The organism is Brumimicrobium sp., assembly GCA_023957385.1.
Taxonomy (GTDB): Bacteria; Bacteroidota; Bacteroidia; order Flavobacteriales_D; family Crocinitomicaceae; genus Brumimicrobium.
In genome coordinates, this window is sequence record JAMLGZ010000001.1 from 576,715 (window position 1) to 634,385 (window position 57,671).

General features: G+C 34.0%; 49 protein-coding genes and 3 tRNA genes (2 of these 52 only partly in view). 35 read left to right on the top strand and 17 right to left on the bottom strand.

What is annotated here, in order from left to right; all coding sequences use genetic code 11:
• The 3 genes from M9897_02490 to secA form a co-directional block, all read left to right on the top strand.
• Positions 1-528: the 3' portion of a cob(I)yrinic acid a,c-diamide adenosyltransferase gene (locus M9897_02490; GenBank protein ID MCO5267747.1), read on the top strand. Its footprint begins 24 nt before the window's first position; only the last 528 of its 552 coding nucleotides appear in the window; the start codon falls outside the window, past its left edge; its stop codon occupies positions 526-528.
• 108 nt (positions 529-636) lie between these two features.
• Positions 637-858 (top strand): DUF2795 domain-containing protein, encoded by a 222-nt coding sequence (locus M9897_02495; GenBank protein MCO5267748.1) that lies wholly within the window; start codon positions 637-639, stop codon positions 856-858.
• Positions 859-1,029: 171 nt separating this feature from the next.
• Positions 1,030-4,404, top strand: a complete 3,375-nt coding sequence (secA, locus tag M9897_02500; protein MCO5267749.1) for a preprotein translocase subunit SecA — start codon at positions 1,030-1,032, stop codon at positions 4,402-4,404.
• Here the strand turns inward: secA and M9897_02505 are convergent.
• Positions 4,401-5,612: a sensor histidine kinase gene (locus M9897_02505; protein MCO5267750.1), complete on the bottom strand. Its 1,212-nt coding sequence runs from the start codon at positions 5,610-5,612 to the stop codon at positions 4,401-4,403. The genes secA and M9897_02505 overlap by 4 nt on opposite strands.
• Before the next feature lie 176 nt (positions 5,613-5,788).
• Between M9897_02505 and M9897_02510 the strand changes: the two genes are divergently transcribed.
• Complete coding sequence (locus M9897_02510) at positions 5,789-8,080, top strand: AAA family ATPase (GenBank protein MCO5267751.1); 2,292 nt, start codon at positions 5,789-5,791, stop codon at positions 8,078-8,080.
• A 6-nt stretch (positions 8,081-8,086) separates the two neighbouring features.
• On the opposite strand, the gene M9897_02515 is transcribed toward M9897_02510, so the two are convergent.
• Positions 8,087-9,562, bottom strand: coding sequence for a THUMP domain-containing protein (locus tag M9897_02515; protein ID MCO5267752.1), 1,476 nt, complete (start codon positions 9,560-9,562; stop codon positions 8,087-8,089).
• 110 nt (positions 9,563-9,672) lie between these two features.
• Between M9897_02515 and M9897_02520 the strand changes: the two genes are divergently transcribed.
• From M9897_02520 to M9897_02560, 9 genes are all read left to right on the top strand, one after another.
• Positions 9,673-11,961, top strand: a complete 2,289-nt coding sequence (locus M9897_02520; protein ID MCO5267753.1) for a patatin-like phospholipase family protein — start codon at positions 9,673-9,675, stop codon at positions 11,959-11,961.
• A gap of 53 nt (positions 11,962-12,014) precedes the next feature.
• Positions 12,015-12,611: a peptide deformylase gene (def, locus tag M9897_02525; protein ID MCO5267754.1), complete on the top strand. Its 597-nt coding sequence runs from the start codon at positions 12,015-12,017 to the stop codon at positions 12,609-12,611.
• Positions 12,608-13,165, top strand: coding sequence for a hypothetical protein (locus M9897_02530; protein ID MCO5267755.1), 558 nt, complete (start codon positions 12,608-12,610; stop codon positions 13,163-13,165). The genes def and M9897_02530 overlap by 4 nt, the downstream gene beginning before the upstream one ends.
• A gap of 88 nt (positions 13,166-13,253) precedes the next feature.
• Entirely contained in the window at positions 13,254-13,721 is a 468-nt protein-coding gene (locus M9897_02535) for a DUF1573 domain-containing protein (GenBank protein ID MCO5267756.1), read from the top strand.
• Positions 13,722-13,725: 4 nt separating this feature from the next.
• Complete coding sequence (locus tag M9897_02540; GenBank protein ID MCO5267757.1) at positions 13,726-14,103, top strand: DUF1573 domain-containing protein; 378 nt, start codon at positions 13,726-13,728, stop codon at positions 14,101-14,103.
• Positions 14,104-14,209: 106 nt separating this feature from the next.
• Entirely contained in the window at positions 14,210-15,148 is a 939-nt protein-coding gene (locus M9897_02545) for a ribose-phosphate pyrophosphokinase (protein ID MCO5267758.1), read from the top strand.
• An 11-nt stretch (positions 15,149-15,159) separates the two neighbouring features.
• Positions 15,160-15,789 (top strand): 50S ribosomal protein L25, encoded by a 630-nt coding sequence (locus M9897_02550; GenBank protein MCO5267759.1) that lies wholly within the window; start codon positions 15,160-15,162, stop codon positions 15,787-15,789.
• Between the two features lie 184 nt (positions 15,790-15,973).
• The gene (gene gap / locus M9897_02555; protein ID MCO5267760.1) at positions 15,974-16,966 is read left to right on the top strand and encodes a type I glyceraldehyde-3-phosphate dehydrogenase; all 993 of its coding nucleotides are present in this window, start codon (positions 15,974-15,976) and stop codon (positions 16,964-16,966) included.
• Position 16,967: 1 nt separating this feature from the next.
• The gene (locus tag M9897_02560) at positions 16,968-17,417 is read left to right on the top strand and encodes a CYTH domain-containing protein (protein ID MCO5267761.1); all 450 of its coding nucleotides are present in this window, start codon (positions 16,968-16,970) and stop codon (positions 17,415-17,417) included.
• A gap of 276 nt (positions 17,418-17,693) precedes the next feature.
• Here M9897_02560 and M9897_02565 read toward each other — a convergent pair whose 3' ends face one another.
• The 11 genes from M9897_02565 to asnB all read right to left on the bottom strand — a co-directional run bounded on the left by M9897_02565 (position 17,694) and on the right by asnB (position 31,515).
• Positions 17,694-18,053: a DUF4296 domain-containing protein gene (locus tag M9897_02565; protein ID MCO5267762.1), complete on the bottom strand. Its 360-nt coding sequence runs from the start codon at positions 18,051-18,053 to the stop codon at positions 17,694-17,696.
• A complete protein-coding gene (locus tag M9897_02570) occupies positions 18,053-19,390 on the bottom strand; it encodes a dihydroorotase (GenBank protein MCO5267763.1) in 1,338 nt (445 codons plus the stop codon). Before M9897_02570 ends, M9897_02565 begins: the two co-directional genes overlap by 1 nt.
• Complete coding sequence (locus tag M9897_02575) at positions 19,387-20,103, bottom strand: polyprenol monophosphomannose synthase (GenBank protein ID MCO5267764.1); 717 nt, start codon at positions 20,101-20,103, stop codon at positions 19,387-19,389. The genes M9897_02570 and M9897_02575 overlap by 4 nt, the downstream gene beginning before the upstream one ends.
• Before the next feature lie 82 nt (positions 20,104-20,185).
• Positions 20,186-20,869 (bottom strand): TIGR00730 family Rossman fold protein, encoded by a 684-nt coding sequence (locus tag M9897_02580; GenBank protein MCO5267765.1) that lies wholly within the window; start codon positions 20,867-20,869, stop codon positions 20,186-20,188.
• A gap of 1 nt (position 20,870) precedes the next feature.
• Complete coding sequence (gene uvrA, locus M9897_02585; protein MCO5267766.1) at positions 20,871-23,669, bottom strand: excinuclease ABC subunit UvrA; 2,799 nt, start codon at positions 23,667-23,669, stop codon at positions 20,871-20,873.
• Positions 23,670-23,801: 132 nt separating this feature from the next.
• Positions 23,802-24,875: an undecaprenyl/decaprenyl-phosphate alpha-N-acetylglucosaminyl 1-phosphate transferase gene (locus M9897_02590; GenBank protein MCO5267767.1), complete on the bottom strand. Its 1,074-nt coding sequence runs from the start codon at positions 24,873-24,875 to the stop codon at positions 23,802-23,804.
• Between the two features lie 30 nt (positions 24,876-24,905).
• Entirely contained in the window at positions 24,906-25,451 is a 546-nt protein-coding gene (gene rfbC, locus M9897_02595) for a dTDP-4-dehydrorhamnose 3,5-epimerase (protein ID MCO5267768.1), read from the bottom strand.
• A 6-nt stretch (positions 25,452-25,457) separates the two neighbouring features.
• The gene (locus M9897_02600) at positions 25,458-27,764 is read right to left on the bottom strand and encodes a polysaccharide biosynthesis tyrosine autokinase (protein ID MCO5267769.1); all 2,307 of its coding nucleotides are present in this window, start codon (positions 27,762-27,764) and stop codon (positions 25,458-25,460) included.
• A gap of 3 nt (positions 27,765-27,767) precedes the next feature.
• A complete protein-coding gene (locus M9897_02605) occupies positions 27,768-28,451 on the bottom strand; it encodes a polysaccharide biosynthesis/export family protein (protein ID MCO5267770.1) in 684 nt (227 codons plus the stop codon).
• 77 nt (positions 28,452-28,528) lie between these two features.
• On the bottom strand, positions 28,529-29,701 hold the full coding sequence (locus M9897_02610) for a glycosyltransferase (GenBank protein MCO5267771.1): 1,173 nt from the start codon (positions 29,699-29,701) through the stop codon (positions 28,529-28,531).
• Positions 29,686-31,515, bottom strand: coding sequence for an asparagine synthase (glutamine-hydrolyzing) (gene asnB / locus M9897_02615; protein MCO5267772.1), 1,830 nt, complete (start codon positions 31,513-31,515; stop codon positions 29,686-29,688). Before asnB ends, M9897_02610 begins: the two co-directional genes overlap by 16 nt.
• A 40-nt stretch (positions 31,516-31,555) precedes the next feature.
• Between asnB and dacB the strand changes: the two genes are divergently transcribed.
• The 11 genes from dacB (at position 31,556) to M9897_02670 (ending at position 43,364) form a co-directional block, all read left to right on the top strand.
• Complete coding sequence (gene dacB / locus M9897_02620) at positions 31,556-33,043, top strand: D-alanyl-D-alanine carboxypeptidase/D-alanyl-D-alanine-endopeptidase (GenBank protein MCO5267773.1); 1,488 nt, start codon at positions 31,556-31,558, stop codon at positions 33,041-33,043.
• Positions 33,044-33,170: 127 nt separating this feature from the next.
• Positions 33,171-35,186 carry a gliding motility-associated C-terminal domain-containing protein gene (locus M9897_02625; protein MCO5267774.1) on the top strand — a complete coding sequence of 672 codons (2,016 nt, stop codon included), beginning with the start codon at positions 33,171-33,173 and terminating at the stop codon, positions 35,184-35,186.
• 17 nt (positions 35,187-35,203) lie between these two features.
• Complete coding sequence (locus M9897_02630) at positions 35,204-36,235, top strand: PorP/SprF family type IX secretion system membrane protein (protein MCO5267775.1); 1,032 nt, start codon at positions 35,204-35,206, stop codon at positions 36,233-36,235.
• 14 nt (positions 36,236-36,249) lie between these two features.
• Complete coding sequence (locus M9897_02635) at positions 36,250-36,612, top strand: hypothetical protein (protein ID MCO5267776.1); 363 nt, start codon at positions 36,250-36,252, stop codon at positions 36,610-36,612.
• A gap of 103 nt (positions 36,613-36,715) precedes the next feature.
• Complete coding sequence (aspS, locus tag M9897_02640) at positions 36,716-38,470, top strand: aspartate--tRNA ligase (GenBank protein MCO5267777.1); 1,755 nt, start codon at positions 36,716-36,718, stop codon at positions 38,468-38,470.
• 71 nt (positions 38,471-38,541) lie between these two features.
• Positions 38,542-39,417, top strand: a complete 876-nt coding sequence (gene cyoE / locus M9897_02645) for a heme o synthase (GenBank protein MCO5267778.1) — start codon at positions 38,542-38,544, stop codon at positions 39,415-39,417.
• Between the two features lie 23 nt (positions 39,418-39,440).
• The gene (locus M9897_02650; GenBank protein MCO5267779.1) at positions 39,441-40,499 is read left to right on the top strand and encodes a hypothetical protein; all 1,059 of its coding nucleotides are present in this window, start codon (positions 39,441-39,443) and stop codon (positions 40,497-40,499) included.
• 26 nt (positions 40,500-40,525) lie between these two features.
• A complete protein-coding gene (locus M9897_02655; GenBank protein MCO5267780.1) occupies positions 40,526-41,596 on the top strand; it encodes a cytochrome c oxidase subunit 3 in 1,071 nt (356 codons plus the stop codon).
• 31 nt (positions 41,597-41,627) lie between these two features.
• Positions 41,628-42,002, top strand: a complete 375-nt coding sequence (locus tag M9897_02660; protein MCO5267781.1) for a cytochrome C oxidase subunit IV family protein — start codon at positions 41,628-41,630, stop codon at positions 42,000-42,002.
• Between the two features lie 14 nt (positions 42,003-42,016).
• Positions 42,017-42,697, top strand: coding sequence for an SCO family protein (locus M9897_02665; GenBank protein MCO5267782.1), 681 nt, complete (start codon positions 42,017-42,019; stop codon positions 42,695-42,697).
• Positions 42,684-43,364 carry an SCO family protein gene (locus M9897_02670; protein ID MCO5267783.1) on the top strand — a complete coding sequence of 227 codons (681 nt, stop codon included), beginning with the start codon at positions 42,684-42,686 and terminating at the stop codon, positions 43,362-43,364. The genes M9897_02665 and M9897_02670 overlap by 14 nt, the downstream gene beginning before the upstream one ends.
• Positions 43,365-43,542: 178 nt before the next feature.
• Here the strand turns inward: M9897_02670 and M9897_02675 are convergent, their stop codons facing one another.
• Complete coding sequence (locus tag M9897_02675) at positions 43,543-44,091, bottom strand: YceI family protein (GenBank protein ID MCO5267784.1); 549 nt, start codon at positions 44,089-44,091, stop codon at positions 43,543-43,545.
• A 145-nt stretch (positions 44,092-44,236) separates the two neighbouring features.
• A complete protein-coding gene (gene metG / locus M9897_02680; protein ID MCO5267785.1) occupies positions 44,237-46,309 on the bottom strand; it encodes a methionine--tRNA ligase in 2,073 nt (690 codons plus the stop codon).
• Between the two features lie 127 nt (positions 46,310-46,436).
• Here metG and M9897_02685 point away from each other — a divergent pair, with 127 nt between their 5' ends.
• Genes M9897_02685 through arsC form a run of 3 tightly spaced genes read left to right on the top strand, consistent with a single transcriptional unit; the run spans position 46,437 to position 48,273 of the window.
• On the top strand, positions 46,437-47,177 hold the full coding sequence (locus M9897_02685; GenBank protein MCO5267786.1) for an ABC transporter permease: 741 nt from the start codon (positions 46,437-46,439) through the stop codon (positions 47,175-47,177).
• Complete coding sequence (locus M9897_02690; GenBank protein ID MCO5267787.1) at positions 47,178-47,933, top strand: ABC transporter ATP-binding protein; 756 nt, start codon at positions 47,178-47,180, stop codon at positions 47,931-47,933.
• Between the two features lies 1 nt (position 47,934).
• Entirely contained in the window at positions 47,935-48,273 is a 339-nt protein-coding gene (arsC, locus tag M9897_02695; GenBank protein ID MCO5267788.1) for an arsenate reductase (glutaredoxin), read from the top strand.
• 208 nt (positions 48,274-48,481) lie between these two features.
• On the opposite strand, the gene M9897_02700 is transcribed toward arsC, so the two are convergent.
• A complete protein-coding gene (locus M9897_02700) occupies positions 48,482-49,189 on the bottom strand; it encodes an ATP-binding cassette domain-containing protein (GenBank protein ID MCO5267789.1) in 708 nt (235 codons plus the stop codon).
• Between the two features lie 193 nt (positions 49,190-49,382).
• On the opposite strand from M9897_02700, the gene M9897_02705 reads away from it, so the two are divergent.
• From M9897_02705 to M9897_02715, 3 genes are all read left to right on the top strand, one after another.
• Positions 49,383-52,442 carry a tetratricopeptide repeat protein gene (locus tag M9897_02705; protein MCO5267790.1) on the top strand — a complete coding sequence of 1,020 codons (3,060 nt, stop codon included), beginning with the start codon at positions 49,383-49,385 and terminating at the stop codon, positions 52,440-52,442.
• Positions 52,435-54,195 (top strand): hypothetical protein, encoded by a 1,761-nt coding sequence (locus tag M9897_02710; GenBank protein MCO5267791.1) that lies wholly within the window; start codon positions 52,435-52,437, stop codon positions 54,193-54,195. The genes M9897_02705 and M9897_02710 overlap by 8 nt, the downstream gene beginning before the upstream one ends.
• A gap of 112 nt (positions 54,196-54,307) precedes the next feature.
• Positions 54,308-54,380, top strand: a tRNA-Met gene (locus M9897_02715).
• A gap of 374 nt (positions 54,381-54,754) precedes the next feature.
• Here the strand turns inward: M9897_02715 and M9897_02720 are convergent.
• Positions 54,755-54,828, bottom strand: a tRNA-Ile gene (locus tag M9897_02720).
• Between the two features lie 174 nt (positions 54,829-55,002).
• On the opposite strand from M9897_02720, the gene M9897_02725 reads away from it, so the two are divergent.
• The 5 genes from M9897_02725 to M9897_02745 form a co-directional block, all read left to right on the top strand.
• Positions 55,003-55,662: a CoA transferase subunit B gene (locus M9897_02725; protein MCO5267792.1), complete on the top strand. Its 660-nt coding sequence runs from the start codon at positions 55,003-55,005 to the stop codon at positions 55,660-55,662.
• 3 nt (positions 55,663-55,665) lie between these two features.
• Positions 55,666-55,738 (top strand) — tRNA-Thr (locus M9897_02730).
• Positions 55,739-55,830: 92 nt separating this feature from the next.
• The gene (locus M9897_02735) at positions 55,831-56,775 is read left to right on the top strand and encodes a bifunctional riboflavin kinase/FAD synthetase (protein ID MCO5267793.1); all 945 of its coding nucleotides are present in this window, start codon (positions 55,831-55,833) and stop codon (positions 56,773-56,775) included.
• The gene (locus M9897_02740; GenBank protein ID MCO5267794.1) at positions 56,732-57,316 is read left to right on the top strand and encodes a leucine-rich repeat domain-containing protein; all 585 of its coding nucleotides are present in this window, start codon (positions 56,732-56,734) and stop codon (positions 57,314-57,316) included. The genes M9897_02735 and M9897_02740 overlap by 44 nt, the downstream gene beginning before the upstream one ends.
• Before the next feature lie 4 nt (positions 57,317-57,320).
• On the top strand, positions 57,321-57,671 hold the beginning of the coding sequence (locus tag M9897_02745; protein MCO5267795.1) for a PrsW family intramembrane metalloprotease. Its footprint extends 1,620 nt past the window's final position; the window shows 351 of its 1,971 coding nt (coding positions 1-351); the start codon lies at positions 57,321-57,323; its stop codon lies beyond the right edge, outside the window.

Consider the following 57,671-nt stretch of genomic DNA (forward strand, 5'->3'; position numbering starts at 1 on the left):
GATAAGGGAACAACGGCATTAATCGGAGGAAAAAGAGTAGCTAAAAATGATATTCGTGTAGAAACTTATGGCACCGTTGATGAATTGAATTCATGGGTGGGTTTACTAAGAGATCATCGTGAAATACTACCTGAGCAATACAATCAATTAATAGAAATTCAAGACAGATTATTTACCATTGAAACAATTTTTGCATCTCAGCCAGAAGGAGTGAAAATGAGTCTACCACCTGTTTTTGAAAATGATATTATTTTTCTCGAAAATGCAATTGATGAAATGAATGATACGTTGCCTCCTCTTACAAAATTTGTATTACCCGGGGGTTCAAAATTACTTTCATTCTGTCATATTGCCAGATGTGTATGTAGAAGAGCTGAAAGATTGGCTGTAGGTATAGAAGATGAGAGTGAACAATATAGAATCAGCCTCAAATATCTTAATAGATTAAGTGATTATCTCTTTGTATTGACTCGAAAAATCGCCTTTGATAATAATATAAAAGAGGTAGAATGGCAAGCAAGAAAATAATTGTGTAACTATAATTTGTATTTAATAAAAATAATTATATTTTTGCGCTCCTGATAAAAAAGGAAACAACAAATTATAAGATAATAACCTATTAAAAATTAAGATAATATGTACTGGACACTAGAATTAGCTTCTTATTTAGAAGATGCTCCATGGCCGGCAGCAAAAGATGAGTTAATTGATTATGCAATTAGAACAGGAGCTCCTCTTGAAGTAGTTGAAAGTTTGCAGAGCCTTGAGGATGAAGGAGAAATTTATGAAAGTATGGAAGATATCTGGCCTGATTATCCATCTAAAGAAGATTTTTTCTTTAATGAAGATGAATATTAAAATCCCATAAAAAAAGCCTTGCACAAGGCTTTTTTTGTTTATATACGACAGTTTGACAGTTAGGATGTTATTGGAATAATTTGTGCTACTAAAAAACTGTTAATTTTATTATCTTATGCTTCAAAGACAGTATTATTATTTTAATTTTGAAGCCTTAAACAAAAATACAAAATGGTAGTAGGACTATTAAAGAAATTATTAGGAGATAAGTCAGCAAAAGATAGAAAGACTTTCCAACCCATCATAGATGCAGTAAACCAGATTCATTCATCTATTATGCATATTAGCGATGATGATCTTAGGAAAAGAACTACTACTTTTAAAGAGAAAATTCAATCTGAAACAAAAGGTATCGGGGATCAAATTGCAGAACTTGAAGCGAAAGGAAATCATCCAGATACGAATGTAACAGACAAAGAAGAGATATTTGCCGAAGTAGATAAATTGAAAGAGGAGTTAGATAGTAAAATAGAAGAGGTTCTTAAAGATATTTTGCCTGATGCTTTTGCTACTGTTAGAGAAACTGCTAGAAGATGGACGGAAAATAAGCAACTGGTTGTTACTGCTACTGATTATGATAGAGATATGGCAAAACACTTCGATGGCTTAACGATTGAAGGTGATAAGGCTATTTGGAAAAATTCATGGACAGCAGCTGGGAATAAGGTAGAATGGAACATGGTGCATTACGATGTTCAGATTATGGGAGGTGCTGTTTTGCATGAAGGAAGTATTGCAGAAATGCAGACAGGAGAAGGAAAAACGTTGGTAGCTACTCTTCCCGTATATTTGAATGCACTTGCAGAGAAAGGAGTACATCTGGTAACTGTAAATGATTACCTAGCACGACGTGATAGTGAATGGATGGGCCCTCTTTACCAATTTCATGGTTTAACCGTTGATTGTATAGATAAACATAAGCCTAATTCTGAATCAAGGAGACAGGCATATTTGGCTAATATTACTTTTGGAACAAATAATGAATTTGGTTTTGACTATTTGCGCGATAATATGTCAGGAGATGTGGAAAGTTTGGTTCAAAAGAAACACCACTATGCTATTGTCGATGAGGTTGACTCTGTATTGATTGACGATGCACGAACTCCTTTGATTATATCAGGACCTACTCCTAGAGGTGATGAACAAGAATATGTAGCATTAAAACCTGTTGTGGAAAGAGTTGTCAATGCACAACGACAGTTAATCAATAAGATTTTGGCCGAAGCTAAAAAAGATTTAGCAGTAATAAATGAACCTATCGAAGATAAGAAGGAGATGAAAAGACTCCTAGATGAGGGTGGTCAGAAATTATTACGTGCTCACAGAGGTCTTCCAAAAAATAAAGCACTTATTAAATTCCTTTCTGAGCCTGGAATCAAAGCCCATTTACAAAAAACAGAGAATTTCTATATGGCTGAGCAGAATAAACACATGCCTATTATTGATAATGAACTTTATTTTGTAATTGACGAAAAAAACAATACAATTGATCTGACAGATAGAGGAATTGATTTAATGTCAGGAACTGACGATCCTACATTTTATATCATGCCTGATTTTGGAGCAGAAATGGCGAAAATTGAAAATGCTGATATAAACATAGAAGAAAAGGCTAATAAGAAAGAAGAATTGATTCGTGAATATGGTATTAAGTCTGAAAGAATTCATAGTGTGAATCAATTACTAAAGGCTTATACACTGTTTGAAATTGAAGTTGAATACGTCATTGCCGATGGGAAAGTAAAAATTGTGGATGAATCTACCGGTCGTATTATGGAAGGTCGTAGATATTCAGATGGATTACATCAAGCAATCGAGGCTAAAGAGAATGTAAAGGTAGAAGACGCCACTCAAACCTATGCAACGATTTCTCTTCAAAACTATTTTAGAATGTACCACAAACTTGCAGGTATGACTGGTACAGCTGAAACAGAGGCAAAAGAGTTTTGGGATATCTATAAATTAGATGTCGTAGTTATTCCTACGAATAAACCAATAGCAAGAGCAGATGAAGAAGATTTAGTATTTAAAACTGCAAGAGAAAAATATAATGCTGTTATTGATGAGATTGAACGTTTGGTGGGAATTGGCAGACCAGTTCTCGTAGGAACAACAACAGTTGAGATTTCTGAATTATTGAGCAGAATGTTGAAAATGAAAGGAATCCCTCACAACGTATTAAATGCGAAACATCACCAACAAGAATCTGAAATTGTTGCAGAAGCAGGTAAAGCTGGCAAAGTTACCATTGCAACAAACATGGCTGGTCGAGGTACCGACATTAAGTTAGGAGAAGGCGTAAGAGAAGCAGGAGGATTAGCTATTATTGGTACAGAACGACACGATTCTAGAAGGGTAGATAGACAGTTACGCGGACGTTCTGGTCGTCAGGGAGATCCAGGTTCTTCTCAATTCTTTGTGTCTCTGGAAGATGATTTAATGCGTAAATTCGGTTCTGAGCGAATTGCTAAAGTAATGGATAGTAGAATGGTAAGGTTAAAAGATGGGGAAGTTATTCAACATAGTTTAATTACTAAATCTATTGAAAGAGCACAGAAAAAGGTTGAAGAGAATAACTTTGGTATGCGTAAGCATTTATTGGAATATGACGATGTAATGAATGCTCAACGTAAGGCTATATATAGAAAACGTAAGAATGCTTTGTTTGGAGAGCGTTTGGATTTAGATATCGCTAATATGTTCTATGACTCCGTAGAGGAAATTGTTAATAGTTACAGTGGAAAAGAAGGGTTTAAAGACTTTGAAATTGAATTAATTCGCATTTTAGGATTACAGTCTCCAATAACAGTTGATGAATTCTCAGGTAAGAACAAAGAAGAGGTTGTTAATAAAGTCTATAACGCTGCTTTGGATAAATACGATGCTAAGAATAAGAGAATTGCGGATTTAGTATATCAGAATGTAGAGGTTCATTATGGACAGCCAGAAAATAGAACCCGACATATTCGTGTGCCATTTACTGATGGACAAAAAGGCATTGAAGTATCTACAACCATCCAAGAAGGGCATGATACACATGGACATTCTATTATCAAACAATTTGAGAAAGCTGTTACATTAGGCTTAATTGACAATGAGTGGAAAGAGCATCTTAGAGAGATGGATGATTTGAAACAATCTGTTCAGCAAGCGCGTCACGAACAAAAAGATCCTCTTCTAGTATATAAATTGGAATCTTATAATCTATTCAGAGATATGATGAATAGATTAAATAAAGATACGGCAGAGTTTCTGATTAAAGGAATTATTCCTGTTCAAGATAGTACTCCTTCTGTTCAAAGTAATGCAACTAAACAGAGCAATAGTTATGCGCAGGCTAGAGTGAATCAGCAAGCGCAAGCTGGAGGAGGAACTCCGCAACGCTTTCAAGGAAGTCAGGGATATGAAGAAGCAATTGCTCAATCTCAGCAACAGAGTATGCCAAAGCAACAACCTATTGTTGCAGAGAAGAAGATAAATCGTAATGACGAATGCCCTTGTGGAAGTGGTAAAAAATATAAGAATTGCCACGGAAAGAACGCTTAATCCATTATATTTTCTAAAGGAAAACGTATAAGATAGGAAACTCCGTTTTGGGAAACAACATCCATAGACCCTTCTAGTTGTTCTACAAGAGATTCTATTAGTTGTAATCCTACAGTTTCTGAATTGTTAAAGTTAGGAGTAAAGCCTATCCCGTTATCTTTAATGGTTAGATGAACTAGCTTGTCTTTTTCTTCAACTCGTACACAAATCTTACCCTCGGTTCTATTTTTAAATGCATATTTAACTGCATTAGTAAAAATTTCATTAACGAGTAATCCACACGGTATGGCTTGATTAATATTGAGGCAGAAGGAATCGATTTCTGTGTTTATCTCTATATGAAGGTTGGGGTCACTTTTATAAGTTTGTATAATGTTTGAAATTAATTCGGAGAGATAACTTTTAAAATCAATAGATGCAAAGTTTTTTGAAGTATATAATTTCTCGTGTATGGCAGACATACTATTGATTCTAGAAACACTGTCACTTAGAGCTCCTTTAATGGTTTCATCCTTAATGTATGAATTTTGAATTCTAAGAATACTTGAAATAATTTGCATATTATTTTTCACGCGGTGATGTATTTCTTTTAATAAGGTTTCTTTTTCTTTAAGAGATTCTTCTAATTGTAAATTTACCTGCATTACTTGTTCTGCTTTTTGTATATCAAGTACCATAGTAGCGCTATACATAGCTCTTTTCATACGTAAGATACCTAAGATAATCATAACAATAACTAAAGCTATATAAAGAATCCCGCCATTTGCTAAGATAAAGGAGACGCCTGCAATTCCAAAGAGGAGAATGAGCGGAAAACAAATTAAATTAATAATACTGAAAATAATAATTTCTTGCACTCTATAGTTTAGGATGTAGCTTATTCCTAGCATCATTATAATCATATTATTGAAGTAGAGACCTACATGCTCCTTATCCGTATAGATCATCATATATGTTCCAGCTCCTATAAAACTCAGATAAATACATGATATAATTATAGTTTCAGAAGTGTTAGTTCTCTTAATAAGGTAAAGTAAGAGAAAAGAAACCAGCATCCCAATAAGTCTTGTAGGCAGAAATTGATAAAAAATGTATGGAGCATAGAAATAATCAAAAATAGTTGCAAGTCCCCATAAAGGTGCGGAAACTATACATATGTAATAGACATATTCACGAAGTCTCTTTTGGATGATCTCTTCAATTCTCAATGGTAAGTAGTTAAAGTTTATACTAAGATAAATAAAATTATGTAATCACCAAATAAGGAGAAATGTAGCTCTGAGAATTAAATTTGATGATAAAATAGATTGGATTGAATATTTTTTATTAACTTAAATGGAAATTTGATGAATAACCACCTAAATTAAATAAAATGAAAATGATGATGAGAGACATTCAGTCACCTGCAGAATTTGTAGAAAAATTTATTAATCAGACGAATCAGTCTATATTCTTAACAGGGAAGGCGGGCACGGGAAAAACTACCTTATTAAAGAAAATAATTGATACTACTCATAAGAACACTGTAGTAGTTGCCCCTACAGGTATTGCTGCATTGAATGCAGGAGGAGTAACTATTCATTCATTCTTTCAATTGCCTTTTGGAGGATTTATTCCAATTGATGGACAAGCTCCATTTACACCAGGAAATCGACAGTTTAATACCAAAACAACTCTTCAAACACAGCATATTCGTGTAAATAAGAGGCGTAGAGCTATTTTTCAAGAAATAGAATTGCTGATAATTGATGAGGTAAGTATGTTGCGTGCAGACCTGCTGGATGCAATGGATTTTACCCTGCGTAGAATTCGTCGAAATGATACTCCGTATGGTGGGGTACAAGTACTTTTTATTGGAGACTTGTTGCAATTACCACCTATCATCAAAGGAGAAGAAGAAGAAATCTTTCGTCGTTATTATAATGGAAGTTTTTTCTTTCATGCAAAAGTGGTAGAAGAGCAAGCTCCTCTTTATATTGAATTAGATAAAATTTATCGCCAAAGTGACCCTGTGTTTATTGATATTTTAGAAGAGCTTAGAAATAACCGTATTTCTGATAAAAGTTTGGATTTATTAAATCAATATGTGCAACCTCATTTTGATTCAACAAAGCAAGATGGTTTTATTACAATCACTACACATAATGCTTTGGCAGATGAAATAAATGAGAAATCTTTACGGGCTCTTGAAGGTAAAGAATTATCATACGAAGCTAAGATTGAAAAAGATTTTTTAGAAAACATCTATCCTATTCCTTCTACATTAAAGTTAAAGGTAGGCGCTCAAATTATGTTTTTGAAAAATGATACATCTTTCGAACGAAAATATTATAATGGTAAAATCGGAAGAATAGTTGAATTATCTCCAAACGAAATTAAAGTGCTTTTTCCGGAGGAAAACAAAATTATTAAAGTTGATGCCTATGTTTGGGAGAATATTAAGTATAACCTCAACGAGTTATCAGGACAGATTGAAGAAGATGTAATTGGAACTTTTACACATTTCCCTATAAAATTGGCTTGGGCAATTACTGTACACAAGAGTCAAGGGTTAACTTTTGATAAAGCAGTATTGGATTTATCACAAGTATTTGCACCTGGACAAGCGTATGTAGCACTTTCCCGCTTAACTGGTTTAAAGGGCTTGGTACTTAAAACCCCTATACGGTTCAATGGATTACGTAATGACCAAGATGTCATGAATTATGCCCAAAATAAGGCAGATAGTTCCACCTTACAGAACAATTTAGAGGTTAACTCCATCCAGTATATACAACAGCGCCTACAGCGTGCTTTTAACTGGGAAGGGGTAGTAAGTAAATGGTTTGCTTTGGAGGCTGAGCATAAATCAGCAGGATTAAAAAGTGAAATGGGGAAAAATAGAGAATGGGTTACGGAACAAGTAAATATACTTACTTCTACTCTCGAACCAGCTAAGAAATTTAGAGATTGGATACTTAAGTATTGCCTGCCTGGACGTATGGACCCAAACTATTTAAGCGAACGTATAGAAGCAGCATATAGCTATTTTATAGAACCTCTTGATAAAGTATTCAAAAACAATTTGAAACAAATAATTCTATTACAGCAGAAGACAAATGTTAAACAATACGTAGAGAGTTTAATCGAAGTGGATGATCTTATGACTAAGGAAATCACTGAACTAAAAAAAATGCGAAAGTTTATTCAAAATTTTGCAAATGGAGAAGAACTTTCGAAAGAGGCTATATGGAATGAGCAGATTAAAAATTTTAAAATTATAAAGGTACAGACTGTAAAAGAAGAGTTACGTAGAGAATTGCCTGAACAAACTGCAGAGATAGATACACGTATGCTTTTAAAAACACAGAAAAAGGAACGTAAATCTAAAGAAAGAAAACCTAAAGGACCTTCTACTTATGAGCAAACGTTAGAAATGTTTAAGTCTGGAATGTCTGTCTTTGAAATTGCTGATCAACGTATTCTTCAAACAGAAACGGTGTATAATCATTTGGCTAAATTGGTTAAAGAGGAGCAAATACGAGTAGAGGAAGTATTGGATAGAGAGAAGCTTACTTATCTCAAAGAGATATTAGGAAATTCTATCGACACTTCACTATCAGAGGCAAAAGTAAAAGTTGGAGATACAATTACTTGGGAGGAATTGAAGGTCTATCATGCAAGCTTGCTTAAATGACTTCATTTATTTTCTTTCCTTCTTTAACTCTTCAATTTTGTCTTTAAATGAGTATTTATCAGATTGCTTAGGGAGTATTGGAGTAATCTCTTCTTTTTTTGTAGCTTCTTTTCTAATTTTTGTTTCACTTTCTTTTTGAATTTCTGATTTCGGTTCCTTTAAGTTTTTCGGTTTCTCAGAGAACGAGTATTTATTGTTACCTTGATTAGTATTTGTTCTTGATTTAGAAGTCTTTTCTTTCTCTTTTAGTCTAGAAGTATCAGCTTGTTTTGGCGTATGAATCTCTTTCTTATCTTTTATTGGTATAAGGGGTTTTTCTTTATCGCCCTCTTTTCCTTCTTTGAACTCTTTGAAACTTCCCTCGAACATACTATACTGCCGAAAGCTACATTCTAGGTTTCCATTGAAGACTTTCATTTTCTGACTTGGCTTTAATCCTATGTTTTTGAGCGCCTCTTCGTTTGAAGAAATAAGCCAGCAGTTATACCCACTAAATGCATGCTTTAAATGATCCCCAATTCCTTGGTATAGTTCAGAAACGTCTTCTCCAATACGTTCTCCATACGGAGGATTACAGATGATAGTCCCTTTCTCTACTGGAGCTTCAAGTGTTAAGAAATCTTGTCTTCCAAAGGAGACCATATTTCCAATAGGGGCCATTCTACTATTGCGTTTGGCCTTTTGAACCATTTCGGCATCTATATCATAAGCAAAAATGTCAAAGCCTAAATTCTTAGGTCTATTGTTTGCCTCGTTTCTAACCTTTTCCCAAATTTCTTCATCAAATGAATTGAAATTTTTAAAAGCATAATGTGTTCTCTCTATCATGGCAGGAATATCAGCAGCCAGTAAAGCAGCTTCAATAGCAATTGTTCCTGAGCCACACATAGGATCAATCAACGTAGATTTCTTATCCCATCCAGATAAACGAAGGAGACCTGCTGCTAATACCTCATTCATTGGTGCTTCCCCTGTTTCTTGTCGATAACCCCGTTGAAAGAGTGGTAATCCACTTGTATTTAAAGAGATAGTAACAGTTTTATCTTTAATATATACGTCAAACATTACTTGAGGTGATTTAATGTTTACGTCTGGTCGTTCATTATATTTATCTCGAAAAGTGTCTGCAATAGCATCCTTAATCAGCAACATTGGGAATTGGGTGTGCTTAAAGAAATTAGAAAATACAGCCCCTTTAACTGCAAAAGTTTTATCTAATTTAAAATAAGATGTCCAATCAATCTTACGTGCTTCTTTATATAAATCATCTTCCTTGTGGATAAAGAATGTTTTAATTTCTACTAGTACAGAGATAGCTAATCTGCAGCGAAAATTCAATCTATACACATCTTCCCATGTTCCTTTAATTCGAACAGCTCTGTTTAAGATTTCAATATTATTATAACCTAATTCAATGAGCTCTTCTTTCAGGATTTCCTCAAATCCAAAGAGTGTTTTTATGGTAATTAATTCTTGTTGCATGAAGTCTTTCTATTTTGCAAATATAGGGTAGGTTTTCAAAAAACTCTCCCAAATTTTTATAATTCCATAAAAATCGCATACTTTGTAGAAATTATTAATCCAACCAAAAGTTGAAAGGGAGAATAGGGTTTATTTTCATTGTTCTGTTTTTGATTCATACTTCATTGACATATAGTCAACGGGTGGGGGTTGTGTTGAGCGGTGGTGGAGCTGCTGGATTAGCACATGTTGGTTTATTAAAAGCCTTAGAAGAAGCTCATATCCCTATTGATTATATCGTAGGCTCAAGTGCGGGAGCTTTAGTAGGTGCTATGTATGCATCCGGAATGTCTCCTATAGATATTGAAGAATACATACTTTCCGGAGCTTTTGAGAAATTAGTTTCAGGTAAACCAGCTAGAGAAGAGCGATTTTTTTTACGGGAGCGTTCAGAAGATGCTTCTATGTTTAGGTTTAGCTTTAGATTTGATAGTTTATTATATAATTCACTTCCTACTAACTATTTGACACCTGCTTTCTTGGATTTTGAGATTTTACGACTTATTGGAGTTGTTGGAGCTTCAAAGGGAAATGATTTTGATTCCTTATTTGTACCTTTCCGTTGTGTTGCTTCGGATGTTTATAATAAAAAATCCATACTTTTTAAGGATGGAGACCTCAATGAGGCGGTTAGGGCATCTATGACTTTCCCCTTTTTTGTGAACCCAATTCGTGTGGATGGTAAATTGTTATTTGATGGTGGACTTTATAATAACTTCCCTTCAGATATCATGTATAGTGAATTCTCTTCGGATTATATTATAGGAAGTAATGTTTCAGGGAATGACCCACCACCTAAAGAAGAAGACATTATTAGCCAAATAACTACACTTTTCTCACATCAAAGTGATTATGAAATACCTTGTGAGACTGGTATTATGATTGAACCTCAGATAGATATTGGGACATTTGAATTTTATCGAATGAGAGAAGCAATTAATGCAGGATATAACTCCACAAAAAAATACATAGATAGCATCCGTCAGTTTGTTCATAGAATTGAAGATACTCAAACTATAAATGCAAGAAGAGCATCTTTTAAAACAACTATTCCAGCTGTGTATATTACGGAAGTCAATGTACAAGGAGTAAATGCGAAGGATGTTTCCTTTGTAAAAGATAATTTTGTTCGTGACTCACTGAGGAAACCTATGCCATTTCATACCTTTGAGAAACGATATTTTCGTGCATATTCTACCGAACAAGTTAAATATATATATCCTACATTGAGAAAGGAGAAAGATTCTTTATACTCTTTACACCTCAAAGTTACCAAGCAAAAGCCATTTACTATAAGTATTGGAGGGCATTTATCAACACGTCCTATTAATACAGGTTACATTGGACTTTCATATACCGATATAGGTAAAGGTGCCATTGGCGTTTTTGGAGAGGCTTATTTCGGGAAATTTTATACTTCCACCAAATTAAAAATAGATTATGATTTACCAACCTTATTTCCTCTTAGATTGAGTCCCTATTTTGTATTGAATAGATGGGATTTTTATGAAAATTCTACAACATTTTTTGCAACAGCCAAACCATCTTATGTAACACAAAACGAGATATATTATGGATTTTCTTTAGAGGCTGCTAACCAGCGAAATGGAAAGTATGGAATAGATTTCAGAAAGTTTAAAAATAAGGATCAATATTATCAAGTAGCCGACTTTAAAGATGGAGACACTTCTGATATAACATTCTTTCAAGGAGAATCCGTTCAACTGAGATATGAATTCAATACCCTAAATAGAAAACAATTTGCATCAGAAGGAGCTCTTTTACGTGCAACCTTACGTTATATCCAAGGAAAAGAAATCAGTTTGTCTGGGAGTACAATTAAAACTCCTTACGATATCCGAAGATGGCATAATTGGGTGAATTTTTCTATTGAAGGTCAGAAATATTTTAATATGGCATCTTTCTTTAAAATTGGTATTTATGGAGAGTTGAATTTTAGTTCCAATGCCTTGTTTTCAAATTATATGGCATCTATTTTGAATACTTCGGATTTCTCTCCTATTCCTGATAGTAAGACCATATTTATGACAGAGTATCGCGCACCTCAATTCTTGGGTACAGGATTAGATATAGTATTTAACTATAGAAAATCATTTGAATTTAGATTTTCTCCTTATTACTTCTTACCCCTTAGACAAATTGTGTCACCTAATGAGAATACCTTTGGATATTCAGATTTGATTGGAAATGGAATGATGATGGCTAGTTCATCCCTTATTTATCACTCTCCTTTTGGCCCTTTACGCTTAACTGCAAATTATTTCCCTATGCAAAAGCATCCATTTATTGTACAATTAAGTTTTGGCTACATAATCTTTAATAAACATTCAATTCGATAATGAACTATTAGTAATTAAACGTTGTTTATTATCTTTGTAAAAATTTCTAATATATGATATTACCTATTGTGGCGTATGGCGACCCAGTATTGAAAAAGGAAGGGGAGGAGATAAATAAAGATTATAAAGGTCTAAAAGAATTGATTGAGAATATGTGGGAGACTATGTATAATGCAAGTGGTGTTGGATTAGCCGCCCCCCAAATAGGTAAATCAATTCGCTTATTTATTGTAGATGCTTCTCCATTTGCAGATGACGACGATGAAGAAAACCCTGATCCGAAAGCAAAAGGATTGGAAAATTTTAAAAAAGTTTTTATAAACCCAATTATTGAGGAAGAAACAGGAGAGGAATGGGCCTTTCAAGAAGGTTGCTTATCTATTCCAACAATACGAGAAGATGTCTATCGGAAAGAGAAAATAACGATCTCCTATTATGATGAGAATTTCAAACTGCATGAAGAAACATATGATGGCTATGCTGCACGTGTTATTCAACATGAATATGACCACATTGAGGGCGTACTGTTTACAGACCATATTTCACCTTTGAAAAAGAAACTTTTGACTAAAAAACTGGTGAATATTTCCAAAGGAGATATAGATGTGAATTACAAAATGGTGTTTCCTTCACAAAAGAAAAAGAGATGAAATTTATATATCTTATAGGCATATCTTTATTTCTTTTTTCTTGTAATACTTCCTCTAAAGATATGAGTAAAGAGTATTGGGAGGAATTGATTCAAAAAACAGATGATACTATCAAACTGGATTTCCAACAAGCTACGAAAAATCAGAATTTCCAGATAAATACTGCGCTTTATCAAAGAGCCATTGAGAGAAACTTAAATTTCTATCAGAGATTCCCAACAGATACTTTTTCTGAGGTGGCTTTAGATAAGGTAGCAGCACTCTTTCTACAAATAAATCAGGAAAGTGAGGCAGTTAAATGGAGAGATACTTTATTGATTAAATTCCCAAATACTAGAAATAGAATAGGTTTGCTTGAACTTCAGATGAATTACTATGATTTTAACCAATATAATAAAGAAAAGATTAACTTTTACTTAGAACAATTACTCGCTAGTAAAGAACTTACGGAGGAGCAAAGGCAATCTTATGAATACAGATTAAAACATATTGATTTGACTTTTGAAGAGCTCATTCTTTTACAATCTCAAGACGCTGAAGATTCTGTTAAATAAGTTTTTGTTAAGTTGTTAAAGGTTTGTTAAAAAAAAACAGGCACGATTTTTTCATTCTATATTTGAAATGAAATTAAAATATATTACCATGAAAAAAATACTATTAAGTTTGAGTGTGTCATTTGTAATGATGATGGGACTTAACACAATGTTTGCTCAAGAAACAACAAAAACTCCTGCAGTAGGAGAGAATGGAGCTAAAATCGTTTTTGAAAAAGAAGTTCATGATTATGGTACAATCAATCAGTATGCTGATGGTACTTGTGAATTCGTTTTCAAAAATACAGGAAATGAACCTTTAGTTATTTCTAATGCACAAGGATCTTGCGGATGTACAGTTCCTGAATGGCCAAAAGAACCAATTGCTCCTGGAAAAACAGGTGTTATTAAAGTAAAATATGACACAAAAAGAGTTGGAGTTATTGGAAAGAGCGTTACTTTACAATCTAATGCTATCAATGAGCCAACTAAAACAATCAGAATTAAAGGTAATGTGCTTGCAAAACCTTCTGGAGAAGCACCAGTTAACAATAGTGGAGCTCCAGCTTCAAACTAGTTGAATGATAAGATTAATTTTTAGTTTATTCATATTAAATTCCGCTTTTGGCTTTGCTCAAAAAGCGGAATTTAAGTTTTTAACCCCTACCATTCATGATTGGGGAAAAGTAAAAGAAGGAGGTATCTTAGAACATTATTTTGTTTTCCAAAATATTGGACAAGAACCTTTAGTTATTAATGAAACTATGGTTGCTTGTCATTGTACTACTGTGAAATTTCCTACTTATCCAATTTTACCTCAAAAAACCGACTCTATCCTTGTGCAATTTGATACTAATAAAACGTATTATCGACAAAATAGAGCTATTATCATCAAGTCAAATACAAAAAAGAACGAAAAATTGGTGATTAAAACTTTTGTGATTCCGAAAGAAGATTGATACATTATCCTCTTTTGAAATATGAATCTGCCTAAAGTAAAAAACCTATATATTTTATTGTTTACCAAATAATTTATGTACATTTGTGCCCTCAAAATATAAAAGGATGTCAAACGGAGTTAAAATATTCGCAGGTAGAGTTTCTCACACATTTGGAGAAGCTGTTGCTAAAGAATTTGGAACAACACTAGGAAGTGTAACGGTTGAAACTTTTAGTGACGGAGAAATTCAGACATCTTTTGAAGAAACCGTTAGGGGTCAAGATGTTTTTATAGTTCAATCAACTATTCCGCCAACGGATAACATTATGGAATTACTACTTATGGTAGATGCTGCAAAACGTGCTTCTGCTAATAAGATTATTGCTGTGATTCCCTATTTTGGTTATGCTAGACAAGATAGAAAAGACAAGCCAAGAGTTGCAATTGGAGCAAAATTAGTTGCCAATATGTTAATGGCTGCAGGTGTAGATAGACTAATGACTATGGACTTACATGCTGATCAGATTCAAGGTTTTTTTGAGTTTCCAGTTGACCATTTGTATGCTTCTACTGTTTTCTATCCTATTCTTAAGGATATGGCAGAGAGTGGGAATTTAATCATGGCAGCTCCTGATGTTGGGGGTGCAAAACGAGCCAATTCTTATGCAAAGAAATTAAACTTAGGTTTGGCTATTTGTCATAAACAACGTAAGAAAGCAAATGAAATTGCTGAAATGACAGTGATAGGAGATATTGAAGGGAAAGATGTTGTTTTAGTGGATGATATGATTGATACGGCTGGAACTTTAACCAAAGCAGCAGATCTATTTATGGAAAAAGGAGCCAAAAGCGTGAGAGCTTTTTGTACACACGCTGTATTATCTGGCCCAGCGTATGATCGTATCAATGCATCAAAAATTACAGAACTTATTGTTACCGATACAATTCCTTTGAAACAGAAAAGTGACAAAATCAGAGTTGTGTCTGTAGCTCCGTTATTTGGAGATATTATTGAAAAACTTCAGAATAACCAATCAATTAGTAAACACTTTATAATATCATAAATTAAATAAAAATGAAAAAAGCACAGTTGAGCGGTTCGCTTAGAGCGAACGTAGGGAAAAAGGATGCTAAAGCTATCAGAGTAGCTGAGAGAGTTCCTTGTGTACTTTATGGATCAGGAGAACAAACTTACTTCTCAGTTCGTTCCATAGATGTAGAGAAAATCATATTTTCACCAGATGTATATCAAGTAGAATTGGATATTGATGGAACAAAAAAGAGAGCGATTGTTCAAGATAAGCAAATCCATCCATTAACAGATAAGCCAGTTCACGTTGACTTCCTTGAATTAGTAGATAATAAGAACATTAAGGTTGGTATTCCAATTAGAATTACAGGACGTGCACGTGGAGTTATCAATGGTGGTAAAATGTACACTGTATTCCGTACAATGAAAGTTGAAGGTTTGCCAAATGACGTGCCTGCTGAGGTAGAAATCGATGTTACAAACTTACGTATTGGTCAATCTATCCGTGTTAGAGACGTGAAGGTTCCAGGAGTTAAATTATTAAATGATGAAAATGCAGTTATAGTTTCAATTAAAATGGCTCGTGGAGCTGTTGCAGATTCTCATGATGAGGCTGAGTCTAGTGAAGAAGCACCAGCTGCAACTGAAGCACCTGCAGAAGGAGCCGCAGAATAACAAGCTTAAAATTAATTTAGATAAGAGGCTGTTACAATTTGTGACAGCCTCTTTTTTATACTTATTGGCTTTATTGACCCTCTTATTGAGGCATGACAGGTAAACTTTATCTTTCATAAAACGTTATATTTATAAAATAACTTGACAGGTTTTTACGTAGATTTGTTACTATAAATTTTAGACTATGAAAAAGATTGGAGTGAATGGATTTGGTAGAATAGGTAGATATTTTACTCGAATGAGTTTGGAACAAAATGATATAGAAGTAGCAGTGGTTAATGATTTAGCAGATATTCATACGCTAGCACATCTCTTAAAATATGATTCGGTACATCGTAAAATAAAATATAATTTTACGATACAAGGAGATACACTCACTTTTGAGAATGGAAGAAAGATAGTTTTCACTCAATACAAAGATCCAAAAGAAATTCCATGGAAAAAACTGGGTGTAGATTATGTGTTGGAATCAACCGGAATTTTTCGCACAAAAGAAACTGCATCCGCTCATTTCGTAGGTGGAGCTAAAAAAATAGTTTTGAGTGCTCCTGCTAAAGGTGATGGTTTTAAATCTATTGTAATTGGTGTTAATGAAAATGAATTGACTGAAGCAGACACCTTGATTAGTAATGCTTCTTGTACAACTAACTCAGCTGCTCCGTTAGTTCGATTATTAAAGACTATGTGTACTATTGACAGTGCATATATCACCACTGTTCATAGCTATACTTCCGATCAACGTTTACATGATGCTCCTCACAGTGATTTAAGAAGAGCACGCGCAGCTGCTGAATCTATTGTGCCAACATCTACTGGAGCAGCCAAAGCGCTATCCAAAGTCTTTCCTGAATTAGAAGGGAAAATGGGAGGTTGTGGGATACGTGTTCCGGTAGCAGATGGCTCTTTAACCGATATGACGTTTACTGTATCTGGAAATATTCCTACAGTAGAACAAATCAATGCTGAATTTAAGCGTGCTAGCGAGAATGAATTAAAAGGAATTCTTGAATATACTGAGGAACCTCTGGTTTCCGTAGATATTATAGGAAATCCTCATAGTTGTATTTTTGATAGTCAGCTTACTTCAGTTATAGGAAGACAAATAAAATTAGTTGGTTGGTATGATAACGAAGCGGGTTATTCCAATCGTTTAATTGACTTATTTAAAATCATTTAAATTGGGAGTAGAAATAGAGCGAAAATTCCTTGTACATAAGGAAAAATGGGAACAGATTAAACCTAAAGTGGGAAAACAAATCTCACAAGGATATTTAATGAATACACCTGAATTGGTCGTTCGCATACGTACGAAAGGAGATAAGGGATTTGTCACTATTAAAGGGCATTTAAATACTATTTCTCGGACGGAATATGAGTATGAAATTCCATATAATGAAGCAATGGAAATGCTCCAACAATATTGTCCAAAAAGGATAGAAAAAACACGATTTGAGATAAGAATGGGAAATCATCTTTGGGAAGTTGATGAATTTGTACAACCCCTGACAGGACTTATCTTAGCCGAGATCGAATTACAAGATGAAATGGATCAGTTTGAAATCCCTGACTGGATTAAAGAGGAGGTAACACATTTGCCAGAATATTACAATGCTAATATGCTAAAATAATTTATTAGTTTACCCGTTGTGCATTTAGCTAAAATGCATGATATCATCTTAGACCCCGACACTCTTTCGTCCGTCGGGGTGACAATACATAGAGAGGGTAAAGCGGTCGGCTTTGCCGACCGATAGTAGCCCCCAACAATTGTCACCCCGAGAACCTTGGTTGCTCGGGGTCTATTTTTTTAAATAATTTCTATTTTCTTACATCCTCGCAGAGTAAACACAATCCATATATAGTAGAGATTATTTTTTGTAAATGCACAATGGGTTATTAGTTTACTATTGTGTATTCTCCAATCTCACTGCCTCTAGCGTTAAACTATCTTGTATTTTATTATATATATCCAATAGTTTCTCTTGGTGATAAGAATAATAATCCATAGAATGTTGATAGCGGATACTATCTATGGCATATTTCTGAAGAATTGTATCCATTACATACGGAAGTTGAGCATACTGGTTTATATTGGTTTCATTTAATGATTGATAATAAGCCTCTACCACCATCATATCATATAAAATAATACGAAAAGAGTCTTCGGGAATTAAATCCTTAGGGATATCAGTATTATCTATCTGGTATGAACAGCCAGCAAAAGAGAATACACTAAGCAAGAAAAATACTATTCTTTTAAGCATCAATCAAAACGATTAAAAGTGAGACGTCTTCCGGTAGCTTCTGAAACAATTTTATCTTGGTCATAAACTAAATTTCCATTTACAAAAGTTTTTTCAATCTTATGAGAAAAAGTGGTTCCTTCAAATGGCGACCAACCACATTTGTAAAGTATATTTTCTTTAGTTACAGTTGTTGTTTGAGTTGGATCAATTAATACCAAATCAGCAAAATAACCTTCTCGAATAAAGCCTCTATTTTTTACGCCAAACAAAGTAGCTGGTGCATGAGCAGTTTTTTCGATAATCCTTTCTTTAGAGATTACTCCTTGTAAAGATTTTTCAAAGAGTGCTAAGAGCGCATGTTGTACTAAAGGTCCGCCTGAAGGTGCTTTAAAATACGATTGTTCTTTTTCTTCTATGGTATGTGGCGCATGATCTGTAGCAATTACATCAATACGATTATCTAATACTGCTTTCCAGATGGCCTCTCTATCACTTGCTTTCTTTACCGCAGGATTCCATTTGATATATGTTCCTTTTGCTGCATAATCCTCTTCTGAAAACCAAAGATGATGTACACAAGCCTCTGCTGTAATTCGTTTTTGAGCAAGTGGAGTTATATTCTCAAATAGAGAAAGTTCCTTTGCTGTAGAAATATGTAAAACATGTAAACGAGCTCCGTGCTTTTTAGCTAAGGAAACAGCCAAAGAAGAGGATAAATAGCATGCTTCATCACTTCGAATTTCTGGGTGGTACTGAATAGGCACATTCTCTCCGTATTTTTCACGGAATAATTCCATATTTCTACGGATTGTAGCTTCATCTTCACAATGTGTTGCTATAAGCATAGGAACTTTACTAAAGATATTATTCAAAGTAGTTGGATTATCAACCAACATATTTCCTGTACTAGAACCCATAAATACTTTTACACCACAAACATCTTTAGGATTAGTTTTGAGCACTTCCTCAATATTATCATTGGAAGCTCCCATAAAAAAACTATAATTAGCAGCACTAGTTTTTGCAGCAGTTGCATATTTATCTGCTAATAATTCCTGAGTTAAGGCCTGTGGTACAGTATTAGGCATTTCCATAAAAGAAGTTACGCCACCTGCCACGGCAGCTCTACTCTCTGTAAAAATTGTGGCTTTATGTGTGAGTCCTGGTTCTCTAAAATGAACTTGGTCATCAATACTACCTGGAACTAAATATTTACCTTCACAATTGATTTCTTGAGCAGAAACATCTGCTACATGTGAATCTATTTTAGCAATCCTATCTCCGTCAATTAACACATCACCTACAAAGGATTTCCCTTCATTAATAATGGTCGCTTGTTTTAAAACATATTTCATAAATCCATTTTTCTCATCTTCCAAACGCCATATATAGCTTCTTTGAAGATGCTAATATCCATTTTTGATGTTCCTTTTTGTCTGTCCACAAAGGTAATTGGAACTTCGACAATTCCCAAACCATGTCTTCGAACACCATACTTCATACAAATCTGGAATGCATAACCTTTAAATGGGATATTATTGTATTTCACCGTTGATAAGGCTTCTCTGGAATAACACTTAAATCCAGCAGTGGTATCTTTGATTCCTATCCAAAGAATCATACGCACATAGATAGAAGCAAAGTAGGACATCAAAATACGTGAGAGTGGCCAATTTTTTACTTTTCCTCCCTTACAATAGCGAGAACCTATAGCTAAATGCACTCCTTCTTGATTGCAAGCATCATACAAACGAATCAAATCGTCCGGATTATGGGAAAAATCAGCATCCATTTCAAAGATAAATGCATAACCAACTCCCAATGCCCAATCAAAACCAGCTTTATAGGCTGTTCCTAATCCATTTTTTCCTTGCCTTTCTAATAAATGTAAACGATTGGGATATTCTTCTTGGAGTTCTTTCACTTTTGAACCAGTTCCATCAGGAGAATTATCATCGACGATTAATAGATGGAAATCTTTTGCATAGCCTAACACCTTACGCGTAATGCGCTCGATGTTTTCAATCTCGTTGTATGTAGGGATTATAACTATGCTGTCTGATGTCATTCGCTACTTTTTAAATGCTAATATACAGGAAAATTTATATTTTAATTTGTTCAATATGTATAAAAACCCATCAAATTAATACTTAGAAGTTCGGGGTTAATTGATTTGTTTTAAAGAAATCATCAATATATTTTATAACCTCTTCTTCATCATCCGAAATCTTAATTAAATCCAAATCTTCTGGACTGATATTTCCAAAAGAAAGCATGGTCCCTTTGATCCATTCAAATAAACCAGACCAATATTCTGAACCAACTAAAATAATTGGTTTTTTAGTAATCTTATTTGTTTGCACCAGAGTCATGGCTTCAAACAACTCATCCATTGTTCCAAAACCACCTGGAAGTACAACAAATGCTTGAGAATATTTTACAAAAATAACTTTGCGTACAAAGAAATAATCAAATTTTAAATTGGATTCGGGATCTATATACGGATTATCGTGTTGCTCAAAAGGTAAATCGATATTTAATCCAATTGATTGACCTCCGCCAAGTTGAGCTCCCTTATTTCCTGCTTCCATAATTCCAGGTCCTCCTCCAGTTATAACTCCGTATCCTCTTTCTCCTAATAATTGAGAAATTCTAACAGCTTTCTCATAATATACAGAACCTGGTTTTACCCTTGCCGAACCAAATACGGAGATACTAGGTCCAATCTTTGCCATTTTTTCATAGCCACTTACAAATTCAGCCATGATTTTAAATAAGGCCCAGCTATCATTTGACTTTATTTCACTCCAATTTTTTCCTGGTTTATAACTCATATTATCTTTTTAATTCAATTTCTAAATATTTTCCTGTTATAGATTTTTTATCCTTTGCAATTTGTTCAGGTGTTCCAACGGCTACAACCTCTCCTCCTAATCTTCCTCCTTCTGGACCAATGTCTATAACATAATCTGCCATTTTTACTATATCCAGATTATGTTCTATTACTAATACAGTATTTCCTTCTTCTACTAATCTATTTAGCACCTCCAACAGCATACGTATGTCCTCAAAATGTAATCCCGTAGAAGGCTCATCCAAAATATAAATGGTCTTTCCCGTGCTTCTTTTTGCTAGTTCAGACGCTAATTTTATACGTTGTGCTTCTCCTCCAGATAGTGTTGTAGAAGGCTGTCCCAACTTCACATAACCCAAACCTACCGATAATAAAGTGGACAAAATACGATGAATTTTTGGAATAGGCTCAAAAAATTCGGTTGCTTTTTCAATCGTCATGTCCAGTACATCAAAAATAGATTTCCCTTTATAAAAGACATCCAAAGTTTCTCGGTTGTATCGCTTCCCTCCACAAGTCTCACATTCGACATATACATCAGGAAGGAAATTCATTTCAATTTGGCGCAATCCTGCTCCTTTACATGTTTCGCAGCGACCTCCGCTTACATTAAAAGAAAATCTTCCTGGCTTATATCCTCGGATTTGTGCTTCAGGGAGACTAGCAAACAAACTACGGATTTCATCAAATAATTTAGTGTAGGTTGCAGGATTGGATCGTGGTGTTCTTCCAATTGGTTCTTGATTTATTTCAATGACTTTATCTAAGTTTTCCAATCCTTCAACTTTTTTGTACGGCAAAGGAACTTGTACACCATTATAAAAATGTTGATTCAGTATAGGATACAAAGTTTGATTAATCAATGTTGATTTCCCACTTCCCGAAACACCTGTTACGCATATGAGTGTACCTAAAGGAAAACTAATGCTAACATTTTTTAGGTTATTCCCAGAAGCTCCTTTCAGGGTTAAGATATGTCCATTGCCTTTGCGTCTGGTTTTGGGAATCTCTATTTTGCGCTTATCATTCAAATACTGAGCTGTTAGAGAATTTCCCTTTAACATCTCTTTATAAGTAGAAGCAGTTACAATTTCGCCCCCATTCACACCTGCTCCCGGACCAATATCTACAATAAAATCGGCAGACTCTATCATTTCTCTATCGTGCTCAACCACAATCACTGAATTACCTGTGTCTCGTAATTGTTTTAAAGAATTAATCAGACGCGTGTTATCACGTTGGTGTAATCCAATACTTGGTTCATCCAATACATACAAAACATTCATCAGTTCCGAACCAATCTGAGTAGCCAATCGGATGCGCTGCCCTTCTCCTCCAGAAAGTGTTCGAGCAGGTCTATCCAATTTTAAATATTTTAATCCTACTGATAAAATAAATGATAAACGACTGTTAATCTCTTTCAAAATTTCTTCAGCGATTTTGAATTCACTCTTCGATAACTTTTTAGGAAGTTCTTTAAAGAATTCAGCCAATTCATCGATATCCATTTGCACCAATTCTCGGATATTTTTCTCATCAATTTTAAAGTAGAGTGCTTCTTTCTTCAAACGAGAACCTTCACAAGTAGGGCATGTCTTTTTTTCCATAAATGATCTTGCCCAACGCGAAATCTGAATAGATGAGCCATCACTGATATGTCGTTCTAAAAAATTAATAATTCCTTCAAAAGCGAAAACATTTTTTCCTTGTTCGGAAACTCCAGCATCTTGGCCATAAAGAATTGCATTTAAAAGTTCTTCTGGGAAATCTTTTATGGGAGTAGTAAGAGAGAATCCTTCATTTTCTAAAAATTCTTCTAACTCTTCAAAAATCCAATTTCGTTTATATTCTCCTAAAGGCTCTAAACCACCTTTCTTGATGGATAAGTTCCTATCAGGTATAATTTTATTGATATCTGCCACAGAAATCTCACCTAAACCACTACAAGTAGGACACGCGCCATACGGAGAATTGAAAGAAAATAAATTAGGCTCAGGTTCAGCATAACTTATTCCCGAAGTTGGACACATCAAAGCGCGGCTATAATAGCTAACTGTTTGAGTATCCGCATTAAATATCATCATGGTTTTCTCACCAAGTTCCATACTTAATTCAACAGCTTTTTTAAGTCTTTTCTTATCTTTTGCATCTGCCTTCAAGCGGTCAACAACCAACTCGATATCATGGATTTTATATCGATCCAAGCGCATTTCAGGAACGATATCTATCAGCTCTCCATCAACTCTCATTTTGGTATAGCCCTTTTTAAGCATACGCTCAAAGAGTTCTCGGTAGTGACCTTTTCTACCTTTTACCAAAGGAGCTAAAAAGATTAATTTGTTTCCATCGAGTTTTTGCAGAATAAGTTCTACAATCTGGTCATCAGAATACTTCACCATCTCTTCACCTGTCACATACGAATAGGCTTTTCCTATACGAGCATATAGCAAACGCATAAAGTCGTATATCTCCGTAATGGTTCCAACTGAAGATCGAGGATTTTTAGATACTGTCTTTTGCTCAATTGAGATTACTGGAGAAAGACCTTCAATCTTATCCACATTGGGTCTATCTAACCCCGAAAGAAACTGGCGTGCATAGGCAGAGAAAGTTTCAATATATCTCCGTTGGCCTTCAGCAAAAATCGTATCAAAAGCCAACGAAGATTTTCCACTACCACTCAATCCTGTAAATACGACCAATTGATTACGAGGAATCGTAATGTCAATATTTTTAAGGTTATGCTCTTTCGCACCAAAAACTTCTATTACTTCTTTCATTTGTATCAAATCCGAGGTATGCAAAGGTAAGAAAATCAAATTCTTTTTCACCTTAGTTCAGTCTAAACAAAAGTTTATTTATAATGTTTCAATCTTGACACTGAAAGAAATACAATTGTGATAGGAACATTCCTAATCATTCTTAGGTGCTGGGTATTTCAATGTATTCCTATACAATGGTATAAATACTGAAAGGAAGAATAATAAACCAAGGAAGGATGTATAGTAATACCCTCTAATTGCTAACCATCCTAATAGAATGGCATATATAGCAGAAAAACAACTAATTATTAAAAATATAACCCAAACTTTAAAATCAGAATGACCTTTATATACCAAGTGGTGGGTGGTGTGATCTTTTCCTCCTACCATCACAGAAGAGCCTTTTCTTTTACGATTAATAGTTACTGTTAAAGTGTCAGCGATAGTTGGTGTAAAAGCTGTAAGAATTAGGAATATACTTATCCAAGATGGAATTTCAAGTGTAGCAGGTAAATTCCATATTGCTTTAATACCAAAATAACCTACATAGAGTCCAATAAATTGACTACCCGAATCTCCCATAAACATTTTGGAAGGATTTATATTAAAAATTAGAAATCCAATGATACCTCCTACCTGAGCCAGAATAATTAGAGTCCAAATAAATAAGTTTTGGTTACCTGAGAATAGGAGGCAAAATAAACAAGTGAGTAATATAAATAAAGATACTGTTGCGGTAATTCCATCCATATTATCCAACATATTTAGACTATTCATAATGGCAACAATCCAAAAAACAGTTAACGCACTATCCAACCAGAATGAATGAAAAAAATCAATATTGTTGTCAGTAAAGACAAGCACTAAACCACATGAAATTTGCCCAAATAATTTAAGAAAAGGCCTTGTATTATATGCATCATCCATCACACCAATTCCAAAAGCAAGGATACTGGCAGCTATCAACCCCACAAATTTTATGTTTAGGAATATGTTTTGAGTTGGGTAGATAGAAGCTATTGCTAAAATAACGGCAATAAAAACGAAGAATAAACTAATTCCTCCTAAAGAAGGCTTTGAAGAGCTACTCCAACGTACGATAATATCATTTTTATTACGAATACCTAAACTTTCTGAGAAACGTAATAATAAGGTGTTTACAACTAAGGAAATTGCAAAACCACCTATAAAGAATGATATGATTATTAGGATGTTAGTATCCAATATAAATGTTGTTTTGTGTAGAATACCTTTTTAAAAAGGTGAAGCAAAGTTACAAAAGTTTTGACAATATTGGTCTTTTTCGGATAAAATTGGTTGAGTAATATCCCAGTCAATAGCTAAATCTTTGTCATTCCACATAATCCCCCGTTCAGACTCTTTATTGTAAAATTGAGAACATTTGTAGCTGAAGATAGTATCTTCTTCCAAGGTTAAGAATCCATGAGCAAATCCCTCAGGAATAAAAAATTGTTTCTTATTTTCTTCGGATAAGATAATTTTATAATGTTGACCGAATGTTGGTGAATTTTTTCTCAAGTCCACTGCAACATCTAATACTGCTCCGCGAATTACACGAACCAATTTGGCTTGAGCAAATGGTGGGGTTTGATAGTGAAGTCCTCTCAGAACATTACTGGCAGACTTGGATTCATTATCTTGTACAAAAGTGAGAGTTGATCCTACTAGCTCTTGAAATAATTTAGTATTAAAAGATTCCATAAAATACCCTCGCTCATCTTCATAAATTTTGGGTTCTAAAATAAATAAACCTTCTATATCTGTTTCAATTAGTTTCATACCAATTTATTCTGTATAATAGTTGTTTTTATAATAGGATGATTTCGTTAGGCTAACCCCGTTTAGGATAACATTTAGATTTTTTATATCATTCAACTTAGATAACTCTTCTAATTTTTCAATAAATACACGTTTAGAGTATTCGGCTCTAAAAATGTAAATTGGAATATCGGATTTAGACATTACCTGAAGGCCATCAGCAACTACTCCCACAGGTGGATTGTCAATTATAATGATATCATATTTTAGTTTTAAATTTTCAAGAATCTCATCAAATATGGGGTTTATAATTAATTCAGCCGGATTAGGAGGTATTGGACCAGCCGGTATGAAATCAAAATTATTCATTCCAGTATTCTGAATGGCTTCCTCAATTGTGCAATGTTTAGCTAAAATATTGCTCATACCTATTGTATTTGATTTATCTAATCCTAAATGCACCTTGGGTTTACGCATATCTAAATCTATTAAAATGACTCGTTTTCCTGTTAATGCATATACTCCTCCAATATTCAAAGCGACAAAGGTTTTCCCTTCTCCAGATACAGTAGATGTAATGGCGATTGTCTTTGCGTCCTTATTAATAAAAGTTAGATTGGTCCGTAGCAAACGGAAATATTCACTCACTGCTGTTCGAGAAGAATTCTCTACTACCAATCTGGAATATTTTTCTGGAAGTTTTATTTTGGGTATAATACCTAAGATATGTGTATTAAATGGGGCTAAGTTCTGTAGATCAAATAACTGATTTATCTTGTTATAGGTTAAATATCTCAATAATAAGAAGGATAGAGAGATAGAAAAGGAAAAGAAGAGTGCAATCCCATATACTATCGCCTTTTTGGGAAAAATTGATTGAGAAGAATTTATAGCTGGATTTAGAACTTTATTATTTGTTGTATATCCAGCATTTGAGATGGAGTACATTACCTGTTTCTCTGTAAAAAGAGAGAAGTATTTTTCATTCAGATCCTTAATATTTATGAGTTTAGATAATTCTAACTCTTTCTCTGGTAGATAATTAAACTGCCCTTGAATTTGACTTAATTCGGAGTTTACAAATTTGAGTTGTTCGTTTTCACCTTTTATGAGATTACTAATAAACTCACGTATATTATCTTTTCTAATAGCAATCTTTTTATTAACTCGCTTAACTACTTCATTGTCTGTTGTTACCTTGTATAGTAAATCTTCTCTACTTTCGGCTAAAGTATATAACTCATTAATCTGTTCTCCTAAGGTTGTACTGTATGATTTCCCTATTAGATCGGGTAAGAGTCTATAAATTTCAATACTCTCTGGATTACCTTGTATCTTTTGATCAATTTTATTTAAAACTCTCAATTCATCTATGATTACTCGCTCCTTCTCTTTGAGTTCAATAATTTTCTCGTTTAATGCAGAGCTTAAAATAGTGGGGTCTGAAACACCTTCTGTACGTTGATAATTGATAATCTGATTTTTAGATTCATTAAGAGATTTTGAAAGTGAATCAAGCTGTGCATCAATAAACTTGAGAATTCGCTCATTACTTTCTTTTTTTACGGTCTCATCATAATTAAAAAATTCATCTGTTAAAGTTGTAACAATGTCGTATGCTAATATTGAATTATTACCTTGATAACTTATTTCAATAGTTTGTGCAGAATAATCTATGACCTCAACCGATAAGCCATCATAAAAAAGATTGGCAATATCCTCTGGTTTGTTAATTTGAAAATACAATTGATTAGACTGACATTCTTCTTCAAAATTTATTACATCTTCTACCTTCATTTTTATTGAAAAATAGTCTGAGTGTATTGTATCTTCAGTATATGGAATCTGATAATCTTTTCCTTCACACGTATAATTAAGTATTACTCCTTCGTCTTTTATATACTCTAAATAAATGGGCACATTATAAATGACTGGATTTTTCACCTCAATTAATTGAATATAAAAACCACCTTGTTTATAGTGTAGTTCTGTAAGAATATCCCCTTTGGCGTAGCTAAGAATTTTCAAAGGGAGTTTCTCAATTGCTTTACTAAATAACATTCTAGATCTCAATAACTCAAGCTCTTTAGCAATCGTATTGTCTTTTTGGAATCCTTGGAAACCGAGTACTTCGGCACCTTGGTCTTCATCACTAATTTGTATAAGTATGCTTGATTTATAAATAGGTTTAGTATAACGTAAATATAAAAAGGCTAATGTTATAAATAGAGAAGTTACAAGAACGCACCAATACCAATTCTTCTTTACTACAGCCTTTAAGATGTGAACATCAAAAGTTGTATTAATAAAAATCTTATTTCGTTGTGCTGCCATTCGCTATTTAATAGACAAAATTACGGTAATTACTACAATTACAGAAGAAATTAAAGAAACAAGAGGAGCTACCTCTTTTAAGAATTCTTTAGTAAGTTGTTTAGTAGGTTCAATATAAATATAATCATTAGATTGAACTATCATATCTGCATACGCTAAACCATCTAAAGTGCTTAAATCAACTTGATAAACTTTTCTACCTTCGTCAGTCATACGCATGACTTTAATAATCTTAGCCCTTCCTCGTTCTGTAATTCCTCCTGCCAAAGCAATAGCTTCCATTAGCGTTGTGTTTTCATTCTCTAGTGCAATTACCTTTGCATCACTCCCTGAACCAGGAAACACAACTACTCTTCTATTGATAACTCGTATCTGAATATACGGATTATTATAGTATTGTCCATATAATTCTTTTAGCTTCTCTTGGGCTTCAATGATACTTAAACCTGCTAAAGGTACCCAAGATAACATTGGAAGCTCCACCTGTCCATCTTTTCTAATAAGATATTCTATATTAGTAGCACTATGCTCCTCTCTGTCAATAGCAGCCGCATTGTCAATTATTTGCTTACCATCTTCAGTATATAGTATGAATGAAATTTTATCATCAGCAGCAAGACGATATGCATCAGAAGGAGACATGGGGATATCATCAGAAATTACATCGACATTTTTTGTTCGAAACATAATAGAACTATTTACCCCACATGAACTGAATAGGAATGTCATGCACCCTAGTATAAGAATTAGTAAATATTTTCTATTCATTTCTTTAACAGTGATTTATATAATTTATCCATATCCGAAATCAAACGCTTATATCCGAAATTCATTAACACTTTTTGTTGGCCATATAGAGCGAATTCTTTTCTCATATCTGAATTGTCAACCAATAAACGTAGTTTATCAATATAAGTTTCAATATTTTCTCTTTTAATCACAAAACCTGATGCACCATCATCCAAGATATCACGAACTCCACCAACATCAGTTGTAATAACAGGAATTCCAGCAGCTTGTGCTTCAATAACACTTACTGGAGTACCTTCGTTAAGTGATGTTAAGCACATAATATCCACTCCTTGATTGAAGGAGGCAATATCATATATCCAAGAAGTCATGGTAATTACATTCGGGTATTGTTGATTAATTTTTTCTACGCGATGTTTGATCATAGCCTTTTCACTTCCATCTCCAACGATGAAAATTCTGCAAGGTGTATGGGTTGATTGTAACATGGCTTCAATTACATCTAAGAAATAGCCATGATCTTTAATTGGAGCAAGTCTTCCTACAATAGCAATCGCAACTTCGTTCTCTTGTATGTTGTATTTTGCTCGAATCTCCCGACGTATGCTTTCATCATGTTTAGCAAAACGCTCTAAATCAAAACCTAATGGAATAACCGCTATTTTATCTTTAGATGCAATATGAAATTCATTTGCTAACTCTTCTTTTTGTATAGGACTTATGGCGATGATACCTGAGGTACGCCGTGCTAAGTATCTTTCTATTTGTTTAAAGACTTGTGTTTTTATCTTTCCAAAATAAGAGTGAAATACATGTCCATGAAAAGTGTGAAGCACAACAGGGACGTTTAATTGAATTGCAGCATATCTACCAAGAAAACCTGCTTTTGATGCATGTGTGTGTACAATATCCGGTTGAAATTCTCGTATGATTTGCTTAATCTTTTTAAGTGCTATTCGATCATTTTTGAAATTAATTTCACGTTTGATTTCTGGAATGATAACCGGTTTTACCCCATATTCTTCCAAGATATGAAGTGAATCAGCTTCATCTTCATCATGTACTCCTCCAATTAGAAGCGTTTCATACTCATCACTCATAAAACGAGTCAGAAAAGTTGCATTATAGGTTGGTCCACCTAAATTAAAGCGATTGATAATGCGCAATATTTTTATTTTTCTATCCATCGTTTATACCAATTCTGAAAAACAATAAATGCCCAAAAACTCATAACAGCATCCTGTGATCCTTTCTTAAAATCAACTACCATTTTCTCTACCCCTTTTGGATTAAATAAAGCTTGAGAATTTAAAAATTCTTCTGTCCAATAATCCTCTTCTTGGAGTATCTCAAAAATAGATTTTAACCAATTATATAAAGGAATTTCAAAACCTCTTTTAGAGCGATTGAATATTTCTGCGGGCAATCTATCTTTATATGCTTCGCGTAGAATATATTTTCCTTGATTCCCCTTTAATTTGTATTCTTGTTTTAAACGATTTGCAAGGTTTACTACTTCAATATCCAGAAAAGGAGCTCGAATCTCAACTCCAAATTTCCTTCCGATAACATCTACCTTTTTAAGCATATCATAAGGTAATACGAATTGCTGATCTAACAAGAGTACATTATTTAATAATTCTTCGGATTCTGGAACTGGAAAAGATACATTTTCTTCGTGTAATAGTAACGATTTTCGCCTTTCTTGGGGAATGAAAGCAGCTAACATCCAATAATTATTTGGCCATTCTTTACTTAAAAACTGCTGAAATCTTTTTAATTGGCGAATTTTGTTTGAAAACTTACTATTTCTCGTCCCGTTAGGTAGTAACCGTACCAACCCTAAGAGATACCGCATAATGGGATTTAGTTGATTACCCTTTTGAAATGCTTTATGTTTAAAGTAGCCAGCGAATAATTCATCTGCTCCATCTCCTGATAAGAAGATAGAGGTATGTTTACTAGCTTCCTGTACTAAAAAATAAAGTGCAACAGCGCTTGAGTCTGCATAGGGTTCATCCATTGTATCTAAGATATCTTGGAATGAAGTGATAAAGTCCTTAGCTGTTAGTTTTACAACAGAGTGGTGAGATTTAATTCGCTCTGAAACTAATTGTGCATACTTTGTTTCATCAAAGAAAATATCTTCATGGAAACCAACCGAAAAAGTAGATAAATCATCCTTATTTTGAGAGCTTAAAAGAGAAATAATAGATGAATCTATTCCACCACTCAGAAACGTTACAGCTTTATTGGATTCATCTAAACGTTCTATAAGTGAATTTTCAATTGTTTCTTTTAACTCTTGTAAAGCGTCAGGGAAAGATAAATCTGAATGAACATCCATTTTTATCTTTTCATATGAAACAATTTGGTAATCACTTTTTTTTATCTTTAGATAATGACCAGGTAATAGTTTGTTTATTTCTTGAATGATCGTATAGGGCGCTGGTATATATGAGAATGTGAAGTAGGTATTTACAGCACTTGGATTAATATTCCAAGAGGTTAATAAATGCTTTAATGGCATTACTTCCGAAGAGAAAATAATTTCATCTTCTTGTATAGCATAGACTAAGGGTTTAATACCTAGAATATCTCGAGCTAGTAGTAATTCATCTTCTTGGTTATCATAAAAAGCAAGTGCAAATTCTCCCCTCAACTGCCGAATGCCATTCTCTTTATTTTCAATCAAAAACTTCAAAAGAACCTCTATTTCAGCTGAACTTTGGAATTGAGCACCTTTTTTTAGCAATCCATTCTTAAGCTCAGGATAGTTATATATTTTTCCATCTAAAATGAGAGAATATCTATCTGTTTCATCACTTAATAAACTAGTTGAGGTCTGCTTGCCCGAATAACTAAGAAGATATCTATCCGTATGTAGAGATGTGAAATCTGAAGGATCTGGAGAATACCATCTTAGCCCATTTTCTATACCAGTTTGGTCTGATTTTTTCAATGGATTTAAAAATTTTTTGATTCCGATGATGTTTCCCACAATAAAATACCGAATTTTATACAAAAATAATTTTTATCTCATGAAGATTGTAACGATTATATTATTTTATCTCTTCTTCTCATATATTTCATTTGCTCAAACTGCAAATTACAAGATTCAACAGGCGATAGAGGCATTTTCAAAAGAAGAGGGATTGGAGAATGCAGCTATTAGTTTTATGGCATACAATCTGAAAAAAGATAGTGTGATTGCTTCATTCAATTCACAGATGGCTATTCCTTCAGCTTCTATTACCAAATTATTTTCTACAGCTTTAGCATTAGAAGTCTTAGGAAAGAATTATCGACCTAAAACAGAGATTTATTACGATGGAGAAATTGATTCTTTGGGAATTTTACATGGAAATATTATCGTCAGAGGCTTGGGAGACCCAACACTTGGAAGTCGTTTTTTCTATAAAAGAGAAGAACGTGATACCTTTTTATCGGATTGGGTACTCGCTCTTTCAAAATTGGGAATTCAATCTATTGATGGACGTATTATTGCAGATGGCTCCGCCTTTGGTTATATGGGTGTGCCAGATGGATGGACTTGGTCAGATATGGGGAATTATTATGGTGCAGGAGCTAGTGCTTGTGCAATATACGACAACATGACATATCTTCATTTCTCGACTAGTAATGAAGTGAATGGTACAACATCTATAGATTCTTTATCTCCGCCTATATCAGGCTTACGTATATTTAATCAAGTGACCACTTCCAATGCAAGTGGCGACAATTCATACATTTATGGCGCGCCTTATTCATTAGATTGGATAGCAATTGGCAATTTGCCGCGTAATAAAACCAATTTTGAGGTAAAAGCAAGCATTCCCGATCCAGAGTTACTCTTAGCACAAGTTTTTCAAGATGCAATGACTAAAAGTGGAATTTCAGTAGCATATCCTGCTATTGGTTGGAGGAGTGTTTTAACAGATTCCGAAGATAGCTTAAAGATAGGTTCTATCTTAGATTATACAAAGCTCAAATTGCTTCTTACCTATTCAGGAAAATCTATTGAAGAAATTGTACGGTGGACTAATTTGCAAAGTGTTAATTTCTTTGCAGAGCAATTACTTAATTTAGTGGCATTTGAAAAATTAAAGAAAACTAATTTTAGTACAAGTGCTAGCTACGCAAACAACTATTGGAGCGGTCGTTTAGATGTGACAATGTTTCAAACAGATGGAAGTGGATTATCTCGTAATAATGCTTTTAGTGCCAATCATTTTGTACAATTGTTGAAGTATATGTATAAATCAAAGAACTTTGTTGACTTTGAAAATTCTTTACCTGTAGCTGGAAAAAGTGGAACATTGACTAGTGTGTGTAGAGGGCAAGTCGCACAAGGTAAACTGAAAGCAAAGAGTGGCACACTAAATCGAGTAAAATCCTATGCGGGATATATAGATAATATTTCAGGTGATAAAATAGCCTTTTCAATCACTGTAAATAATTTTAACATACCTAGTAGTCAGATGGTTAAAAAAATGGAACGAATTTTCAATCTATTAACAGAAATGTAATATTTAGTTTCATTAAATTTTTAGCAATATATCTTACATTAAATTTGTCAAAATTCGATTTTTATTATACTTTGGTAACCTATTTATCAATTTGTCGTATTACTATACTCCAAAGAAAGCATTGCTTATGTTTAAATCAATACAAAACCTTTTCACTTCTATATCTCTCGTATGCTTATTTGCAAGTTCCATTTTTGCTCATGTGAATGTGACTTCTAAGTATTATTTCGATGAATATGAATTAGTAACTCCTAATGGTGCGGGAATCATTTCGGGTCCTCCAGCAATTTGTGTTGGCGAAACGGCACAACTTATAACAAATGGTGATAACGGAGGAAGTTGGATTTCATTAAATCCTGCCGTTGCTAGTATTGATAATACAGGAAAAGTTACAGGTTTAACCGCAGGGTCAGCCACTATCCAATATGTAATTGGAGGAGATATAGCTTCTTTTTCATTAACAGTAAAACCTCGACCTGATTCACCAGAAGTAACTAATTATATTCAATCTTTATGTACTCCTGCAAAAATTAGTGACTTAGAACCTTCTGCGGCAAATATTTATTGGTATTCTTCTGTAACGAATGTAATTCCACTTCCTCTAAATTCTAATCTAATTAGTGGAGAAAAATATTATGTATCTCAAGTGGTAAATGGATGTGAGAGTAAAAGAGATTCAGCCATTGCAGTTGTTCATTCAGCACCAACACTTTCTGTCATAAAAGAAAATCCTGTATGCCATGGCGAGTCAACTGGCGAAATATTCGTTGCTGCTTCTGGAAATATGCCTATGACCTATGTTTGGAGTCCCAATGTGAGTGATAGTTCTACCGCTCAAAACCTGCCTGTGGGAACGTATTCAGTAACAGTTATTGATAATAATAGTTGTTCACAGAACATAGTAGTTAATATTACTGAACCAAGCGAATTAATGGTAAGTACTTCCACCACTCCAGCAAATTGCAACCAAAGTAATGGAACAGCCACTGTTAACGCTACAGGTGGAGGAGGTAGCTATACTTATGTGTGGATACCTACAAATCTCACTTCTCCAACAATTATTGGATTAAGTGGAGGTTCTTATGATGTTACTGTAACAGATGATAAAGGATGTAGCAAAACTGTTACTGCGCTAGTAGCTAGTGAAGATACACCGGTTGTTACAATTACTAGCTCTCAAGATGTAACTTGTCATGGAGCAAACGATGGTTCAGCAAATATTAGTGTGACAGGTGGTATGCCTGCATATACGTATGAATGGTTACCAAGTCTCATAACTACAGCTAATGTGAATAATTTTTCTCCGGGGATTCATACAATTACCGTAACTGACAACAATGGATGTAAAGGAAGTGCTTCAGTAACTATTTCACAACCTGATCAATTACAATCACATCCAGTGGTTATCTCCTCGGTATGTGGAACAATCAGTGGTTCGATAGAACTAAATGTAACTGGAGGAACACCAAATTATACCTATCAATGGAATCCAAATATTTCAAATACAGCTACGATAGGCCCAATTGGAGGTGGAGATTATCATGTAATTATTAAGGATGCTAAAAATTGTATTTTGGATACGATTATCGCTGTTTCGGTAATCGGAAGCTTTAGTACAGAAATATCAGCAACGCCAAATGAGATTAATATTAGTGATATTCCTGTTACTACTCCATTACTTTCTGTTGAAACTGATACCAATTTTAATGTGGTTTCATACCAATGGTTTCCAACAGATGGACTTTCATGTACGGATTGTCCTAATCCAATAGCAAGCCCCGATCATTCAACTCAATATATTTTGGTTGTAACTGCGAGTGATGGATGTAAGGGAACTGACACTATTCAAATTAATTTGGTAGAAACTTGTCGTGAAATATTTGTTCCTAATATTTTTAGTCCTAATAGAGATGGTGAAAATGATGAATTCCAAGTATTTGGTAGTTGTATTTCTAAATTTGAATTGAATATATTTGATCGTTGGGGGATGATGATTTTCCAATCATTTGACCAAGATAATCATTGGGATGGGAAGGTGAACGGTTCGGATGTAAATACAGGTACTTATGCTTATCAAGTCCGTATTATTACAACGTATGGAGAAGAAATTGAGAAATCAGGCACATTCACATTAGTACGTTAAACTAAATCAACATTGAAATGAAATTTATATATATAATCATAGTGTTATTTATTTTGTGCGGTAGTAATATCCTAGCTCAGGATCCGCACTTCTCTGCCATGGATTATTCATCGCAGAATTTAAGTCCTGCCTTGGTCGGCGCTAAATATGATGTGCAAGCAAATATAAACTACAGAAACCAATGGAGTTCTTTTTCTAAACCATTTCAAACTGTAGGAGCTGCCGTAGATGCTAGAATTAATCCGAAAGGAACTAAGAATAAAGGATATTTTGCTGCAGGTATAAATTTTCTGAGCGATAAGGCAGGTGAAAATAATTTTGAAACTAATAATTTCGGTATAACTTTAGGATACCATATTAAACTAGCAGACGAACATATTCTTGGCGTTGGATTACAGTTTGGTTATGGAGAAAGAAACTTTGGATTTGGAACAGGTCAATGGGGAAACCAATATAATGGATATGCTTATGACTCCAATTTACCAAGTGGAGAATCATTTGCAAGAAGCCATTTTGGGTACTTTGATATGGGTTCTGGGCTCTCATATATTTTCCGAAAAGAGGCTTCTCATGATGCGCATCATAATGGATTCTTATTGAATATCGGATTTGCTGCATATCATAATAATACCCCGGCTATCTCTTTTATGGATAGTAAAATTGATCCTTTGTACACTCGTTGGGTTGGTTTTTTGAATGCAGAAGTTGGATTAGGGAAATCTAATATGGCCTTAGAACCTTTAATCATTATTCAAGCACAAGGACCATTTGTTCAAACATTTGTGGGAACTAGTTTTAGATTCTATTTCGGGGATGATTATAGCTTCTATAATGTACCTTCTTTTGCACTAGGTATATTTTACCGTGATTTAGACGCAATGGTGACTCGAATGTCTGTCCGTTATAAAGGAGCGGAAATTGGGGCAGCTTATGATATCAATATGTTATCTTCTTTAAAACGGTCGTCTAAGTCTCAAGGAGCATTTGAGATCTTTGTACGCTATGTTTTGAATTATAAAAAACCATCCTCACAAAAGTACGACGATTAGTACTACTAATGAAAATGGAAGCTAGATTATGTTTGGAATGTAAAACAGAATTACATGGTCGTAAAGACCAAAAATTCTGTGGGGATTATTGTAGAAATACATTTAATAACAGACTTAATGAAGATGCCAACAAATATGTTCGCCGCATCAATAATATACTAAGAAAAAACAGACGTATTCTAAGTGAACTTAATCCTGATGGGAAAAGAACTGTTGATGGAATTATTCTGGCTGAAGAGGGGTTTAATTTTCATTATTATACAAATATTTATACCACTAAAAAAGGAAGCCAATATTTCTTCTGTTATGACCATGGCTATCTAAAGATGGATGATAATCAGTATATGTTGGTGCAAAAGCAAGATTACGTGAAGTGAGTCAACTACCACTCTCCAAAAATACAATTCCAACATTTATCCATCGCTTATTCTAGAATAATTCAATCTTCTTCCTATTTTTGCAGAGATAAAAATTTAAAATATGTTTAGAACGCATACATGTGGGGAATTAAGATTAGCAGATGCAGGAAAAGAAGTAACACTCAGCGGTTGGGTACAACGTTCCCGAGAAATGGGAGGAATGACCTTTATTGATTTACGTGATCGCTATGGTATTACTCAATTAGCCTTTAATGATACGATTAACGCAGAACTTAATGAGAATGCACGAAAATTAGGAAGAGAATTTGTCATTCAGGTAAAAGGGAAAGTAATTGAGCGCTCCAGCAAGAACAAACAAATTGATACCGGAGAAATTGAAATCGAGGTTGCTGTTTTAACTATTTTGAATACGGCTAAAACTCCTCCATTCACTGTTGTGGATGAAACCGATGGGGGTGAAGAATTACGTATGAAATATCGTTATATCGACATACGACGAAACCCAGTTATAGAAAAATTAAAACTTCGCAATAAAGTAGCTTTAGAAACTCGGAAATATTTGGATAGTGTTGGATTTATGGATGTTGAGACACCTTACTTGATTAAGTCAACTCCTGAGGGAGCAAGAGATTTTGTGGTGCCAAGCCGAATGAATCCAGGAGAATTTTATGCTTTACCGCAATCTCCACAAACTTTCAAACAATTATTGATGGTTTCGGGAATAGATAGATATTATCAAATTGTGAAATGTTTCCGAGATGAGGATTTAAGAGCCGATAGACAACCTGAATTTACGCAGATTGACTGCGAAATGTCCTTTATAGAACAAGAAGATGTTTTAAATACATTTGAGGGTATGATAAAACATCTCTTTAAAGCTTGTATTGGGGTAGAGTTTGATGGAGATTTTCCTCGCATGACTTACCAAGATGCAATGCGTTTATATGGTTCTGATAAACCAGATTTACGTTTTGGAATGGAGTTTAAAGAGTTTAATTCTTTAGCTAAAAATAAAGGATTTAAGGTGTTTGATGATGCAGAAACTGTATTAGGAATAGTTGTCCCCAATTGTGCAGAATATTCTAGAAAGCAGTTGGATGAATTAACTCTTTGGGTACAAAGACCTCAAATTGGAGCCAAGGGGTTAGTATATGTAAAATATAATGCAGATGGCACTTTTAAAAGTTCTGTAGATAAATTTTATACGCAAGAAGAGCTAAAATCTTGGGCTGATTTTGCTGAAGCTAAAGAAGGAGATTTACTTTTGATTTTGAGTGGTAACGATGATAAAACACGCAACCAACTCAATAATTTACGTTTACACATGGGAAGTCAATTAGGATTACGAGATCCAAAGGTATTTAAGCCAGTTTGGATATTGGATTTCCCTCTATTAGAATGGGATGAGGAAGCAGGAAGATATATGGCAATGCATCATCCATTTACCTCTCCGAAAGTTGAAGATATTGCACTTATTGATACAGATCCAGGGAAAGTAAGAGCTAATGCTTATGATTTAGCTATGAATGGTGTAGAGTTAGGTGGGGGGTCTATTCGTATCCACGACAGAAAAGTGCAAGAAAAAATGTTTGATTTACTAGGATTTACCCCAGAAGAAGCTAGAAGACAGTTTGGTTTCTTGATGGAAGCCTTTGAATATGGTGCGCCTCCTCATGGAGGATTGGCTTTTGGTTTAGACCGATTAACAGCCACAATGGGTGGTTCTGATTCTATTAGAGATTATATTGCATTCCCGAAAAACAATGCCGGAAAAGATGTTATGATAGATGCTCCAGCGACAATAGATAATGCTCAGCTAATAGAATTAGGGTTAAAAGTGGACATTCAGAGATAATATACATATTCCCTCTATTTTTCTTTAAAATAATCTGTAGTTTTACAGGTTTAGGACAAAACTAGCAATTCATGAATATAGGAGATAAGATAAAAGACTACGGAAGCATTTCTAAATTTAGATTATCCTTTTCGGTGATTATCTCTGCATGGGCGGGATATCTATTTATGGGGGGAGGAAGTTTCTTAGATACTATCTATTTACTAGTTGGAGGTATACTTGTAACGGGTTCAAGCAATGCTTCCAACCAAATATGGGAGAGAAACTTGGACGCTAAGATGAGTAGAACCTCTCATCGCCCAATAGCAAGTGGAAAAATGAGTGTTAAGGAAGCAGTTATTACAATTGCTGTTGCATTAACTATCGGGTTTTGGATGCTGTATCAACTTAATTTTAATGCTATGATTCTTGGAATGATAGCATACACTTCTTACACCTTTGTTTACACGCCTTCTAAAAGAGTAACTCCTTGGGCTGTTGTAATAGGTGCATTTCCAGGAGCTATTCCACCAATGATTGGTGTGGTAGCAGCTGATCCTGAAGGTCGGTTTACAGCTATTGCAGGTGCATTATTCTTCGTACAGTTTGTATGGCAATTACCTCATTTTTGGGCAATTGCATGGGTAGCTCACGATGATTATCAGAAAGCAGGATTTTTCTTATTACCTTCCCGTACAGGGCGTTCTAAAACTTCTGCTTTTAGAATTGCATTATCTTGCCTTATCCTAATTCCTTTCTCTCTCTTCCCTTGGGCAATGGATATTGAAGGTTTGGGATTGTTTACGCTAATGATGGCATCCATTTTTGGTTTAATTTTCTTCCTATATTCTTATAAATTATATTTAACTTTGGAAATTAAAGATGCTAAAGTGTTAATGTTTGCTTCTTTTTTCTATTTACCATTAGTTCAATTTACGTATGTAATTGATAAATTCTTATTCCATTAATAAACTCCTGAAAATAAGTTCCCATGAAACAGAATTTCACCGAAAGTTATCCTTTAGAAACGCAAAAGAAAGTCAGAAAACATCTTGTTTGGATGTTTATCCTAAGTGTTACCATGATTTTTGCGGGACTTACCTCTGCATATATTGTTTCTATGGGAGACAATTTCTGGGTTAAAATTAATCTACCTATTCCTTTTTACATTAGCACGGCCCTAATTATTATCAGTAGTATTCTCCTGATAATTGGAGCAATAGCATTAAAGAAGGGAAATATTTCACTTACCCGATTATCTGTACAAGGAGCATTAATTCTGGGAATTGGATTTGGCGTATTTCAATTCCTAGGTTATCGAGCATTAGTTAAAAGTGGAGCACATTTCGTGAGTAGTATTATTGTTAGTGACGGGCGTTATGGAGATTATTTTGAATTGAAAAAAGATGGAGAATACTTAACTGTAGAGAACAACCAATTCTTCTACAAAGGAAAGCAAGTGCAAGGAACTGATAAAACAGAAATTCAAAACTTTGCAAAAGAATTAATGGTTAACAATGCCGAAGAATTAAAGAAAAAGAAAATAGATTATAGCCACTACACTCTTCTCTATAAAGGAGAACCCCTTTCATTTATCAATGGTGAATTTATTCGCCCTAATGGGGAGAAATTGCAAGAACTTGACTTTCAGAGATTATATACATTCTCTCAAAATATAATAGACGATCGTGTAGATTTTTTTGTAAGAGGGGAAATGGGAAAAGATTTTAAGCTATTCTATAATGGAAATCAATTGGATTATCAAGAAAGAACATTAATGTATAAAGGCAAACCGTTGAGTGCTAATTTACAAAATAAATTATTGAGAGGTAATTCAGATAAAAGTACTTCCTACTTTTATATTATTACAATTCTGCATCTACTTCATGTAATAGGAGGAATTATTGCTTTAATTTCTTTGTCTATCAAGACTTATACTATTCAAAATCAAGAAAAATTAGCTATTACTTTAAATGCAAATTCTTTATTTTGGCACTTTTTAGGTATTTTGTGGATATATTTATTGCTATTTTTAGTTTTTATTCATTAGATTCGCAAAATAAAATTTAAAAAACGATGACTGAAACTTCTAATGAAATGAAACCTTCTATTAGTTTAGATGGGAAATCATCTCCATTTGGCGTAGGCTATGGAAAAATTATGATGTGGTTTTTTCTGGTGTCAGATGCTTTGACATTCGGTGGATTCTTAACTGGCCTTGGCTTTGTTAGACATTCTTATCCTTTTGTTTGGCCTATCGGGGAAGAAACCTTTGAACGACTTCCATTCTTAGATGGAATTTATCCTCTTTATTATGTAGCATTCATGACTTTTGTCTTGATTATTAGCTCTGTAACTATGGTGTTAGCTGTTGAAGCTGGTCATAGAATGAGTAGAAAAGGTGTTACAAGATGGTTACTCGCAACCATTATTGGTGGTATTATTTTCGTTGGCTCTCAAGCATGGGAATGGTCCCACTTTATACACGGAACTGAGTTTGGACGTGTTACTTTAAGTGATGGTGCAGAAGCTAATGTAAAAGGAGAATTTGGGGCTATCCAGAATTTCCAAGTTATTACAGCTGGAAAAAGCTATCAAAATGGTGAAATAATCACTAATGAGAATATCTCTAGAGCTGATAAAGATTTGATGCATGCATTTCAACACGCTGCAGAACACAGAAAATTAGCTGGAACTGCTAGTGGATTGACTATCACTTTACATGATGGTACTGTTGCTAAGGTTAATAAAGCCGCAGATACTGACCTTCAATTATTAATTAAGGTTCCTGGAAAAGATCACGCTATGTCTGTACCTGCAGATAAGAGCACTTGGTTAAATGAAAGCAACAATTCTGTTGACTTATATTATGAAGCACTTACTAATGGCCGTGTGGTTTATGGTGCAAATCTAAAAGGAAATGAATATGGACCACAAACGTATTCACAATTATTCTTCTTTATTACTGGATTCCATGGATTCCACGTTAGTATAGGTATTATTATTTTGATTATAATATTTATTAATGTCCTAAAAGGGACTTATGAAAGAAGAGGTCATTACGAAATGATAGAAAAAGGAGGTTTATACTGGCACTTTGTTGATTTAGTGTGGGTGTTTGTATTTACATTCTTCTACTTAATATAAGAAATTATTAATCATTATAAAACTGTGAATTATGTCAGCAGAAAGAGACGATATTATAGAATATTCCTTATATAATCACCATACTGAGGAAGAAGGAAAGATTAAACGTAAAAAAATATGGATGGTAACTGCCATCTTAACTGTAGTAACTGCTATTGAAGTTGCTTGTGGTATGTACGTTGGTCAAGGAAGTAGCATTTGGCCAACTGTAAAAGTTCTTTTCATTGCGCTTACAGTAGTTAAAGCATATTTTATTGTAATGACTTTTATGCACCTAGGTGATGAGGTAAAGATATTTAGACAAACTGTCCTTTATATATATCTTATCTTTATAATTTATTTAGTTGTTTTATGCCTAATTGAAGGTACTGCCGTAGGTGAGAAAATGAACTTTATGAATTTCTAAAAGAATATTAAATTTTGGAAAAAAAAGAAAATAAAGGAGGAAAGAAAAAATCCATTTTAATGATATTGCTGGCTTTTGGGCCAGCAATTTTATTATTTCTTGTCTCTTTGGGAAAGTGCTCTAATAATTATCAGCAACTACCTGTTTTTAGTGAAATTCCTTCGTATAAGTTTATCGGAGCTAATGGTAAAGAAATAACAGAAAAAACTCAAGCAGGATATATTACGATATTTACAACGATCCAAGTTTCTTGCCCTACTTCTTGTGCAATTGATTTGTTTAAATTTAATATGGGATTATACCAAGAATACAGAAAAGATCAAAAAGAATTTAAAGATGTTAAGATACTCTCCATTGTTACAGATGAACAGGGAAATCCAGTAGATAATATCGATGAGATTATATATACTTTGAGTGATATGGTTGTTGGTTATGACTCCACTATCTGGAATTTAGTAACTGGAGATCCTGCTCAGGTATATAACGTTGAAAACGATAAGGGTGTAAATCTTTACATGCAGGAAAATCAGGAGGCTTTTGCTCAAAAACCTTATTTAAGTGTACTTTTACTAGCTGATAAGAAAAATCAATTACGTTATGTTGGATTAGGTAATCAAGAAGGCTATATTCGTGACTTCAAACAGCACATTGCTTTGTTGAGACAGGAATATAAAAAACAAAATGAGAAGAAATAGATTTCATAATGCCTTAGGTACATTCATTCTAGCATTCATTCTTTTATATAGTTGTACAGAAACCCCTAAAGTTCGTACTAAAAATGATTTGCCTAAATATGGAGCATTCGACATTGTAACATTAGCAACTGATTCATTTAAAGTAGGGGATACTATTTTTCATACGGTAGAAGAATGGTCGTATCTTAACCAAGACTCCATTTGGATAAACTCTGAAGATCTAAAAGGAAAAATTTGGCTAGCAGATTTTATTTTTACCCATTGCCCTTCTGTCTGTTCACCCATGACGGAACGTATGAAAGAAATTAATCAAGAACTAACTTCTTTATCAGATAAAATTGAATTCCTTTCTTTTAGTATAGATCCCAAAAGAGATTCTGTAGCACGTTTAAAAGAATATATCCAAGAACACAGTATTACAGCAAAAAACTGGCAGTTTTTAACGGGAGACCAAGAGGAAACTAATCAGATGGCATTTAATAGCTTCTTAGTTTTTGCCAATGAGGATAGCAAATCTCCTGGTGGATTTGCACATAGCCCAAATTTCATATTAGTGGATGAGAATAGACATGTGAGAGGAGTTTATAACGGTTTAAATGAGACTGGAAGAAAACAGTTGATTGCAGATATTAAACTCTTACTCGAAGTTCAAGGTTCTTCCAAATAGTACTTATTCTAGAGTAGCAGCTTGTTATGCATTTAAAATAAGATGCAAATTATTGAATCTATTGGTTTTCATAAATACACGATGGGTTAGTAGCTAATATTCCCTAGTTATTAAATCAAAAAAAAACTACCTTTTAACAGGCAGCTTCTTGTGGTTATGTGTACTAAAAGGTTTGTTATTATAATCTTGTCAAGTTTTGTGAATTAAGTACACAATTGATATCAAGGTAAATAATTTCTCCAGCTCGGAATGTACCATAGCTTTCTCCTACTTTGTAATCTAATCTTTTTACCTCCAAAGTTCCTTTTAAGGTATTATTCTGATAAGTTAAAGGAATCTTTACAGTTTTTGTTACGCCATGTAATGTTAATTTCCCTTCTGCGATATAGTTATTTCCATCGGCTTTAATAGATGAAGAGGTGAAGCATATTTTTCCATACTTTTCTGAATCTATAAAATCTGCAGATCGTATGTGATTATCTCTCTGAGTATTTCCTGTATTTACACTACTTGCGTTAATACAAACATCTATAGAAGACGAGCTTAAGTTCTTAGAGTCAAATTTAACATCTCCTGAAAAACCTGTGAATGTTCCTTCTACATTCATCATTCCCATAGCTTTAATTTTAAAATTAACTACAGAAGATTTTTTATCAATTGTTTGAGCGTTTGTAATTACAACTAGCATTGTTAAGGCAAACATCATAAGTATCCATTTTGTTTTCATTTCTTTCGTTTTTAAAGGTTATACCCAAATAGAGAGATGAACACCGAAAAGGTTACAAAGAAAATGCAAATAGAATTCTATTTGCATAAAAATTTAGGTATCAACAAAATACAATATACTTCTATAAGTAAATAATATCAATGTATTAACGTACTATTGAACCAACTTCTAAGCTCTGGTCTGGTAAAAGAAAACTTAGTTTTCCTTGTGCGTTCTCGGCCATTAAAACCATCCCATTTGAGATTACACCACGTAATTTCCTAGGAGGTAAATTCAATAAAACGGTTATTTTCTTCCCAATAATATCTTCAGGCTTAAATTGCTCAGCTATACCCGAAACAATAGTTCTCTTATCGATGCCCACATCAATCAATAATTCTAATAATTTGTCTGCACCTTGAACAGGTTTTGCTTCTACAATCTGGCCTACACGTATATCCATTTTCAAGAATTCATCAAATTGAATATGTTCTTTCTGAGGAATATGTTCAGTGGGCTGAGTCAATCCAACAGTATCTTGTTGGGTAGAAGCTAAGATTGCTCTTTCTTTTTCCACGAAATCATCTTCAATTTTTTGGAAAAGAATTGATGGAGTTTGAAGAATATCGCCGATCTGTAATATATTGCTAGAGCCTGCTTCTTCCCAATTACATTCTGATATATTTAAGAAACCTCTTAACTTGGCAGCAGTATTTGGTAAAAATAGATCAAATAGAATTGCTAAGTTTGCTGTTAGTTGTAAAGCAATATGTAGAATAGTTTCTACTCTATTCATATCTGTTTTTGCTAACTTCCAAGGTTCAGTTTCTGCCAAATAACGATTCCCAATTCTGGCTAAATTCATTACTTCGGCTTGTGCTTCCCGCATCTTATAATTGTATAGTAACTCTTCAATCTTTTTTGGCGAAGCTTGAATTGCCTCAATAACCTTCTTATCTTCCTCTGTTAATGCATGTGGGGTAGGGACCTTGCCTTCAAAATATTTTTGATTTAAAACTAAAGCTCGGTTGACAAAATTTCCAAAAATATCTGCTAATTCATTATTTACGCGCGCTTGATAATCCGCCCATGTAAATTCACTGTCCTTATTTTCAGGTGCAATCGAAGTTAATACATACTTCAACTCATCAACTTTATCAGGATATCTATCGAGATATTCGTGTAGCCATACTGCCCAATTACGAGAAGTAGAAAATTTATTCCCTTCTAGATTTAAAAATTCAGAAGCAGGGACATTATTTGGCAAGATAAACTCACCATGTTCCTTTAATAGAATTGGGAAAATGACTGCATGAAAAACGATGTTATCTTTTCCAATAAAATGAATCAATTTTCTATCTCCTGTCCAATAGTCTCTCCAATCTTTACCTTGAGAATCTGCCCAATCTTTTGTAGCAGAGATATACCCAATAGGTGCATCTAACCATACATATAACACTTTCCCTTCTCCTTCTTTTAGAGGAACAGGAATACCCCAATCTAAATCACGAGTCATGGCACGTGAATGTAGCCCTCCATCAATCCAACTTAAACATTGTCCAATAACTTGATTTCTCCATTTTTTTACATCGTGTTGAATCTCACCTTTAAACTTTCCTTCTTTGATATATTCACGTAACCAGTTTTCATGTCGCTCCATTGGCAGATACCAGTGAGTTGTTTCTTTTAAGACAGGTTTTTTACCGCTTAAAGTTGAAATGGGATTTATTAAGTCTGTTGGACTCAAAGCGCTACCACATTTTTCACATTGGTCTCCATAGGCGCTAGGGTTCCCACATTTTGGACATTCCCCCATGATGTACCTGTCTGCTAAAAACTGATGAAATTCTTCGTCATAATATTGTTCACTTGTTTCTTGAGTGAAAGCCCCATTTTCATTTAATTTCAAAAAGAAATCTTGAGCCATCTTTGTATGTGTTGGGGCAGTGGTACGGTGAAAAATATCAAAAGAAATTCCAAAATCTTTGAATGACTTTGCCAGCATACCATGATATTTATCTACAATTTCACGTGGTGTTATTCCTTCCTTCTTAGCACGAATAGTGATGGCTGCACCATACTCATCACTTCCGCAGATAAAAGCAACATCTTGTTTTTTATGGCGTAAGAAACGTACAAATATGTCTGCAGGCAAATAAACTCCTGCTACGTGGCCTAAATGTAAAGGTCCATTCGCATAAGGCAAAGCGCATGTCACGGTATATTTTTGTTGACTCATGATTCTTTTTTAGTGTGACAAAGATATATGAAATAAAAAAGTGCATTAGATATTCTGAGTTAAAATATGTATTTTTTCTTTATTTATTCTTCTACTTCCCGAAGATGTTATTATTTTAGCATGTTATATGAATTACATTAGTTCCATAGGGAGATATATGAGAATGCTCACACGTGTATTTTCACGTCCTGAACGCTTTCGTGTATATTATACCAGAATTGTTCAAGAAATTGGCATTATTGGTATGAGTTCGATTGCTATTGTGGCCATTCTTTCCGTTTTCATGGGGGCAGTAATTGCACTACAAGTTGGGTCTAACATGGATAGCCCACTTTTACCAAAATATACTATTGGGTATATTACTCGTTCGACTACTATTTTGGAATTCTCTCCTACTATCATGTCATTGATTCTAGCTGGTAAGGTAGGTTCAAATATTGCTTCAGAAATTGGCACCATGCGTGTTACCGAACAAATTGATGCGTTGGAAATTATGGGTGTAAATTCATTAACCTATTTGGTATTCCCAAAGATTGTAGCTGCTGTTTTCTTTATTCCATTTTTGATTATAATGTCTATGGGATTATGTTTAATCGGAGGATATTACGCAGTTGTCTCAATTGGTTTAGCTTCACATGAAGAATATATTTTTGGAATCAGAGCTTTTTTTAGGGTAAGTGATGTCTCTTACGCATTAATCAAAACGTGTATTTTTGCATTTATAATCACTACTGTTTCTGCATATTTTGGTTATTATACAAAGGGTGGAGCATTAGATGTTGGAAAGTCTTCTACTCAAGCAGTTGTTTGGAGTAGCATTATCATCCTGTTATCTGACTTTGTACTTACTCAACTTATTTTGGTCTAAATGATTGAAGTTAAAAATATTAATAAATCATTTGGAGAAAATCATATACTTTTTGATTTTTCCGCTCAATTCCACAAAGGAAAGGTGAATCTAATTATTGGTCAATCTGGTCAAGGTAAATCTGTTTTAGCAAAATGCTTAGTTGGTTTATTGGAGCCAGATAACGGAGAGATATGCTATAATGGAAAAGATTTCACTAAACTATCTCAGAAAGAAAAGAATGAAATTCATAAAGAAATTGGGATGCTCTTCCAAGGTTCTGCCTTATTTGATTCTATGACTGTTGAGGAAAATATTATGTTTCCACTACGTATGTTTACTAGTATGTCTAAGAAGGAAATGATGGATCGTGCTAATTTCTGTCTAGAGCGTGTGAATTTAAAGGGTAAAAATAAACTCCTTCCGGCTGAGTGTAGTGGAGGTATGCAGAAAAGAGTTGCAATTGCAAGAGCTATTTCTATGAATCCTAAATATTTGTTTTGTGACGAACCAAACTCAGGTCTAGACCCAGGAACCTCCATTGTTATTGATAATCTTATTAAAGAACTTACCTATGAATATGAGATGACTACTATTGTCATTACGCATGATATGAATAGTGTGATTGAGATAGGAGATTATATCACATTCATCCATCAAGGAAGGAATTGGTGGCAAGGCTCCAAAGAGGAAATTATACAAACTGAAAACAAAGAAATTATCGATTTTGTGTATGCCTCGAAGTTTATGAAAACACTCAAAGGAAAATTAAGTTAATATGAAAGTATTTCACAATCCTCGCTGTTCTAAAAGCCGTTGTGCATTAGATATTCTAGATGAAAAACAAATAGACTATGAAGTCGTAAAATACTTAGAAGAAGGTCCTTCAAAGGAAGATATTAAAGATGTATTAAAAAAGTTAGGCTTACCTGCTGAAGATATTGTTCGCAAAGGAGAACAAGTGTATAAAGACAATTTTAAAGGAAAAAAACTGACAGAAGAGCAATGGATTGATGCTATGGTAAAATATCCTATCTTAATTGAAAGACCTATACTTATTAATGGTGACAAGGCAGTAATAGGAAGACCACCAGAAAGAGTTTTAGAGATTTTATAGATTAACTCGCTGCGCATTTAGTATAAAGTGTAAATTTTAGTGTTAGACCCGACACTTCTTCGTTCGTCTGAGTGATAATATAGGGAGAGGATAGTGCAGTCGGCAAAGCCGACCAATAGTAGCTACTTACGGTTGTAACCCGGAGAACCTTGGTTACTCAGGGTTTATTCATTGAATTGGTCAGTCTTTTATAAATGTACGACGGGTTTTAGATTAGATTTTCTTCGAATGGATTAAAATTCCCAATACCCTCAATCTCTTTTACGGTATTATTCTCAACCCTTAAAACCCTTCCTGGAAATTTCTCAACTAGATGGATGTCATGTGTGGCCATCAAAAGAGCTGTCCCTTCTGATGCAATTGCATGTAAAAGTCGCATAATAGCCTCTGCAGTTTCCGGATCTAGATTTCCCGTAGGTTCATCTGCCAGAATGAGTTGTGGGTTATTCAAAAGGGCTCTCGCAATTGCAACACGTTGTTGCTCGCCCCCAGATAATTCATGGGGCATTTTATAGGCTTTTTCTTCGACATCAACCATTCGCAAAACTTCTAAGCCGCGAATTTCCATCTGTTTTTTGTCTTTCCAGCCAGTAGCTTTCATCACAAAGAATAAATTCTGCATCACAGATCTGTCTGTAAGTAGTTGAAAATCTTGAAAAACAATTCCAATCTTTCTTCTCAACATGGGGATATCTTTCCTCTTTAATTTATTTAAATTATATCCTACGCAATTCCCTTCCCCTCCAACTAATTCTAGATCAGCATAAAGCACTTTCAAGAAGCTACTTTTTCCTGACCCTGTTTTCCCTATTAAGTAAACAAATTCTTTTGGCCCAATAGAAACGTTAATGTCTTGAAGTACGGTTACTCCCTTTTGCTCAACTCTTCCTAGTTCAATATTGATTACTTTTTCCACGCTTTTAAAGATTTATACAAAGATGACTAAAATAAAAAAAAGAATTTGATTTATAAAACAACAATTTAAACACAATCACGTTCAAAACTTTTAAAATAGGTCAAATTCTTCAGCATATTCCTTTTTAATTTTATCATTTAATACCAAAGTCTCAATGATGATAATACCACGTGGTTTTATATTAATTTTCTGTATGATATTTTCTTTTTTAGCTTGGGGGCAAGCTTCTGATCGTTATAAAGGAGAATATGCAAATTTCTATAGAGGTGAAGAGCTTTACGAGAAAGCACAATATGGGGCTGCACGCGAAGTGTTCTCCGAATTTACCAAATCTTTTCAAGACGTACAAGATCCTATGTATGTGAAGGCACGGTATTATGAAGGAATGGCAGCACTTGAACTTTTTAATGGAGATGCTATCAAATTGCTAATGGAATTCAATAATGAATACCCAGAAAGTATTTATAAGAATACAATCTTTTTTAAAATTGGTGAAAATTACTACCAAAGTAAAAAATATAAGGATGCCAAAGAATGGCTAGATAAAACAGACCCTAAAGAATTAGATACAGCACAATTAGCAACGTATCATTTTAAATTAGGATATGCCAATTTTCAGTTAGAAGACTATGCTTCTGCTAGAAATGAATTTTATGAAATAAAGGATGGTAAATCGAATTATAGCGATCCTGCCTTATATTATTATTCACACATTGCATATAAAAATAAAGCCTATCAAGAAGCCTTAGATGGTTTCTTAAAACTACAAAATAACTCTGCCTTTCAGAAAGAAGTAGGATACTATATTGTTCAGATCTACTATTTAATGGGTAATTACAAGAAAGTAGCTGAACTGGCCCCAGAATATACCAATAATGATAATGGGATTGAAAAGAATACGGCAGAAATGAATCTACTTATCGGTGATGCATATTATAGAGTTCAGAAATATGATGAGGCAGTTGCATATTTAGAAGATTATAATAAAAGAAAAGAAACAACTCGTGATCAAGATTATGCATTAGCCTACTCTTATTTAAAAAGTAAACAATATGATAATGCTGTAAAATTATTTAATCGGGTTACCAAAGAGAATGATGCCCTTACCCAAGCAGCGTATTACCATATTGCACAAGCATATATAGAAAAGGAAGAGTTGAATTATGCACGTGCAGCCTTTAAATCTGCCTCTGATGTTGATTTTGATATAAAAATTCAAGAGGATGCCCTTTATAATTATGCCGTATTATCTTACAAGGTTGATTACAATCCATACAATGAATCTATCAAAGCGTTTGAGTTATATCTTGCTAAGTTTCCAAATTCTGATAAAACTGAAAACATATATAATTATATGGTAAATGTGTATTCAAGTACTAAAAACTATGAAGAAGCTTTAAAATCATTGGATCGTATTCCTAATAAGAATATTAAGTTGAAAACAGCTTATCAGATTGTTTCATTCAATATGGGTATTGAAAAATACGAAAGAGGTGACTATACAAAATGTATTGAGATTTTGAAAGGTGTAAATAAGTATGATGTAAATCCGATGATTACAGCGAAAGCCAAATTTTGGTCGGCAGATGCTAATTATATGTTGAAAAGTTGGAGTGCAGCAATTAATGGATATCGTGACTTTTTGTTAGTTCCTGGAATGAACGACCTTCAACTAAAAGAAAATGCCTATTATAATATTGCCTATGCTTATTTTATGCAAAAAGATTGGGTGCAAGCAATCCAGGCATTTAGAACATATACTCAATTATCTAATATCAAAGACAAAGCGCGTTTAGGTGATGCTTATACTCGCCTAGGAGATTGCTATTTTACAAAAGATGATCCTGATTTCCAGAAATCAGCAATGAATTATGAAAATGCCCTTAGTTATGACGGGATACAGAAAGATGAGGTATTATATTCTTTATCAAAAGTGTATCGACTCATGCCAGCAAAGAGAGAAGCACAAATCACTACACTTGAAAAGCTACTGAAGGATTATCCAAAATCAAATTTTGTTATTCCAGCCTTATTTGATATAGCATCGGGCTATAAAAATGAAGGAAAATATACGGATGCTTTGATAAATTTTAATAAAATCATTCAAGATTATCCAAGTAACATTCTTGTTAAAGATGCGCTAATTGAGATAGCAGACATTAAATTTAAACAGAAAAATTATCAAGAATCTGAAAGCTACTTCAGACGTGTACTTAAAGAATTTGCATTAGATGATGTAACATGTAAGAGAGTTACTAAAGGAATAGTCGATATCTACAGAGCTACCAGACAGCAAGACAAGATTGTAGCTTTAGGTAAAGAGTTTCCATGTGCTGAGATTTCATCTGACGATGAGGAGATTTTCTTCTATGAGACAGCTAATGAGCTGTATGTCAATGAAAAATATAATGAAGCAATTACTGAAATAAATAAATATTTAAAGAACTTCCCTGACGGTCGATTTGCGATACAACTTACAAGTTATTTAGCTGATATTTACTATCAAAGAGATGACCAAGAAGAGGCAGTCTTATACTATAGTAAGATTATAGAGAAGCCAAACTCTCCCTATACGGAAGAAGCACTAATCCGAAGTTCAAAAATCCTTTTTAATAACGAACAATATGATCAGGCGCTTCCATACTATGAGAAGTTGATTAAGTTAACATCCAATTCACAAGTAATTTATAATACACAATTGGGACTAATGAGATGTTATTATCTTTTGGAAGATTATACCAAGGCAGCTGATTATGCGTCAAAAGTCCTAGAGAACGAATTACTAAAAGATAAAGAGTTACAAGAAATCTCAAATTATATAGCAGGTGTTTCTTACTTTAAATCAGATCAATTACAGAAATCGCTTAGTTATCTCCGTTGGACTGCTGATAAGATTAGTAATGAAAGAGGGATGGAAGCCTTATACCTGCTTGCAGAGGCAAATTATCTATTAAAAGACTATGTGAATGCGGAGAAACTACATAATGAATTAATGAATCGCAAACCTATGGATGCTGTGTGGATGGGAAGATCATTTATTTTACAAGCTAAGGTGTTTATGGCGGTTGATGACTTATTCCAAGCTGAACAAACTATTAATATTGTAATTGAGAAATACCCGAATTCTGATGATGGAATTAAGGAAGAGGCACAATCCGTAAAAGAAGAGATTTTACAGTTGAAAGAAACTCCTAAAGATGTGGAGGACAATATAAACCGAATGATAGATATGAATGATGAAGATAATGAATAAATATTTCTTACTGATCACGTTGATTCACTTGATTTCTTCTGCATTTGCCCAAGGAGATGTTGAAATTATTACAGAATCTGATCGTTCTATTGCACCAGCGTATAGAATTTCTTCTAGGCCGAAGACTATTGATACAACAATCTATTCTCCTGTTGTTGATTATCCTTATCTTGTTATTCAGAAGGAAACTTCTTTTAATGTTGAGGAAATAAAACCAGCGACCATAAAACAACGCGCCCAATTGACTCAACTATACAATGGCTATACAAAAATAGCGGGTGGAAATATGCTTATGGGCTTAGGCGAAATCTATTATAATTCTTCTCGTTCTAGAAAATTTAATTGGGGATTTCATGGAAAGCATTTATCTGAATGGGGTAAGATTAAAAAGTATGCTCCTGCTCAATATGATATATCTAATATTAAAGCTTTTGGAAAGGTGGAAGAATCTAGATATTCATACGGTGGACAGCTATTTTATCAGAATCAAGGGTTACATTACTATGGCTTCCGAAACCCAAATGCAAGTAAAGACAGTACTTTACAACGTTATCAAACTATAGGATTTAATGGCTTTTTTGATTCACATAGAAAAGATTCGGCTATGTTTAATTATCGAATTGGGGTAGAATATGAAAACTTCCATAGTAGAAAACCCAAAATGGATACGCTAAAAGATTGGTATGGAAGAGAGAATTATGCTGCCTTAAAGACAAGATGGCAATATAATGCGACTACTAATAAGCTTCTATCTAATTTGCGTGCAGATTTAGATTTCTCATTTAACCAATATAAGTATGGAGTTAAAGGTGAACATCTTATTAATCCTTATGATAGTATTTTTACTGCTTTAGATACCACTTACCATCCACTAGATACTGGTATCCTCTCGAATGATTTTATCATTTATTTAAGACCAGTAACTAGCTTTTATGGCGTTCAGGGTAAACTGCATTTTCTGATTGGTGGGGAATTAGCTTTAGATTTTGGAAGTAAATTTAGAGCAAGTTTGTATCCGTTAGCAGAAGTGAAATATTCACTCTTTAATGATATTTTTATTCCTTATGCGGGGATTAAAGGAGGACTCAAACAGCAAAGGTATGGCTCTCTAGCGGGAAGAAATGAATTCATTGCATCAAATGTGAATTTAGTGAATGAAAGCCAATACGAAGTGCATGGAGGATTTAAAGGAACTCTTTCTTCAAGTATCAGTTTCAATACTCAATTTTCTTATGGACATTATAGAAATAGGGCTTTGTTTGTAAATGATACTATCTACTCATCTGGAAATAAGTTTGGTGTAATCTATGATACCCTAAATATTGCAACTATATCTGCAAGTATCTCTTATCAAAAAAATGAAAAGTTAAAGATAGATGCCATTGGAAGATTCCATTCGTATGAGACTAAGAACAATCCTTATGCCTGGAATCTACCGCAATTTGAAGTAATTCTGAGAGGTTATTACAATATTTTCAGTAAACTTATTGTACGAGCTGATGTGACACTCGAGACTGGACGTTATGCACGTATGTATGATAAAACCGTTGAAGGTGTAAAAATGCAAGATGGTATTTATTATAAGAAATTAGGTGTTCTTGTTGATGCGAACTTAGGAGTAGAATACAGATGGAGTAAACGTTTTTCTATCTTCGTAGAATTCAACAATCTAGCAGCGCAAAAGTACCAGCGTTGGTATGAATATCCTGTAAGTAACTTCCAATTTATGGCAGGATTAACATTTAGGTTCTAAACGGATTTCAAAAATAATTTCTAAATCCTTTGGATATCCTTAAAATGTATGTATATTTGTACCCCCGTTCGAAAGGACGTGTGTGAATAGCAATTTAGATTTAAAGATATATTGCGGGGTGGAGCAGTTGGTAGCTCGTCGGGCTCATAACCCGAAGGTCATAGGTTCGAGTCCTGTCCCCGCTACTAAGAAAGTGTTACGAGAGTAGCACTTTTTTTTTGAATATTGGTCAAAGGTTCGTCCACGATAGCTATCGGGACCTGTCCCCGCTACTAAGAAAGTGTTACGAGAGTAGCACTTTTTTTTATGGGTATACAGTCATAGGTTCGTCCACGATAGCTATCGGGACCTGTCCCCGCTACTAGTCAAAAGCATTAGCGAAGTAATGCTTTTAACCTATATTCAATTAGATATAAATACGATTTCTAAACTACCAGAATTAGTATGCAAAACCAAAATATTTAAATGTAAAAGATTGATAGTAATGATTATTTTAATTTGAGAAATAAAAAAGAGGTTGTCTCAAAACTAATTTTAAAACAACCTCTTTGGCTTTTTGTGGTCCCACCTGGGCTCGAACCAGGGACTTTCTGATTATGAGTCAGATACTCTAACCGACTGAGTTATAGGACCCAATTCTAATTCAAGACATATCTATCATTAAAACGTTTGCAAAAATAATATTATGATTGGAATAACCAAAACTATTGTAAAAAAACTCAGCTTCATTTTCTCTTTAATTTTAGGAATTTAAGTAAAAATTCATGTATCTTTGAATCCTTAGAATTGAATTAAAGAAAAATTGATATGGCACTTGATAAGGATGGAATTGCAAAGCGTATTGCTAAGGAATTAGAAGATGGATATTATGTGAACCTAGGAATTGGTATTCCCACATTAGTAGCCAATTATATTCCAGAGGGTATTGAAGTGGAATTTCAATCTGAAAATGGTGTGTTAGGAATGGGGCCTTTCCCTTTTGAAGGAGAAGAAGATCCAGATTTGATTAATGCAGGTAAACAAACAATTACTACCAAATCTGGTGCAGTATTCTTTGATTCATCTTTGTCTTTTGGTATGATTCGCGGGAAACATGTTCAATTAACTGTGTTGGGGGCTATGGAGGTCGATCAGAATGGCGATATAGCTAGTTGGAAAATTCCCGGAAAATTGGTTAAAGGAATGGGAGGTGCAATGGACTTAGTAGGATCAGCTGAGAATATCATTGTAGCTATGATGCATGCTAACAAGAAAGGAGAATCTAAAATTCTTAAGAAATGTACATTACCGCTAACTGGTGTGAATTGCATTACTAAAGTAGTAACTGATTTAGCAATGATGGAAATTAAGGGTGGTAAATTTCATTTATTAGAAAGAGCGCCTGGAGTTAGTATAGAAGAAATAAAAGCCTTAACAGAAGCAGATTTAGTTATTCCTGAGTTTGTTCCTGAAATGAAAATAGATTAATTTGCCACTCTAGCTCAGTTGGTAGAGCAGCTATCTCGTAAGTAGCAGGTCGTCGGTTCAAGTCCGGTGAGTGGCTCAATAATTTGTCCATTGAAGTAATGTGTCTAAAAATAATTTGATAGCTGGATTCCCACATCATACATTTATTATCTTTGCAATAAAAAAAGCGTGAAAATTTTCAAGGGATTCGACGACATTGACCATATTCCAAACCCTGTATTGACAATTGGTACTTTTGATGGTGTGCACTTAGGGCATCAAAAGATCATTAATCAGGTTAACGAAATTGCTCGAAAGATTGGAGGAGAGTCAGTCCTTTTCACATTTTACCCTCATCCTAGAATGGTTCTTTTCCCTGAATCTCATGGAGTTAAACTTATTGAAACACAGGAAGAAAAGTTAGCTAAACTTAAGAGAATAGGGTTGCAAAATATTATTGTATATCCATTTACTCCTGAATTTTCTAGAATCTCTGCCATTGAATTTGTACGAGATTTTCTCGTGACTAAATTAAAAGTAAAAACAATAGTTGTAGGGTATGACCATCATTTTGGAAAGAATAGGGAGGGAGATATAGAATTGTTAAAGGAATTATCAACTGTGTATGACTTTGATGTGATTGAAATTAGCGCTGAAGAGATTGATGAAGTTAATATTAGCTCTACAAAGATTCGAAATGCCTTAATGGAAGGAGAAGTGGATTTGGCAAATACCTATTTAGGAGAAGAATTTGAAATTAATGGCAAAGTAGTTCACGGGGAAAAGTTAGGAACTAAACTCGGTTTTCCAACAGCAAATATTGATATTGAAAACGATGTAAAGATTTTACCTAAAAATGGAATCTATGCTGTTCGAGTAGTTAGAGAGAATGGAACGTCTCATTTTGGTTTGTTGAATATTGGGAGTAGACCCACAGTGTCGGATTCAGAAATTATTACAATTGAAGTGAATTTATTAGATTTTAAAGGAGATTTATATGGAGATTATCTCACATTAAAACTTTTAAAACGGATTCGGGATGAGAAAAAATTTAATACTTTAGAAGAATTAAAAGAAAAGATGAAAGAAGATGAGAAAATTCTTCGTACTTGGATTAATGATTTTAATTGGTAGTGTTATCTGGTCTCAGCTCCCTAAAGATAACTATCATTACTACCTGCTTTCTGATGTGCAACATGCCAATCCAGATACTATTTTCGCGATTGATTTAAGTAAATCAAAATTGCTAGAAGTGCCACAAGAACTTAGTAAATTTAAGAATCTGAAAGCATTGAGATTAAGTAAGAATAAGTTAACTCAATTACCGGATTTCTTCACTTCATTCACTTCTCTACAGTTCTTGTATGCAGATAAGAATAAATTTATGTCCTTTCCTGCTCCAATCTTTTATCTTGAAAATCTTGAATACATAGATATAAGCAGAAATCAAATTGATGCTATTCCAGTTGGAATTAAAAACCTTACTAAACTACTGTATTTAGATATTTGGGATAACCGCCTACTTTCTATAGATAATGCTTTTATCTCTTTGCAACAAATCAAATTTATTGATTTTCGAGGAACTACCTTCTCTCCAGAATTTGTTGATAGATGGACGCAATCATTTCCCAATGCTACAGTAAAATTTGATCCACCTTGTTCTTGTATAAAATAGCTCTATGAATAAAACGCATTATATCATTATTGGTGGATTCATAATTATAGTCCTCGTCATTAATTTTTTGATTCCCGATTGGAAATATAGATCGTATGAGGAGCAAGCAGAATATCAAATTAATACTGGTAGATATGCAGAAGCTGAAAATACTTATTTAGAGCTGATAACTGAGCAAATAGGGAATATTGATTACCATCACAAACTATTGACTACTCATTTTAGTTATCATGATGGAAGTGTTGAGGATGAAAGTCGAGAAGATGAATTATATGATTTTTATCGTAGCCTTAGTGAGACATCTGATGATAGTTTAGCTGATATTGGGTATTATTGTTTGGGGTTGATAAATGGT

What these genes read in the sequence shown, in the direction of transcription:
- M9897_02600 (MCO5267769.1), bottom strand. Translation starts at nt 27,764, where the DNA reads ATGGCAGCACAACGAAATAAGATTTTTATTAATACAACTTTTGATGTT.
- M9897_02685 (MCO5267786.1), top strand. Translation starts at nt 46,437, where the DNA reads ATGAATTACATTAGTTCCATAGGGAGATATATGAGAATGCTCACACGT.
- M9897_02740 (MCO5267794.1), top strand. Translation starts at nt 56,732, where the DNA reads ATGAGAAAATTCTTCGTACTTGGATTAATGATTTTAATTGGTAGTGTT.
- M9897_02545 (MCO5267758.1), top strand. Translation starts at nt 14,210, where the DNA reads ATGTCAAACGGAGTTAAAATATTCGCAGGTAGAGTTTCTCACACATTT.
- M9897_02725 (MCO5267792.1), top strand. Translation starts at nt 55,003, where the DNA reads ATGGCACTTGATAAGGATGGAATTGCAAAGCGTATTGCTAAGGAATTA.
- M9897_02690 (MCO5267787.1), top strand. Translation starts at nt 47,178, where the DNA reads ATGATTGAAGTTAAAAATATTAATAAATCATTTGGAGAAAATCATATA.
- M9897_02565 (MCO5267762.1), bottom strand. Translation starts at nt 18,053, where the DNA reads ATGCTTAAAAGAATAGTATTTTTCTTGCTTAGTGTATTCTCTTTTGCT.
- M9897_02570 (MCO5267763.1), bottom strand. Translation starts at nt 19,390, where the DNA reads ATGAAATATGTTTTAAAACAAGCGACCATTATTAATGAAGGGAAATCC.
- metG (MCO5267785.1), bottom strand. Translation starts at nt 46,309, where the DNA reads ATGAGTCAACAAAAATATACCGTGACATGCGCTTTGCCTTATGCGAAT.
- M9897_02510 (MCO5267751.1), top strand. Translation starts at nt 5,789, where the DNA reads ATGAGAGACATTCAGTCACCTGCAGAATTTGTAGAAAAATTTATTAAT.
- M9897_02550 (MCO5267759.1), top strand. Translation starts at nt 15,160, where the DNA reads ATGAAAAAAGCACAGTTGAGCGGTTCGCTTAGAGCGAACGTAGGGAAA.
- M9897_02540 (MCO5267757.1), top strand. Translation starts at nt 13,726, where the DNA reads ATGATAAGATTAATTTTTAGTTTATTCATATTAAATTCCGCTTTTGGC.
- M9897_02635 (MCO5267776.1), top strand. Translation starts at nt 36,250, where the DNA reads ATGGAAGCTAGATTATGTTTGGAATGTAAAACAGAATTACATGGTCGT.
- M9897_02710 (MCO5267791.1), top strand. Translation starts at nt 52,435, where the DNA reads ATGAATAAATATTTCTTACTGATCACGTTGATTCACTTGATTTCTTCT.
- M9897_02535 (MCO5267756.1), top strand. Translation starts at nt 13,254, where the DNA reads ATGAAAAAAATACTATTAAGTTTGAGTGTGTCATTTGTAATGATGATG.
- secA (MCO5267749.1), top strand. Translation starts at nt 1,030, where the DNA reads ATGGTAGTAGGACTATTAAAGAAATTATTAGGAGATAAGTCAGCAAAA.
- M9897_02625 (MCO5267774.1), top strand. Translation starts at nt 33,171, where the DNA reads ATGTTTAAATCAATACAAAACCTTTTCACTTCTATATCTCTCGTATGC.
- M9897_02675 (MCO5267784.1), bottom strand. Translation starts at nt 44,091, where the DNA reads ATGAAAACAAAATGGATACTTATGATGTTTGCCTTAACAATGCTAGTT.
- dacB (MCO5267773.1), top strand. Translation starts at nt 31,556, where the DNA reads ATGAAGATTGTAACGATTATATTATTTTATCTCTTCTTCTCATATATT.
- M9897_02610 (MCO5267771.1), bottom strand. Translation starts at nt 29,701, where the DNA reads ATGGATAGAAAAATAAAAATATTGCGCATTATCAATCGCTTTAATTTA.
- M9897_02515 (MCO5267752.1), bottom strand. Translation starts at nt 9,562, where the DNA reads ATGCAACAAGAATTAATTACCATAAAAACACTCTTTGGATTTGAGGAA.
- M9897_02495 (MCO5267748.1), top strand. Translation starts at nt 637, where the DNA reads ATGTACTGGACACTAGAATTAGCTTCTTATTTAGAAGATGCTCCATGG.
- uvrA (MCO5267766.1), bottom strand. Translation starts at nt 23,669, where the DNA reads ATGAAAGAAGTAATAGAAGTTTTTGGTGCGAAAGAGCATAACCTTAAA.
- rfbC (MCO5267768.1), bottom strand. Translation starts at nt 25,451, where the DNA reads ATGAAACTAATTGAAACAGATATAGAAGGTTTATTTATTTTAGAACCC.
- cyoE (MCO5267778.1), top strand. Translation starts at nt 38,542, where the DNA reads ATGAATATAGGAGATAAGATAAAAGACTACGGAAGCATTTCTAAATTT.
- M9897_02580 (MCO5267765.1), bottom strand. Translation starts at nt 20,869, where the DNA reads ATGAGTTATAAACCAGGAAAAAATTGGAGTGAAATAAAGTCAAATGAT.
- M9897_02650 (MCO5267779.1), top strand. Translation starts at nt 39,441, where the DNA reads ATGAAACAGAATTTCACCGAAAGTTATCCTTTAGAAACGCAAAAGAAA.
- M9897_02575 (MCO5267764.1), bottom strand. Translation starts at nt 20,103, where the DNA reads ATGACATCAGACAGCATAGTTATAATCCCTACATACAACGAGATTGAA.
- M9897_02705 (MCO5267790.1), top strand. Translation starts at nt 49,383, where the DNA reads ATGATATTTTCTTTTTTAGCTTGGGGGCAAGCTTCTGATCGTTATAAA.
- gap (MCO5267760.1), top strand. Translation starts at nt 15,974, where the DNA reads ATGAAAAAGATTGGAGTGAATGGATTTGGTAGAATAGGTAGATATTTT.
- M9897_02655 (MCO5267780.1), top strand. Translation starts at nt 40,526, where the DNA reads ATGACTGAAACTTCTAATGAAATGAAACCTTCTATTAGTTTAGATGGG.
- M9897_02530 (MCO5267755.1), top strand. Translation starts at nt 12,608, where the DNA reads ATGAAATTTATATATCTTATAGGCATATCTTTATTTCTTTTTTCTTGT.
- M9897_02605 (MCO5267770.1), bottom strand. Translation starts at nt 28,451, where the DNA reads ATGTTTCGAACAAAAAATGTCGATGTAATTTCTGATGATATCCCCATG.
- arsC (MCO5267788.1), top strand. Translation starts at nt 47,935, where the DNA reads ATGAAAGTATTTCACAATCCTCGCTGTTCTAAAAGCCGTTGTGCATTA.
- M9897_02630 (MCO5267775.1), top strand. Translation starts at nt 35,204, where the DNA reads ATGAAATTTATATATATAATCATAGTGTTATTTATTTTGTGCGGTAGT.
- def (MCO5267754.1), top strand. Translation starts at nt 12,015, where the DNA reads ATGATATTACCTATTGTGGCGTATGGCGACCCAGTATTGAAAAAGGAA.
- aspS (MCO5267777.1), top strand. Translation starts at nt 36,716, where the DNA reads ATGTTTAGAACGCATACATGTGGGGAATTAAGATTAGCAGATGCAGGA.
- M9897_02670 (MCO5267783.1), top strand. Translation starts at nt 42,684, where the DNA reads ATGAGAAGAAATAGATTTCATAATGCCTTAGGTACATTCATTCTAGCA.
- M9897_02660 (MCO5267781.1), top strand. Translation starts at nt 41,628, where the DNA reads ATGTCAGCAGAAAGAGACGATATTATAGAATATTCCTTATATAATCAC.